Genomic DNA, 55071 nt, shown 5'->3' with positions numbered 1-55071 from the left:
CTGGCCAAGCAGCCGGCCGAGCGCTTCGGCAATTGCCGTGAGCTGTTGGCCGCAATCGACACCCTCACCGAGCCGGACATGGACCAGACGCGCATCGCACCGGCACTGCTCATGGAACCCCCACCACAGCCCCGACGCCGGCGACAGCGTCGGCGCATTGGCCGCTGGGCGACTGTGGGTGCGCTGCTTGCTTTGGCAATAGCCGCGTTGGGCGTGGGTGGCTATCAATGGTTTCAGTACAGCCAGATCAGCGAGTTTCTCACCCGTGCCGAGTCGCGTCTGGGCGAAGGGCAACTGACCGCACCGGCGTACGACAATGCGGACTACTACTTCCGCCAGGCCCTGCGCCTGGACGCGGACAATGCAGATGCCCTCGATGGCCTGCGCCGCGTCCTCGATGCCCGCATCGCCCAGGCCCTGGAACTGGCGGCGCAGCGACTGGCCGATGACCAACTCCTGGAACCGGCCGAGGACAGCGCCGTGCACTACTACCAGCAAGTGCTTGGCTGGCTGCCGGAGCACCAGGTGGCGCTCGATGGGTTGGCCCGAGTCAGCGAACGCTATGTCGAACTCGTCGAAGCGGCATATGGCAGACGCGAGTACGCGTTGGCACTGGAATACCTCGAGCAGGGACTGGAAGCCTCACCGGGGTACGCACCGCTGCTGGCACTGCACGATGCCCATGCCCAGCGCGTCGCCAAGGCAAGAGCGCCGCGGCCTGTGCCGCGCACCGCTGCCAGCGCCTCGCGCACCCAACCGGCTAGCACGCAGACCTCGCAAGCACCGGCCAATCCGGTCAAGCGCCTGTGGAATCGGATATTCAATTGATGATCACGCCTGATCGCCTGGCCGATGCCGGCGATCGCTCCCGCTCAAGGTAACGCAGACATGCTCAGGATCCACTTCGCAGACAATCGTCAGAGCCCCGTCTGGCTTGCCGACGAACGCTTCACCCTCGGCTCGGACCGCAGCAACAGGCTGGTGATAAGCGATGCCGGCGTGGCGCCCTTTCACGCCGAGCTGATACTGGAAAACCGCTTCTACTACCTGACCGACCTCGGCACGCCAGGCGGCACCTACGTCAATGACGAAAAGATCGGCGAGCGCTATCAGATCCGCTCCGGGGACCGTGTGCGACTCGGAGCGCTGGAACTGGAGATCGTCGACCCAGCCAAAGTCGGCACCAAAGTGGCGGCAGCCCCACGCTGGCTGCTGCAGGTGGTCAAGGGCGAAAACCAGGGCCACAAGTACCACATCACCGGCTCGATGACCTTTGGCCGCTCGGTCAAATGCGAGCTCTGCTTCGCCGATGCGGAGCTATCCCGACGGCACGCGGAGTTCTATCTGAAGGGCGATGTGCTGGAAGTGAAGGACCTGGCATCGGCCAACGGCTTGATGGTCAATCGCGAGAAAGTCACGACCGCTGTCTTGCAACCGGGCGATCAGGTACAGCTGGGCAATACCACGCTGTTGGTGATCGGCCCCAGGGTGAGTGCGCCGGAAATCGTCGACGAAGACGCCACCGTGTTCATCCGCGCCGCTGATCTGCCCGCCGCCGTAGCTGCTCAGCCCAAGCCTGCCCGCCCTCGCCCTGCCACACCGAACCCTCTGCACGTCGCCACGACCCCGGCAACCTCGGCGTCGGCACTGGAGACTCCGCGCAAATCGGGCTGGCGCCTGGCCTTGCTACTCGGTGCGTTGGGGCTCGCCGTCACCGCTGGGTTAATTGCGCAGCGGATGATCTAGCAGCTCGCTGCTCCTGAGTCGGTGGAAAATGCTTTGCCGTTTTCCACCAGACCAACCGACGCCCCCACTTCAACGTGTGGATCAAGGGCGTCCGAACGCTACCCTCGCCCTCTACGCAGCGCCCGCAACCCTTCGAAGACCAGCACAGCGATCGCAGCCCAGATAGCGGCATAGGTCAGCCATTGATCCGCCGCGATGCTTTCGCCAAGCAGCAGCGCCACGACGACCAGCAGCACCGGTTCGACATAGCTGAGCAAGCCGAACAGTGCGAGATCCAAGTGCTTGCTGGCGACGATCATCAGCGCCAGAGCCAGCGCACTTAGCGCCCCCAGACCAATGATCAGAAGCAGCAGCGCCGGGCTCGCAGCGAGCTGCTGCAGGGTGCCCCGGTCGGAAAAGGCGAACAGCGCAGCGACCGGCAGACTGATGACCAGATCGACCCACAGGCCGCCGAGGCTGGCGGTGCCAATCCAGCGGCGCAGGACGAAATAGCAGGGATAGCCTAGGGCTACGGCCAGCACCGGCCATGACAGCGACGAAGCCAGCAGCAGTTGATTGCCGACGCCCACCGCTGCCAGCAGGCACGCTAGCCGTTGCAACCGGCTGATCGCCTCACCGAAGACCAGCCGTCCGGTAAGTACCAGGGTCAGCGGCAGCAGGAAGTAGCCGAGCGAGACGTCCAGGCCGTGGCCGTTGATCGGCGCCCACATGAACAGCCAGAGCTGCAGCCCGACCAGCGCTGAGGACAGCGGCAAAGCGAGCCACAGTCGCGGCTCTACTGGTAGGCGCACCAGAATCTGCCGGACTTCGCCCCAACGCCCGATGGCGAGCAGCAGTAATGCCAGGCATGGCGCGGTGAGCAGGATGCGCCAGCCGTAGATCTGCTGGCCGGTCAACGGCTTGAGCAGCGAGGTGTAGTAGTACAGCGTGGCGAAGAGTGTCGAGGCTGCGAGCGAGCCAGCCACGCCCGCCAGCCTGTTCCGAATATCCATGGGCTTCCTGCAAATTGACGATCCGTGCGCCAGGCGCCGCTATCAGGGCTCGACCTGGCTCCACTGCTTGTTCAGACGCTTGTCGGAGACGGCCATCTTCGTGCCCAACTGCTGCGCCCAGAGCGAGACGCGATATTCCTCGAGCATCCAGCGATACAGCGCCAGCTCGGCATCGCGCTTGCCTTCCTGCAGGTGTTTCTTCAGGCGCGCCTGATACTGCTCCCAATACCCAGCCAGCTCACCGGACCAGACCCGATCACGCTGCAGCTGCGCACCGATCTTCTCGAAACGCTGCTCGATGGCTTTCAGGTAACGCGGATATTCCTTAAGCCAATCGGCGGGCGTCTCGCGGACGAAGCCGGGATAGACCAGATTACCCAGCTGCGCCTTGATGTCGTTCAGCGCCACCGCCTGGGCCAGGTCGATCTTGCCCTTGAAGCGCTTCTGCAGGCCGTGCCAGTGCTTGAGGATTTCCAGCGTCAGGCGCGCCAGGCGCTCGGCGTGCGCCGCCCAGTCACCGCGTTTGCGCTCGGCAAGCGAGGCCAGCGCGGCGCCGTCGCGCGGCAGCTGGGCTTCACCATCGAGGATGCAGCTGTCCAGGCTGGCCAGCAGGATGTCTTCGACCAGCGCATCGACCTTGCCCATGTCGCGGTAGAGCAGGCCCAGTTCGGTAAGGCCCGGCAGTTTGTTGCGCAGGTACTTGGCCGGTTCCGCCAGTTGCTGCAACAACAAGCGCTGCAGTGCGCGGCGATGCTGATAATCAGCTTCGGCCTGGGTTGGAAAGCGCCCTTCCTTGACCACCCCTGCCTCTTCTACCAGCGCCGGGTAGACGGTCATCGACAGCCCGGCCATCTTCGCCTGGGCCTTTTCTGCGACCTGGGCAAAACCCTTGGCTTCAACCGGCTTCTGTTCGGCCTTCTGCTGCGGCGGCGCCAGGGCGGCCTGGCTCGCCTCGGCGAAGCGTGCTGTCAGCTCGGCCAGGTCACGACCTTCACCAAGGAACTTGCCGCGGGCATCGACCACTTCGATGTTCATCTTCAGATGGTTTTCCAGCCCGGCGGCCGCCTCGGCCCACGCATCGTCCGATACGCGCGCACCGGTCATGCGCAGCAGCTCGCGACCCAGCGCCTCGGGCAACGAGCCTTCACCGAAGCTGATCTTGGCCAGCGCCGCGCCAACGAAATCCGGCACCGGCACGAAGTTCTTGCGCAGTGCCTTGGGCAGGTTACGCACCAGCGCCACCGCCTTGGTTTGCAGCAGCCCCGGCACCAGCCAGTCGAGCCGCTCGCTGCGCAACTGTGGCAGCAACGGCGCCGGCACCCGCAGGGTGACGCCATCGCGCGGGTGGTTGGGCTCGAAATGATATTCCAGCGACAACTGCAGCTCGCCGATGCGCAGGTAATCCGGATACTGCGCTGCGGTGACTTCGCTGGCCTCGCGCGCCAGCACGTCTTCCTCGCGCATGATCAGCAGCTGCGAGTCCTTCGCGCTTTCGCGCTTGTACCAGTTCTCGAAGCTGGCGGTCTGGTAGATGTCCGCCGGCAGGCGCGCATCGTAGTAGTCGAACAGCGTTTCCTCATCGGCGAGGATGTCGCGGCGCCGCGCCTTGGCTTCCAGTTCGTCGAGACGTTCGAGCAGTTCGCGATTGGCACTGAGGGCGCGCGCACGGCTGTGCATCTCGCCGCGCACCAGCCCTTCGCGGATGAACAGCTCGCGGGCCGCCGGCGGATCGATCGGCCCGTAGTGCACCGGCCGGCGGCCGACGACGATCATGCCGTAGAGCGTCACCTGCTCGTAAGCCACCACCTGCCCGCGCTTCTTCTCCCAGTGCGGCTCGAAGTGGTTCTTCTTGATCAGATGGCCGGCCAGCGGCTCGATCCAGTCCGGCTCGATCTTGGCGACCATGCGCGCGAACAGCTTGGTGGTTTCCACCAGTTCCGCAGCCATCAGCCAGTTGGGCTTCTTGCGCCCGATCACGCTGGAGGGATGCACCCAGAAGCGCCGCTGGCGCGCACCGAGGAAGTCGCCCTCCTCGGTCTTGTTGCCGACCTGGCTGAGCAGGCCAGCGAGGATCGCCTTGTGCACCGCCGCGTAGCTCTTGGCCTTCTGCGCCGCCTCGCTGGCTTCGGCCTGCTGGCGGAGGATGACGTTGACCTTGGTGTCGGTGGTCGGTGCGGGTTGCGGGTTGGCGCCGGTCGGACGCGAGGAAGAGGTTTCGCCGTCTTCCAGCCTGCGTGCCTTATCGGCGTGCGGTAGTTGACCGGAGCCATCCACCGACCTGCCCACACCGAGTTTGAGTTCACGGGCAATGAGCGTCAGTTGCCGATGCGCATCACGCCACTCGCGCAGGCGCAGGTAGTTCAGGAAGTTCTTCCGGCACCAGCTGCGCAATGGGTTGGAGCCCAACTCCTGGCGTTTTTCCTCGAACCCGCGCCAGAGATTGATCAGCGCGGCGAAGTCCGAATCCGGGTCCTTCCACTGCGCATGGGCCTGGTCGGCGGCCTGCTGGCGATCGGCCGGACGCTCGCGCACATCCTGCACCGAGAGTGCGCTGGCAACGATCAGCACCTCGGCCAGGCTGCCCTGCTGGGCGGCTTCGAGGAGCATGCGACCAAGCCGCGGGTCGATCGGCAGGCGCGCCAGCTGGCGGCCCAGCGGAGTCAGCTGGTTCTCGCGGTTGACCGCCGAGAGCTCCTGCAACAGGTTGAAGCCGTCGCTGATGGCCTTGCCATCCGGCGGCTCGATAAAGGGGAAATCCTGAATATCACCCAGACGCAGATGCAGCATCTGCAGGATAACCGCGGCAAGGTTCGTGCGCAGAATCTCCGGATCGGTGAATTCCGGCCGGCCGAGGAAATCCTCCTCGCTGTACAGGCGGATGCAGATACCCGGTTCGACCCGTCCGCAGCGACCCTTGCGCTGGTTGGCGCTGGCCTGTGACACCGCCTCGATCGGCAAGCGCTGAACCTTGGCGCGGTAGCTGTAGCGGCTGATGCGCGCAGTACCGGAATCGATCACGTAGCGAATGCCGGGCACGGTCAGCGACGTCTCGGCGACGTTGGTGGCCAGCACGATCTTGCGCCCCGGTCGCGACTGGAAAATCTTCTGCTGCTCGGCCGGCGTCAGCCGCGCATACAGCGGCAGCACCTCGGTGAACTTCAGATTGGCCTTGCGCAGCACCTCGGCCGCGTCGCGAATCTCGCGTTCGCCGGGCAGGAACACCAGCACGTCGCCGGGGCGCTTGCCGACGCTCTGCTCGTGGGTCGTAATTTCGTCCAGCGCGGCGAGGATGCCCTGGTCGACGGTAAGGTCGTCCTCGACCCGATTGCCGTCCTCGTCGATCTCGGCCGCCAGTGGCCGATACCAGGTTTCCACCGGATAGGTACGCCCGGACACCTCGACGATCGGCGCACCATCGAAATGCTCGGAAAAGCGCTGCAGGTCGATGGTCGCCGAGGTGATGATGACCTTCAGATCCGGCCGGCGCGGCAGCAGGGTCTTGAGGAAGCCGAGCAGGAAATCGATGTTCAGCGACCGTTCGTGGGCCTCGTCGACGATGATGGTGTCGTAACGCTCGAGGAAGCGGTCGTGCTGCGTCTCGGCCAGCAGGATGCCATCGGTCATCAGCTTGATCAGCGAGCTGTCCTTGCTCTGATCCTCGAAGCGCACCTGATAACCCACCAGCTCGCCCAGTGGTGTGCCGATTTCCTCGGCCACGCGGGTGGCAACGCTGCGTGCGGCCAGACGGCGCGGTTGGGTATGGCCGATCAGGCCATGCACGCCACGGCCGATTTCCAGGCAGATCTTCGGCAGCTGAGTGGTCTTGCCCGAGCCGGTTTCACCCGCGATCACCAGCACCTGATGCTTTTCCAGCGCGGCCTTGATCTCGTCGCGCTTGGCCGCGATCGGCAGGCTGTCATCGTAGCGAATGCTCGGCACACTCCGGCGGCGAGCTTCGACCTTAGCTACGGAGGCCTGAAAACGTTCCAGCCATTGGGCCAGCTTGCCTTCGTCCGGCTTCTTTCTCAGCTCATGCAGCTGTCGGCGCAGACGATGGCGATCAGCGAACAGGGCCTGGTCGAGATTCTTCAGCAGGGTATCGATAGCGGGCGTTGCGTCGGTCATGGACAGCCGTGCGGCAATTTCAAGGAGGGCGCGATTGTCGCAGATTTGCCCGGCAGGCCGAAGGGAAAGGGATGTTTGGAGGGACCGCGCCGGCTAGCCGGCGCGGTATTCAGGCGATCAACGGATCCAGTGACCCCAGCGCGACTTCTCCTGCACTTGCTGAATGCGCATGGTGCCGATGCTCTGCTCGGCCGCGGCGGCGATCTCGTCATCGATCATCTTGGTCGAAAGCGAGAGCCAGCTGGTGGCGAAGGCCAGCGCATCGCCATGCAGCTCCAGGGCTTCGGTGGAGATGTTGCCCAGGTTGTCGCACGGTGTGTGATAGCACTGGTCGAACGACTCCCCGGCGATGCCGCCATAACGCTGCGCCTGCTCCTCGGTCTTGATGTCCTCGGCACCGGTGAACAGTCCGCCGAAGGCAATGCCGTCTTCGAAGAACTGTGCGTAGTCGGAGCGGAAATCGATCTCGGTGCCTTCCGACGGCGCATTGCGCAGCTGGAAGTAGGTGCGCAGCAGACGCTCGATGGCGGCCGAGCCGGGTGGTCCCTGCAGGCCGAAGTCGGAGCCGTCGCCGTCGTAGATGAAGTTGGCGTAGTTCGGCGAACCGATCATGTCGACGTTCAGGTAGGCCTTGATGCGCCGCTTCTGCTCATCCGGCAATTGCGTGACGTAGTAGGTCGAGCCGACCAGCCCGGACTCCTCGGCACCCCACCAGGCGAAACGCACCTTGTTTTCCGGCCGCGCCTTGCTCATCAGCAGTGCCATTTCCAGCAGCGCGGCGCTGCCCGAACCGTTGTCGTTGATGCCGGCGCCCTCGAACACCGAGTCCAGATGCGCGCCGACCATGATCACATTGCTCGGGTCACCGCGACGTGTTTCGGCCAGCAGGTTGTAGGTTTCGGTCTGCTCGCGTACCACATCGACATTCATGCTCAGCTGCAGACCTGCGGTCTGCGACCAAGCCACACCGTTGTCGTAGGTGGAGAACATCACCGGAATGCCGCCGCTGTAGTCCTCGCCCAGGGTCGCTACCAGTAGCCCCTTGCGGTCCTCGGTGTCGCCCTGGTTGAAGATGATTGCCCCCGCCGCACCGGCCGCAGCGGCATTGGTCGCCTTCTGCCCGAACGGGCAGGTGCCGCGCTGCATCAGTGCGATGGCCCCCGCTGGGAAGCCGGCAAAGTCCTCGGGCTCGCAGCCGCTGGTGGAGGTGTTGCCGGCACCGAGCGCCAGGTCAACCGGCACCACCGGTGCGGTGACGTTGCCGGGGTCGGTCTGGTCGGCATAGGAGAAATCCTCTTCCCATACGTACTGCACCGGTTGCGGCGCCACCGCACTCAGCGTGCCGGGGCTGACCGGGTAAAAGGCGAGGAAGGGAAAGGCCTGTATCTCGACCCGATAGCCAGCCCGCTGCAGACGGCTGCGCACATAGTCGATCGAGGCTTGATAGCCAGGCTGACCGGATGCGCGATTACCGTCATTCATCGTGGCGATATCCTGCAGCGCCTCCAGATGCTTCATGACGTTGCTCGCCTGCATGCAACGCGGCAGACCGACCGGCGTGCCAACCAGCAGCGGCGAACGACAAAGCGCGGCGTTCGGCTTGTCAGGCGTCCAGAAGTCATTGAATTGCGCGGTGTCTACCTGCGGCGCCGCAAAAGCGACACTGCCGGTAAGTAATGCGAGAGAAGCAACTACCCGAACAGCATTGTTTTTCTTGTGCATGGGTAACTCATCCTTGCAACGGATTGATGGGCAGGCCGCCTGTGGCTTGCGCCATCGTCCCCTACGGCTTTAAGCGGACGCGGCCATAGGGAGCTAGACCGAGCGGCCGCCGTCTCGGTTCTGAGACAGCCGCCCGCCGGTAGCACCGTTTATCGGGATGAGGGAACTTCGCTGGAGATCACCGGCGTTCGGAAAGGAATTCCGCGCCTTGGCGGCAGGCATTGCACCTGCCGCCCAGCTGCATCAGATGCGGAACTGACCCACCAGCTTCTGCAAGCGCTCGGCTAGCCCATTGAGCTCGCGCGATGTCTGCGCACCCTGCGCGGCATCGCTGGCCACCCCATCCACCGCATCGGCGATGTGATGCACGCTGCGGTTGATCTCCTCGGCCACCGCGGTCTGCTCCTCGGCGGCGGCAGCGATCTGCGCGTTCATCGAGTTGATCGTGCCGATCAATGCAGAGATCGCATCCAGCGACTCACCCGCCTGGTTGGCCTGATCACGGGTGCTCTCGCCTTTCTCGCCGGCGCGCAACATGGTGGAGACAGTGTTCGAGGTCGCGCTCTGCAAGCGGTCGATCATGCCCTGGATCTCCCCGGTGCTCTGCTGCGTGCGACTGGCCAGGGCACGGACCTCATCGGCAACCACGGCGAAACCACGGCCGGCCTCACCGGCACGCGCCGCCTCGATGGCCGCGTTGAGTGCGAGCAGATTGGTCTGCTCGGCAATCGCGCGGATCACGTCGAGCACGCCGACGATGCCCTTCACGTCCTGCTGCAAGCCTTCCAGCGACTCGCCACTGCCACGCAGCTCGCCAACCAGTTCATGGATCTGACGGATGCTCTGATCAACCACCTGCTTGGCGGCAACGCCCTGCTGATCGGTCTCCCGCGCCGCCTCGGCGGCACGCTGGGCGCTCATTGCCACTTCATGGGCCGCGGCGGACATCTCGTTGATGGCCGTGGCGACCTGATCGGTCTCGCTGCGCTGATCAGCCATCGCCTGCTCGGAACGCTGTGCCTGACTGGCTACCGCGCCGACCAGACCGCTGAGCTGGGTGGTGGTGCCGGCGACCTGCTGTACCAGCGAATGGATCTTCTCGACGAAACGATTGAACGACATCGCCAGCTCACCCAGCTCGTCCTGGCTGGTGATCGGCAGGCGCTGGGTCAGGTCGCCGTCGCCCTGAGCCATATCGTCCAGGTTGCGCTTGATCAGCAGCAGCGGGCTCAAAAGTGCGTTGCTCATGAAAATGGCCAACAGTGCCATCAGCACCAGCAGCGCGAATGCCGACACGAGCATGATGGTCACCAGGCCATCGATGCGCTTCTGAAATTCTGCCCGCGCGGCCTGCACGTCGCGCTCCACACCGTCGAGGTTCAACGAGGTACCGAAGACCATCTTCCACTTCGGCAGGAACTCCGCATAACCCACCTTCGGCACCAGCTCGCTGCTGTTGCCCAGCACGAAGCTGTAATCGACATAGCGGCTACCGTCCTGCCCCGCCCGCACCAGCTCACGGATGGCGTAGACGCCGTTGGGATCGCGGTAGTCATAGAAGCTTTGGCCGATCTTGTCCTTGGTATTGCCTTGCAGAATGCGTACGGCCTGGGTGTCGTAGCCCCAGAAATAGCCGTCCTTGCCGTAAGAAAGTCGTTCGAGAATGGCCACGGCCTGATCACGGGCCTGCATGTCGCCCTCGGCGGAGCGCTCGTAGATCGGGCCGATGGCATTGCGCGCCAGTTCGACGTAATGCTTGAGTTCGGCGCGGCGGTCCTGGATGAGGCTGTCACGGGTGTGCGCTTCCTGCTGTTCGGCAAGGCTCTGCAACTCATACACCGCAATCCCGCTGAGCAGGATCGCAAGCAGCAGAATCGGGCCCAGCGCGAGCAGCAGCAACTTCATTCGTAGACGAAGATTGGAAAGCATATGGTTCGATCCCGTAGGTACGTTGAGCGGAATAAATGCGACAGAAAACAGGCGCCACTTAAACGCCATGACCGCAGTACTCTTTCGTTGTCGACCTCGGTGATCTTTTCTTTACCTCGAAAGCAGCAAAACCCTGCCAAGCAGGGTTTCGCTAAGCCGCTGGCTAGAGCGGTTATCAGATTCGGAACTGGCCAACCAGACGCTGCAGCTGCTCGGCCAGGCCATTCAGCTCCCGGGCCGTCTGCGCACCCTGCGCGGCATCGCTGGCCACCCCATCCACCGCATCGGCGATGTGATGCACGCTGCGGTTGATCTCCTCAGCCACTGCGGTCTGTTCCTCGGCGGCGGCGGCGATTTGCGCGTTCATCGAGTTGATCGTGCCAATCAATGCAGAGATGGCATCCAGCGATTCCCCAGCCTGGTTGGCGTGATTCCGCGTGCTTTCGCCCTTCTCTCCGGCGCGCAGCATGGTGCCGACGGTGTGTGAAGTCGCATTCTGCAGCCGATCGATCATGCCCTGGATCTCCCCGGTGCTCTGCTGCGTGCGACTGGCCAGGGCACGGACCTCATCGGCAACCACGGCGAAACCACGGCCGGCCTCACCGGCACGCGCCGCCTCGATGGCCGCGTTGAGTGCGAGCAGATTGGTCTGCTCGGCAATCGCGCGGATCACGTCGAGCACGCCGACGATGCCCTTCACGTCCTGCTGCAAGCCTTCCAGCGACTCGCCACTGCCACGCAGCTCGCCAACCAGTTCATGGATCTGACGGATGCTCTGATCAACCACCTGCTTGGCGGCAACGCCCTGCTGATCGGTCTCCCGCGCCGCCTCGGCGGCACGCTGGGCGCTCATTGCCACTTCATGGGCCGCGGCGGACATCTCGTTGATGGCCGTGGCGACCTGATCGGTCTCGCTGCGCTGATCGGCCATCGCCTGCTCGGAGCGCTGCGCCTGACTGGCTACCGCGCCGACCAGACCGCTGAGCTGAGTCGTCGTGCCGGCGACCTGACGCACGAGAGCGTGAATCTTCTCGACGAAGCGGTTGAAGGAAGTCGACAGTTCGCCTAGCTCATCGCGGCTGGTGATCGGCAGCCGATGAGTCAGGTCACCGTCACCCTGGGCCATGTCGTCAAGGTTCTGCTTGATCTGCAGCAGGGCGCGCAGGATTGCGTTGCTCATCAGGACCGCGAGGCCAGCCATCAGAATCAGCAGCAGCAATGCCGAGCCAAGCATGATCAGCGTGAGGCCGTCGATGCGCGCCTGGAAGACAGCGCGAGCTTCGACAACGTCGCGCTCGACGTCATCCAGATTCAGCGAAGTGCCGAATACCAGGTTCCACTTCGGCAGGTATTCCGCGTAGCCGACCTTGGGCACCAGCGCATTGCTGCCGGGAACGGCAAAGCTGTAGTCGACATAGTGGCTCGAATCCTGTCCCGCCTTGACCAGCTCGCGAATGGCAAAGACGCCATTGGGGTCGCGGTAATCAGCAAAGCTCTCGCCAATGCGCTCACGCGTGGCACCCTGAAACACCCGCCGCGACTGGCCGTCATAGCCCCAGAAATAGCCTTCACTGCCATAGCTCAGGCGCTCGAAGATGGCCACCGCCTGGCTTCGTGCCTGCATGTCACCTTCGGCGGAGCGTTCATAGATCGGCCCGATGGCGTTCTTTGCCAGTTCGACGTAGTGCTTGAGTTCGGCACGGCGATCACGGATCAGGCTCGCCCGGGTCTGTGCCTCCTGCTGGTCAGCCAGATCCTTTAGCTGTACTACCGAAACTCCACTGAGCACTACCGCAAGCAGCAGAATCGGGCCAAGCGCAAGCAAAAGCAGCTTCGCCCGCAGGCGTAAGGACGACAACATCTGGTAAATCCCCAAAAAAAACACGGTTAAGTAGTGCCATTGTGCCACCGACTACAGAACCAGGAGAACGCGACCAAATGCCAATTAAGGGAATTGCCGACGCTGCCGATGAACGCCGTTCGCATAAATAAAAAACCCCGCGAGGCGGGGTTATTTTTTGCGCTGCGGTGCTTACTTCTTATGCCCCAGCTTGCGCAGTTCCTCGTCGCGCAGCTCGCGACGCAGGATCTTGCCGACATTGGTGGTCGGCAGGCTGTCGCGGAATTCCACGGCTTTCGGCCGCTTGTAACCGGTCAGGTTGTCATGCATGTGCTGCATGACCTGCTCCTTGGTCAGGCTCTCGCCCGGCTTGACCACCACGAACAGCTTGATCGCCTCGCCCGACTTCTCGTCCGGCACGCCGATGGCAGCGCACTGCAGCACGCCCGGTAGGCTGGCGAGCACGTCCTCCAGCTCGTTGGGATACACGTTGAAGCCGGACACCAGAATCATGTCCTTCTTGCGGTCAACGATGCGGATGTAGCCATCTTCCTGGATGACGCCGATGTCGCCCGTCTTGAACCAGCCCTGCGCATCGATTACTTCGTCGGTGGCCTCCGGCCGCTGCCAGTAGCCCTTCATCACCTGGGGACCCTTGATGCACAGCTCGCCGATCTCGCCCTGCGCCAGGTCCTGGCCGTCATCGTTGATGACCTTGAACTGTGTAGAGGGAACCGGGATGCCGATGGAGCCGAGCTGAATGTGCTCGATGGGATTGACCGAGGCCACTGGGCTGGTTTCGGTCAGGCCGTAACCTTCGCAGATCGGGCAACCAGTGACCTGCTTCCAGCGTTCGGCCGTGGCCAGCTGCAGCGCCATGCCACCAGACAGGGTGACCTTGAGCGCGGAGAAATCAAGCTTGCGGAAGTCTTCGCTGTTGCACAGTGCAACGAACAGGGTATTGAGACCGACGAAGCCGCTGAAGCGGTACTTGCCGAGATCCTTGATCATCGCCGGCAGATCGCGCGGGTTTGAGATCAGGATGTTGTGGTTGCCGCTGAGCATCATCGCCATGCAGTGAAAGGTGAAGGCGTAGATGTGATAGAGCGGCAATGGCGCGATCAGTACTTCGCTGCCGTCATTGAGGTTCGAGCCCATCAGCGCCTTGCACTGCAGCATGTTGGCGACGATGTTGCGGTGGGTCAGCATGGCGCCCTTGGCCACGCCGGTGGTGCCGCCGGTGTATTGCAGCACGGCCACGTCATCGCTCTTCGGCGACGCCTCGCGCACAGGCTTGCCACGGCCCAGCGCCAGCGCATCGTTGAGCTTGACGGCTTTCGGCAGGCTGTAGGCCGGCACCATCTTCTTCACATGCTTGACCACCGCGTTGACCAGCATGCGCTTGAGCGGCGGCAGCATGTCGGCGACTTCGGTGATGACCACGTGCTTGATGCCGGTCTTGGGCAACACTTCCTCGGCCAGATGCGCCATGTTGGCCAGGCATACCAGCGCCTTGGCGCCAGCGTCGTTGAACTGGTGTTCCATCTCCCGCGCGGTGTACAGCGGGTTGGTGTTGACCACGATGAGGCCGGCACGCATGGCGCCGAACACGACGATGGGGTACTGAATCAGGTTGGGCAGCTGCACGGCGATGCGGTCGCCGGGCTGAAGATCGGTGTTCTGCTGCAGGTAGGCGGCGAAGTCACCAGAGAGCTTGTACAGCTCACCGTAGGTCAGGGTCTTGCCGAGATTGCTGAACGCCGGCTTGTCCGCGAAGCGCTCGCATGACTGTTTAAGCACAGCCTGGATGTTCTGGTATTCGTCAGGGTTGATCTCGCTGGAGACCCCAACAGGATATTTATCCTTCCAGAAGTTATCGGTCATGAACCCCACTCCTAAGCAACAGCTTTATCACTGCGCGATGGCAGCTGTTTTGTTGTGATTTGTTAACTTTTGTACCGCGTATCGGGCAAAAAGCGTTCCCGAGGTTAGCAGCTTTGCATTGGAGCGAATAGAGCCCGAGACGGGTCTATTCGACATAAAGTGACCGAAACAAATATCCCGGTCACTTTCGTGGGTTTCCCTGAAACCACCTTCAGGCAGAGTCGTCAGGCGATATCGCGCAGTTCACGCCGCAATATCTTGCCTACTGGCGTCATCGGCAGTGCATCGCGGAATACGTAGTGCCGCGGCATCTTGTAGCCGGTGAAATTCTCCCGGCAGTAGGCATGAAGCTCGTCCTGATCAAGCGTCGGATCGCTCGGTACGACGAACAGTTTGACCGCCTCGCCGGACTTCTCGTCCGCCACGCCAATGGCAGCGCATGCCGCTACCTTCGGATGGGCCATCACCACGTCCTCGATCTCGTTGGGGTAGACGTTGAAGCCAGAAACGATGATCAGATCCTTCTTGCGATCGACGATGCTGACGAAACCGTCCTCGTCAATCACCGCGATGTCGCCAGTCTTCAGCCAGCCCTCCTCGTCCAGCACTTCGGCCGTGGCGTCGGGGCGCTGCCAGTAGCCCTTCATCACCTGCGGGCCCTTGACGCACAGCTCGCCGCGCTCGCCGAGCGGCAAGGCGTTGCCTTCGTCATCGATGACCTTGACCGTGGTGCCGGGCACCGGCAGCCCGACGGTGCCGAGGCGCGAGTGCTCGCCGTGCGGGTTCGCGCAGACCACCGGCGACGTCTCGGTCAGGCCGTAGCCCTCGACAACCGTGCAACCGGTCATGCTCTTCCAGCGCTCGGCGACTGCCGACACCAAAGCGGTACCACCCGAATTGGTGCCTTTGAGACGGGAGAAGTCGATTTTCTTGAACTGCGGGTGGGCCATCAGGGCGACGAACAGCGTGTTGAGTCCGAGGAAGGCGGAGAACTGCCAGCGCTGCAGCTCCTTGACGAAGCCGTTGATATCCCGCGGATTGGTGATCAGTACGTTGTGGTTGCCGGTGACCACCATGCACATGCAGTTCACCGTGAACGCATAGATATGGTAGAGCGGCAGCGGCGCGATCATCACTTCCTGGCCTTCACGGATAATCGGGTGGCCGTGCTCGTCCAGCTGCTGCATGTTGGCTCGCACCTGCTGCATGTTCGCCACTAGGTTGCCATGGGTCAGCATGGCGCCCTTGGCCACGCCGGTCGTGCCGCCGGTGTACTGCAGCACGGCGACGTGATCGAGCTCCAGCGGCGCCGGTTTGTGGTTGTGGCGGGCCCCGTCACGCAGCACGTCCTTGAAGGAAATGGCTTGCGGCAGGCTGTAATCCGGCACCATCTTCTTCAGGTGCTTGACCGCCGCGTTGACCAGCACGCCCTTGAGCGGCGGCAGCATGTCGCCGATGCGCACTTCGATCAGGTGTTCGATGGCCGTATCGGGCAGCACCTCCTGCACGTTATGGCCGAAGGTATTGAGGTACACCAGCGCCCGCGCACCGGAATCCTGGAACTGGTGGCGCATCTCCCGCGAGGTGTAAAGCGGGTTGGTATTGACCACGATAAGACCGGCGCGCAGAGCACCGAATACCGCGATGGGATACTGCAAAAGGTTGGGCATCTGAATGGCGATGCGGTCGCCAGGCTGCAGATCGGTATGGTGCTGCAACCAGGCGGTAAAAGCGGCGGAGTGGCGCTCCAGATCGGAGTAGCTGAGGGTGACACCCATATTGCTGAATGCAGGGCGGTCCGCATGGGTCTTGCAGGCGCGCTCGAACACTTCGACGACCGAGCGATAAACCCCCATATCGATGTCGTTGGGCACGCCGGCAGGGCGTTTGTCATTCCAGAATTCAGGCTGCATTGTTATTGGCCTCTTTACCTGAGAGTGTCTGGCCCACGCATGGTGGGCTCTGGCGAACTTAGCAGGTCGACGTCGCGACGCAACAGCTCAAGCCGCACAAATCACTGATGTGAATCTTCCGTCACGCTGCCGAACGCGTCCGGGCCCGGGACAACCGGGGCACATGCCTCTAGAATGCTGCCCCAGCGCGCGGACACCGGCTGTAGCGGATCGCGCGACACGCTTCGATCCATCGGGCGCAGCATCTGGCGCGCCGACCAGCCTGAGGACACTCCATGAGCACTATCAGCAATACGCCCTACGCCGAACTGGAAGTTGGCCAGCAAGCGAGCTTCGAAAAACACGTTGAGGAAAGGGACATCCAGCTGTTCGCTGCCATGTCCGGCGACCGCAACCCGGTCCACCTGGACGCGGATTTCGCCGCCGGTACGCTGTTCAAGGAGCGCATCGCCCATGGCATGTTCAGCGGCGCGCTGATCAGCGCTGCCGTCGCCTGCACCATGCCTGGCCCTGGCACCATCTATCTCGGCCAGACCATGAAATTCACCCGCCCGGTGAAGATCGGCGACACCCTGACCGTGCGCCTGGAAATCCTCGAAAAGCTGCCGAAGAACCGCGTGCGCATCGCCACCCGCGTGTTCAACCAGAACGAGGAACAGGTGGTCGACGGCGAAGCCGAAGTGCTCGCGCCGCGCAAGCAGGAAACCGTCGAGCTGAAGGAACTGCCGCCGATCACCATCGGCTGAGCATTACCAGGTTCACTACCCCGTCGCGTGACGGGGGCAATCTGAGGGCGCCTGGTTGGCGCCCTCAGCATTTCCAGCAATGCCCGACCGGGGGACAAGCAGAACGCCATTACGGCCTGGGCCTACGCCCCGGGCAGAGCCCTAGCGGAGGATGCGTGTCGGATACCTCGGGCTGACCATCGAGCGAGCAGTACAACAAGAACAACAATGGGACCTTTCCATGCTCATTCGCTCGATCGCTTACCGGCGCCTGGCGGCGCTCGTCCTCGGCGGCTTGTCGCTGGCCATGCAACCCGCTTCGGCTGCCCCGCTCGACCATGGCTCCGACGAAGCCCTGCTCTACTACCAGCGCGCCGACGGCGACTACAACGGCTGGGGCCCACACCTGTGGAATACCCCCGACTGCAATGGCAGTGCGACTGAAACCAGCTGGGCGCAACCGCTCACAGCAGCCGGGACCGATCCGGAGTACGGCGCGTTCTACCGCATCCCACTGAGCGTCGACGCCAGCTGCCTGAACCTGATCATGCACAAGGGCGACGAGAAGGATCTCGGCGGTGGCGACCTGACCTGGCGCTTCGACGAGCTGGGCCGTCGCGTCTTCACGGTCAGCGGCAACCCACAGCTGTCCAGCACGCCGCTGAGCGGCAGCGCAGTGGCGATCAAGGGCGCGCGGGCGCATTGGCTCGATCCGTTCACACTCGCACTGGTGAACGGCGCGCCGGGCGCCAGCCGGCTGGAACTGCGCTATGCCAGCGACGCCAGCATCCGCATCGACGGCGAGGCACGTACCGTCAGCGGCGGGCAAAGCCTGGTGTTGCAGCCGTCTGCCCTGCGCAATGGCCTCAAGCGCCAACACCCGCATTTGGCGAACGCCCCTGCTTATCGGATCACCGCAGGTGCAAGAGACATTCGCCGCGCCGTGATGAGCCAACTGGTGGTGGTCGCCTATGACGCCGATGACCGGGTCATCGATGCCACCGAGGTGCAGACTGCCGGCATCCTCGACATGCTGTTTGCATACAACGGCGAGCTGGGTGCGACGCTCGCTGCCAAAGGCGTCTCCTTCAAGCTCTGGGCGCCGACCGCGCAGCGGGTTCGCCTGCACGTGTTCGATGCCGCCAAACGGCTGCTACCCGGTTATCCCAAACTTATGCAGGAGCGGCTCGGCGTCTGGAGCCTGGAAGGCCCGCGCTCACTGGATCGGCAGTATTACCAGTACGAAGTCACCGCTTACCGGCCAAGCACCGGCACGATCGAGACAACACTGGTCAGCGATCCCTACGCCCTGAGCCTGTCACGCAACAGCCAGTACGCCCAGGTGGTCGATCTGAACGCCGATGATCTCAAGCCCGCCGGCTGGGATGCCGTGCGTCCGCCACGCCCGCAGCGTCCCGAGGCGAACGTGATCTACGAAACCCATCTGCGCGACTTCAGCGCCAGCGACACCAGCCTGCCAGCGGCGCTGCGCGGCACCTACGCAGCGTTTACCCATCAGCACAGCGACAGCATGCGGCACCTGCGCGATCTGCAGAAAGCCGGGCTCACCCATGTGCAGCTGCTGCCGGTGTTCGACATCGCCACCATCGACGAAGACCCTGCCCGGCGGATCAATCTGGACGACCCTTTCGCCAAGCTCTGCGACCTGTCGGATGCCGCCCGGGAGCGCTGGGCGCAGTACTGTGGCGCAGCGAGCATCCGTCAGGTGCTAGCGGGCTTCGACCCGGCCAGCGGTCAGGCGCAATCGCTGTACAACGACTTGCGCGGGCTGGACGACTTCAACTGGGGCTACGACCCCTTCCACTTCACTGCGCCCGAGGGCAGCTACGCCAGCGACGCCGAAGGCGTGCAGCGGATCATCGAGTTCCGCCAGATGGTGCAGGCCTTGGCCGGCAACGACCTGGCCACGGTGATGGACGTGGTCTACAACCACACCAACGCCTCCGGCCTGGCCGAAAAATCCGTCCTGGACAAGGTCGTGCCCGGTTACTACCACCGCCGCAACCCCACCACCGGCGCGGTGGAAACCTCGACCTGCTGCGAGAACACCGCCAGCGAGCACCGCATGATGGCCAAGCTGATGACCGACTCGCTGAAGGTCTGGGCACGCGACTACAAGATCGCCGGCTTTCGCTTCGATCTGATGGGTCACCATATGCGCGAGCAGATCATCGATGCGTATCGCGCCGTTCGCCGTATCGACCGCGACACCTATTTCTACGGCGAAGGCTGGGAATTCGGCGAGGTCGCCGGCAACGCACGCGGCATCAATGCCAACCAGGCGAACATGGCCGGTACCGGTGTCGGCACTTTCAACGACCGGCAACGTGATGCGGTCCGTGGCGGCAGCCCCTTCGACAGCGGCGACAGCATTCGTCGCAACCAGGGCTTCGCCAACGGCCTCTATCTGCGGCCCAACGAGCTGAGCGCCGCCGGGGCGCAGGAGAAGGCGCAACTGCTGCACGCCGCCGATCTGATCCGCGTTGGCATCGCCGGTGGCCTGCGCGATTTCCAGTTCGTCACCGCCGACGGCAGCATGCGCAAGGGCAGCGAGATCGACTACAACGGCCAGCCCGCCGGCTATACGCTGGACCCGCAGGAAACCGTCAATTACGTCTCAAAGCACGACAACCAGACGCTATGGGACAACAACCAGTACAAGTTCGCCAGCAGCCTGTCGGTGGCCGACCGGGTCCGGCTGCACCTGGTGGCGCTGTCGGTGCCGCTGTTCAGCCAAGGCGTGCCCTTCATCCATCTCGGCTCCGACATTCTGCGCTCCAAGTCCATGCAGCGTGACAGCTACGACTCGGGAGACTGGTTCAATGCGGTGGATTTCAGCTACCAGGACAACAACTGGAACAAAGGCTTGCCGCGTGCGGACAAGGACGGCGACAACTGGCCGCTGATTCGCAGAATCATCGTCGACCCACAGGCCAAACCCGGCCCTACCGAGATCGTCACGGCGAAGCGGCGTTTTCTTGAGCTGCTGAAAATCCGTAGCGACAGCCAGCTGTTCCAGCTCGACAGCGCCCACGAAGTGCAGCGACGCCTGCAGTTTCACAACACCGGGCCCGAACAGCAGCCTGGGGTGATCGCCTTCAGCCTGGCGGATGCACCGCACGACGGTCGCGATCTGGACCGCCGGTACAGCTCATTGAAGGTGGTGATCAATGCATCGGCCCAACGGGCTCGGCTGCCGGGCGCCGACGGCTACCAGCTGCATCCGGCGTTGAAGAGTTCGATCGATCCGATCAGTCGCCAGGCCAAGGTCGTCGATGGGGAGTTCCAGGTGCCGGCGTTCACGACGAGCGTGTTCGTCCAACCCCAGACCCGTCGATAAATCGCGCGCAAAAAAAAAGGCGACCATGGGTCGCCTAAATGCCTTGCGTGCTCTTTGAATCTGTCGGGATCAGCTCTTCTTGTGAGCGTCCCGCCAGATGAAATATCCGAAACCTGCGAGGAAGGCGACCATCAGGCCGACCGTGACCACCCCTGCGAGCACCACATTATCGACAAACATGAGACCTACCTCCGACACTTGATTCGCTGTTCGATGGGTTCAAGTTAAACCCGCTGCCGCAGAGAAAAATTGACCCGGATCAATGGCCGCAAAATGGCGGGCACAGGCGCGCGCAACGACTGATCCAAGTCAAGAAAACAGGGGTATAGGAGTCGAAAAACAGCAGGGAAAGCGCAAATGCGCGGGGAAGTACAGGCAGCTAATAGCGAATCGATATGTGCGATATGAAGAGGGACCGCAACTAACGCTTCTTCGAAGTGCGTTTGCCTTTCTTCTTTGCCTTGCCCAGCGGCAGCACCTGCTCGAAGACCTTGCGCATCTCTTCGAGGCGTTTGTCATTGAGGTCATGCACACGCTTGGCGCGCTCGGCGCTGAAGTCGATCAGTTTCTCGTCGGTACTCATCGCGTCGGTCTCGGCTGGATCAGGCGGAAAGTCAGGTTGAGACGCGGTTCCAGCACTTTGCTGGTCCGCGCGATCTGGTGCTGCCAATGATGCTGCGTTACGCCCCCCATGACCAGCAGCGAGCCATGGCCCAGTACAAGTGAATGCTGGATCCGCCCGCTGCCCTTGCGTCGCAGGTCGAAGCGCCGCTCGGCGCCCAGGCTCAGCGAAGCGACGGTGGGGCAATCGCCCAGCTCGGGCTCATCGTCACTGTGCCAACCCATGGCGTCGCGTCCATCGCGATACAGGTTCAGCAACACGCCGTTGAAGCGCTGGCCGGTGTCCTTCTGCAGACGCTCACGGATTTCCTGCAACAGCGGCGTCCAGGCCAGCGGATCATGGCGCTGGCCGGAATAGCGATACCCGGCGTCCGCGTCGCCGTACCAGGCGACCATGCGTGGTACTGCAACCTGGCGGCCATAGATGCGAATTTCGGGTTGCGACCAGGGCGTGGCGCTGATGAGTTCCTCCAGCCAGGCATCGGCGGTTTCGCTGTCGGCCCACCCCGGTTGGTAGTCCAGTGCGGCATCCGGCAACTCGATCGATGAAGCGTGGCTCGGGTCGGTCGTGAACACCTCAGACCTCGACATCAACCCAGAGCCCCTGTCGCGGCAGCTCCTCAAGCTCGGCCTGGTCCTGCTCATCGGTCTCGCCGGTCGCCAGCTCCTCCGGGGTGTAACCCCGGCGCTGACGCCGCCGCTGCTCGTCGCGCAACATCTGCTCACTCTCTTGAGGGTGCCGGCGGTCGAGGCTGACTGCGCTTTCGCTGGAGCTCGGCTGCACGGGCGTAACCGGTGCGATCTCCGGGCGCGGCTTGACCACGTCCTGCTGGGCGTTGACCGGAAATACGCCTGATGGGATGGGTGGCAGCATGCTCGTTACCCCTCTATACCGATGAATCGGCGTGGCACCAGCCAACTTTAACAGGACCGCTACACTTCATGCGTCACGCAGTCGCCATCGGCCGTCGCTCTGATGGCGACGTTCCGTTACCATAGCCGGCTTTTTCACAGCGGGAGGCAGCATGGCGCAGCAGTATCTACCGGGGCAACGCTGGATCAGCGACAGCGAGGCAGAACTCGGCCTCGGAACCATCCTGACCCAGGATGGACGGATGCTCACCGTGCTCTACCCGGCGACCGGCGAAACGCGCCAGTACGCGACACGCAGCGCCCCACTGACGCGGGTGCGCTTCGTTCCCGGTGACGAGATCACCCATTTCGAAGGCTGGAAGATGACCGTGCGCGAGGTCGACGACGTCGACGGCCTGCTGGTCTACCACGGCCTGACGGCGCAGAACGAAGCTCGCACCCTGCCGGAAACCCAACTGTCGAACTTCATCCAGTTCCGCCTGGCCAGCGACCGCCTGTTCGCCGGGCAGATCGACCCGCTGGCCTGGTTCAGCCTGCGCTACCACACCCTGCAACACCAGAGCGCCCAGTTGCAGTCTTCGCTGTGGGGCCTCGGCGGCGTGCGTGCGCAACCCATCGCGCACCAGCTGCATATCGCCAAGGAAGTCGCCGACCGCATCGCTCCGCGCGTACTGCTGGCCGACGAAGTGGGCCTGGGCAAGACCATCGAAGCCGGCCTGATCATCCATCGTCAGCTGCTCTCCGGCCGCGCCAGCCGGGTGTTGATCCTGGTTCCGGAAAACCTCCAGCACCAGTGGCTGGTGGAAATGCGCCGCCGCTTCAACCTGGAAGTCGCCCTGTTCGATGCCGAGCGTTTCATCGAGAGCGATGCCAGCAACCCGTTCGAAGACACCCAGCTGGCACTGGTATCGCTGGAATGGCTTAAGGAAGACGAACGCGCCCAGGATGCTGCCTTTGCCGCCGGCTGGGACGTGCTGGTGGTGGACGAAGCGCACCATCTGGTCTGGCACCCGGAAGGTGCCAGCGCCGAATACAAGCTGGTCGAACAGCTGGCCGAAGTGATTCCCGGCGTGCTGCTGCTCACCGCGACCCCGGAGCAGCTCGGTCTGGACAGCCACTTCGCCCGTCTGCGCCTGCTCGACCCGAATCGCTTCCATGATCTCGAAGCCTTCCGCGCCGAAAGCTCCAGCTATCAGCCGGTGGCCGAAGCCGTGCAGGAACTGCTCGACGAGGGCCGCCTTTCGCAGCAGGCGCACCAGACCATCCATGACTTCCTCGGCGCCGAAGGCGAAGCCCTGCTCGCCGCCGCCACCGATGGCGACATCGAGGCCAGCAGCCGCCTGATCCGCGAACTGCTCGACCGTCACGGCACTGGCCGCCTGCTGTTCCGCAACACCCGCGCCGCCGTGCAGGGTTTTCCGGAGCGCCAGCTGCATCCGTATCCGCTGCCCTGCCCGGCCGAATACCTCGAACTGCCGCTGGGCGAGCACGCCGAGCTGTATCCGGAAGTGGCCTTCCAGAGCCAGCAGGATGATGGCGAAGCGAGCAACCGCTGGTGGCAGTTCGATCCGCGTGTCGAGTGGCTGATCGACACGCTGAAAATGCTGAAGAAGTTCAAGGTACTGGTCATCTGCGCCCATGCCGAGACCGCCCTCGACTTGGAAGACGCACTGCGCGTGCGCTCCGGCATCCCGGCCACAGTGTTCCACGAAGGCATGAGCATCCTTGAGCGCGACCGCGCCGCGGCCTACTTCGCCGACGAGGACTTCGGCGCGCAGGTACTGATCTGCTCGGAGATCGGCAGTGAGGGCCGCAACTTCCAGTTCAGTCACCATCTGGTACTGTTCGATCTGCCGGCGCATCCGGACCTGCTCGAGCAGCGCATCGGCCGTCTCGACCGCATCGGCCAGCAGCACACCATCCAGCTGCACGTGCCCTATCTGGAAACCAGTCCGCAGGAGCGCCTGTTCACCTGGTATCACCAGGCGCTGAATGCCTTCCTCAATACCTGCCCGACCGGTAACGCACTGCAGCACCGCTTCGGTCCGCAGCTGCTGGCGCAGCTGGAAGAAGGCGACGATGACGCCTATCAGCTGCTGATCGACGAGGCCCGCGCCGAGCGCGAACGCCTGGAAGCCGAACTGCACAGCGGCCGCGACCGCCTGCTGGAGCTCAATTCCGGCGGCGGCGAACAGGGCAAGGCACTGGTCGAAGCCATCGAGGAGCAGGACGACCAGTTCGCCCTGCCGATCTATATGGAGCAGTTGTTCGACGCGTTCGGCATCGACAGCGAAGACCACTCGGAAAACGCCCTGGTACTGCGCCCCAGCGAAAAGATGCTGGATGCCAGCTTCCCGCTGGGCGACGACGAGGCCGTGACCATCACCTACGACCGCGAACAGGCCCTGGCCCGCGAAGACATGCAGTTCCTCACCTGGGAACATCCCATGGTGCAGGGCGGCATGGACCTGGTGCTGTCGGGCTCCATGGGCAACACCGCGGTCGCGCTGATCAAGAACAAGGCGCTCAAGCCGGGTACCGTGCTGCTCGAACTGCTGTTCGTCAGCGAAGTGGTGGCGCCGCGCGCGCTGCAGCTGAGTCGCTTCCTGCCGCCGCTGGCGCTGCGCTGTCTGCTCGACGGCAATGGCAACGACCTGGCCTCGAAGGTGGCCTTCGATACGCTCAACGATCAGCTGGAAAGCGTGCCGCGCGCCAGCGCCAACAAGTTCGTCCAGGCCCAACGCGACGTGCTGGCCATGCAGATCGCCGCTGCCGAAGCCAAGATCGCCCCACGCCACACCGAACGTGTTGCCGAAGCCAAGCGCAAGCTCAAGGCCGGACTGGACGAGGAATTGGCGCGTCTGGTGGCGCTGCAGGCGGTCAACCCGAGCGTGCGCGACAGCGAAATCGAGGCACTGCGTCAGCAGCGCGAAGAAGGCCTGGCGGCACTGGACAAGGCTGCACTGCGCCTGGAGGCGATTCGAGTGCTGGTGGCTGGTTGAATTGGCAGCTTGCCAGTGTGCTGCGGATGGGCTGAAGCCCATCCTGCTGCGTTTGGTTGAGCGCTAGCGGTCAGACCGCAGCGCTCGCGACCGGAGCGAATCCAACCGCCCCTCAGCCGCAGCACTTATGATGGAGCAAAGGGTGCCTACCCCTGCTCTTTCCGCGCGATACCCCAGTAGGCGCCAATTCGCCCAACCAGGGCCTTCGGCGGCTCGGCATACAGCCTGCGACCGAGGCGCAATGCACGCTGCTGCAACTGCGCGCGCCGCTGCTCGATGCAGCGCTGCAACACGTCGCGGGTTTCCGGCGGACCGAACAGCTCCGGCTCGTCCTGCATCAGCTGCGTCATCACCGCCAGGTCGTGATCGTCCCCCAGTGCATCGGCCACCTGCTTGAGCTGCTCGGCACGGCTTTCCAGCGCATCCGGCCAGCACGGCGACAGCAGCTGGCAGTGATACCAGTGGTCTTTCACCCGCTTGCGCCACTCATGCAGCAGCTCGTCAGAGCCATCCTTCTCCGCACGCGCCAGATCCCGCACGCCGTCGGTGTAGGTCCGACGGATGCCGTCGGCCAGCAGGCCGAAGCCCTTGCCCGGGAGCTTCCAATGCTGCACATCCTGGATCAGTGCGCGCAGCTCGCCCAGCACTTGCGCCACGTCCGCCTCGAAACCGCTATGCACGTCGCCCTCCGGCGCGGCGCGCTGCTGCAAGTGCAGGCGGATCTGCCGAAACGCATCGCCAACGAACAGCGACTGGTCGGTGCGCGCCAGGGCATCCCAGCTTTCCAGCATGGCCGCTGCATCACGCGATTCCGCCAGGGAGCGTCCCATGTCGCGCAGCCGGCGATTGTCGAGCTTGAATCGCGCACCGAGAGGCTCGCGCACCAAGCGCAACAGCGCACGCAGCTCCTTGAAGCGCTTGCGCGCCTGGTGCACCCCTTCCGCACGCTCGGCCGGCTCGACGCAAAGCGCCTGGATCGCCTTTTCGATGCGCTGCAGGGCGACCTTGCGCACCTCCTTGGCGGCGTTGCGTGCAGGGCGTATGCGATAGGCCATCAGGTTCTCCTCGATAAGGACGCTCCGTTTGAGCACCAGTACTGGGACCCGTACGCCAAGCCCGGCGTTGACACGCGAGTGTGAAGTTTATGTGTCAGCGCGTGACGTCGTTCCCGACTCAACCGTAGCGCTTGCGCGCCTCGATGGCCAATCCGCTGCCGATGCTGCCGAAGCGATTGCCTTCGACATGCCGTGCACGGGGGAGCAGCCCGGCAACGCTGTCGCGCAGTGCAGGAATAGCGCTCGAGCCACCGGTGAAGAACACCGTATCGACCTCATCATGGCGCACGCCGGCATCCGCCAGCAGCTGATTGATGCTGCCACCGATACGGTCAAGCAGTGCGGCGATGGCGCTTTCGAAACCCTGACGCGTCAACTCGGCCTGCAAGTGCGGTTCAATGCGCTGGAAGTCGATGGCGAAACGCTCCGCCTCGGTCAGCTCGATCTTGCCCTGCTCCACCTGCATGGCCAGCCAGTGCCCGGCACGCTGTTCGATCAGGCGGTACAACCGATCAATGCCGGTAGGATCGACGATGTCGTAGCGCATGCTCTGCAGCGCTCGTAGCGAGGCCGGCGCGTAAACGGCGTTGATGGTGTGCCAGGTGGCCAGGTTGAGGTGCGTACTGGTCGGCATCGGCGCATCGCTCTTCATCCGGCTGCCATAGCCGAACAGCGGCATCACCCCGCTCAGGCTGAGCTGCTTGTCGAAGTCGGTACCGCCGATATGCACGCCGCCGGTAGCGAGAATGTCCGCCTGACGATCATCGACAGCCCGGCGCTCGGGCGATAGCCGCACCAGCGAGAAGTCGGAGGTACCACCGCCGATATCGACGATCAGCACGCGCTCTTCGCGTTCGATACGCGACTCGTAGTCGAACGCCGCGGCGATCGGCTCGTACTGGAAGGACACGTCCTTGAAGCCGATCTTGCGGGCGGCAGCGGCGAGGGTGTCCGCCGCCTCGCGGTCGGCTTGCGGGTCGTCATCGACGAAAAACACCGGTCGCCCCAGCACGACCTGCTCGAATGGCCGACCCGCAGCCGTTTCGGCGCGCTGCTTGAGGGTGCCGAGAAACAGGCCGAGGATTTCCTTGAACGGCATCGCGCTGCCCAGCACCGTGGTTTCGCTTTTCAGCAACTTGGAGCCGAGCAGGCTCTTGAGCGAGCGCATCAGGCGTCCCTCGTAGCCTTCGAGGTATTCGCTCAACGCCTGGCGACCATAGACCGGCCGGCGCTCCTCGAGGTTGAAGAACACCACCGATGGCAATGTCGGCTGCTCGCCCTCGAGCACGATCAGCGGGTCCATGTCCGGGCGCCACCAACCAACCGTGGAGTTGGAAGTACCGAAGTCGATGCCGCAGGCGCGGGCAGGTAGGACGTTGGGCATGGTCTTTTTCCGCGGGTACTGAAAAACGGCCGCGCAGTGTAAAGGAGGCCGCCCTCGGTTGCAGGCCTATCGTCAGCCGCGTTACTTGAGGCCAAAAAAATGCCCGGCCATCGCTGGTCCGGGCACAAACCCCATAACGCTACGCCGTATCAGGCAGGCACTGCCTCCGCGCCAGGCGCATCCGCCGTCATCCCGGCAGTCATGCGCTTGGCATCGGCACAGAACGTCCGCGACGCCTGGAAGAGGAACACCATGGTCAGCAGCAACGAGGCGGGTATCAGGTACATCGCCCCGTGCAGCCCCTCGGCGCGGAAGGCCTCGGCCATCTCGCTGGCGCCCGCCGCCAGCATTGCTGCTTCGGCGAAATGGTCCGAGAGCAGGCCGACCACTACCGTCCCCATACCGCCACCGAGCAGATACAGCCCGGCGAAGAACAGCGCCATGGCCGTGGCCCGCAGACGCGGCTCGACCACGTCCTGAATTGCCGTGTAGACGCAGGTATAGAAGTTGTAGGAGAACAGCCAGCCGATGCTGAACACCGCGACGAACATGCCGACCTCGATACGCCCGGCCAGCAGCGCATAGCCGGTCGCGATGGTCGCGATCAACATGCTCACCGCCGCGAAGATCAGGCGACCGCGGGCGAAGCGCTGGTGAATGCGATCGGCAACCCAGCCACCCAGCGTCAGCCCGAACAGACCGGTCAAGCCGACGATCACGCCGGTGGCCACCGAGGCTTGGACCAGCGAGACCCCGTGATAGCGCATCAGCAGCGGCACCATGAAGGCATTACAGGCATAGGTCGCGAAGTTGAACGCCAGCCCGGCCAGCACCAGCCACCAGAAAGTGCGGATAGACAGCACCTTGCGCATCGGCTGCTTCACCGGTTCCTGGGATACCTTGACGGTCTCGGCGGCGCCACGCTTGGGCTCCTTGATGAAGAAGATGAACAGCGCCAGCACCAGGCCTGGCACGGCAGCGATAAAGAACGGCGCACGCCAGCTGCCGAACGCCTCGACCATCGAGCCGATGGTGAAAAAAGCCAGCAGCAGCCCCAGCGGCAGGCCGAGCATGAAGATGCCCATCGCCCGCGCGCGTTTGTGCGCCGGAAACAGGTCGCCGATCAGCGAGTTGGCGGCCGGCGCGTAACTGGCTTCGCCGATGCCGATGCCCATGCGCACCAGGAGGAAGCTCCAGAAGTTCCAGGCCAGCCCGTTGACCGCCGTCAGGCCGCTCCAGGCAGTCAGCCCCCAGCCCATGATCTTGCGCCGCGAACCGAGATCGGCCATGCGCCCCAGGGGCAGACCGGCAATGGCATAGACGATGGTGAAAGCGGTGCCGATCAGGCCGAGCTGGAAGTCGTTGAGGCTCCACTCCAGGCGGATCGGCTCGGCGATGATCGCCGGAATGGTGCGATCGAAGAAGTTGAACAGGTTCGCCAGAAACAGCAGAAACAGCACGCGCCAGGCGTTGGATGCTTGGGTGGAAGGCTGCATGACGTCGGTCTCGATTGTTCTTATATTTCCGGCCGCAGACCAGCCGGGACTCGACGATGACTCTAGAGTCTGTGCCTGCTCCTGTCTCCGAACATCACCTTCGCTTATGCCGCGCGATGGCTCACCGCTCGCGCCAATCGGCCAGCCAGCCCAGGCTGGCATCGGTGCCCTGCTCGCCCGGTTTGTACTCGGCGCTCAGCCAGCCCTGGTAGCCGGCGGCCTGCAAGGCTTGCAGCGCTGCGCTGAAGTCCAGCTCACCGCTACCGGGCGCGCCGCGGCCCGGGCAATCGGCGAATTGCACATGACCGATGCGCTCACCCAACTGGGCGATGCAGTTGGGCAGGTCCAGCTGTTGGCGGGCCATATGGTAGAAATCCAGCTGCGCCATGCAGTTGGGGTGATCGACCCGCTCCAGCAGCGCCTCGAGATCCGCCGCGCTGTTGATCAGAAAGCCCCGCATGTCGAGTGGATTGATCGCTTCGCAGAGCACGCGGATGCCGAGCATGTCGAAGGCGTCGGCGGTTTTCCACAGATTGTGCTCCAGGGTCTCCAGCGCCAGCTCTCGGTCGACGCCCTCGGCGAGGCGACCCGGCAGCACGTTGACGCTGGCCGGGCGAACCATCAACGCATAGGTCAGTGCCTCCTGTAGCGCCGCGTCGAAGGCCTCCTGCCGATCCGGCACCGCCGCCAGACCTGGCCCGCCCTGCAGCAAATCGCCAGCGGGCAGATTGATCAGCACCAGCGGCATGCCGGCGCGCTCGAGCTGTTCTTTCAGGCGCATGGCCGGCACTTCATAGGGAAACTGGATCTCCACCCCATCGAAACCGGCGACGCGGGCGGCCAGGATGCGTTCGGTTAGCGGCAGTTCGGTGAACAGCAGCGACAGATTGGCGGCGATCTTCATTGCTCGTCCTCCCAGTACATCTGCACCAGCGTGGCGGGATCGCGCTCCAGATTGCCCTGGCTGCCGTGCAGACGCATCAGCTGTGCCGCCAGTCCGCTCAATGGCGTCGCCGAACCCTGCTCGCGGGACAGTTTCACTGCGGTGTCGAGGTCCTTGAGCAAGGTGCGCACATGCCATTTCACCGGTTCGAATTCACTCGCGGCCATCTGTGGAGCGAGGATCTGCAGCGGCCTGGAATCGGCGAAGCCTCCAGCCAGTGCCGGTGCCAGCAGGCTGGCGTCGACCCCGGCTCGTTCGGCCAAGGCCACCACCTCGGCGATCACCAGCGCATTGCAGGCGACAATCATCTGATTGCAGACTTTCGTCACCTGGCCGGCCCCGACCTCGCCCATATGGGTCAGGCGCTGACCGAGATTCATCAGCACCGGCCGCACCCGCTCGACATCCTCGACGCGCCCGCCCGCCATGATCACCAGGCTGCCGGCTTCCGCCCCCGGAGTACCACCGGACACCGGCGCGTCCACCCAGCGCATGCCACTGCGAAACTCCAGCTCAGCGGCCATGTCACGGGTAGCGGCCGGTTCGAGACTGGAGTGATCGACCAGCAGCTTGCCGGCCTTGCCACCTTCGGCAATGCCGCCCTTGCCGAACAGCACCTCGCGCACAGCCGCGGTGTCAGCCAGGCAAAGCAGGACGATGTCCGCCTCCGCGCAGAGTTCGGCAGGCGTGGCTACTGCCCTAGCGCCCAGCGCGACCAGCGGCTCGCACTTCTCGGGCGATCGATTCCACACGACCAGACGATACCCCGCGGCGAGCAGGCGCCGGCACATTGGCAGGCCCATCAGGCCGATACCGGCAAAGGCGAGAGTTGGCAGGTCGGACATGGGGCGACTCCTTGGCGAACGAGGCGCTGATTCTAGCGCCGCAGCGACCTCGGCAGCCATGCGCCGTGCCTGCTGGCAAGCCGAAGCTGACGTCCGCCTGCAACTTGATGCCACAATGTCACAACGCCATATCCAGCAAATTGCCCGACCAACCGGAACGATCCGCCTTTGAGCGCCTCTGAAGGAGGCCTCGAGGCATCACCTCGCGCAGACCATCCGCTCAACGCACGCCCGTCTCGACAATGCGCGTGCATCAGAAGACATCGCAGGAAAACGCAATGGATTTACTTCAGATCATCGTCCTGGCCATTGTGCAGGGGCTTACCGAGTTCTTGCCGGTATCGAGCTCGGCTCATCTGATCCTCTTCCCGCATCTGGCGGGCTGGGAAGACCAGGGATTGGCATTCGATGTCGCCGTACATCTCGGCACGCTGTTCGCCGTGGTCTGGTACTTCCGCCAGGAAGTGTTCGGCATGACCCGCGACTGGTTCGCTTCGCTGGCGAAGCGTGAACGCGTGGGCGACAGCCGACTGGCGTGGGCCGTGATCCTCGGAACGATTCCGGCTGGCATCGCCGGGCTGCTGTTCAAGGGCTTCATCGAAGAGCAGATGCGCTCGCCACTGGTAATCGCCTGGGCGACCATCGGCTTCGGCCTGTTGCTGTGGTGGTCGGATGTGGTCAGCCGGAAAACACCGCAGCCACGTGATGAACACAGCCTCAGCTGGAAAGACATCTTGTTGATCGGCTGCGCTCAGGCCCTGGCGCTGATCCCCGGGACCTCGCGCTCGGGCGTGACCATGACCGCCGGCTTGCTACTGGGGCTGTCGCGCTCAGGCGCCGCGCGCTTCTCCTTCCTGCTGTCGATCCCGATCATCGTGCTGGCCAGCGCCTTGAGCATGCTCGATCTGGCGGAAGGCGGCGTAGCCGTGGACTGGACGGCGATGGGCCTTGGCGTGGTGTTGTCGGCGGTGAGCGCCTACCTGTGCATCCACTTCTTCCTGAAGCTGTTGGAGCGCGTCGGCATGCTGCCGTTCGTGATCTACCGTTTGATCCTTGGCGTGGTGCTGCTGGTTCTATTCAGCGGCGCCTGAGCACGACTGATACGGTGAACACCTTGCCGCGCTTCGCGATCCCTCGCTTCCGCGGCGCCGGCCGGAGCTCCATGCGCTATCAACCCTGGGGCAGATCGATCAGCAATGGGCCAAGCAGGACAGCTGCGATACGTGCTTCGGTGAACATTTTCTCGGTCAGAGGCACGCTACGTACTTCGGCGCTGCCAACAGGTTGCGCCTGAATTCTCGCTACCTCTCTGAATGAGTGACCATCTGCCCAGACCATGGTGGACCGACCCTTCTTATCGCACTTCACATTCGCTTCCTTTGCCTGCGGGGTGGCACATTGCATTTATTCGGCCACTACAGATCACTTAGGTTTGGGGTCTGAAAAAAGTTCGTCGTGTTACACGATATTTCTGCACTGAACTGCTGTGGGGAGGTTTTATGTTTGGCACAGAGGAGAAACCCGGTGGGATGAGCCGGGACAAACCGGGAGGAACCCTGACAGCCAGACGCGGTGCGGGATAGCGCCGAGCCGCGCGGGCCGACGAGCTGTCAATTTGTGCCAAATAGATGCGAAGCGCTTTCGGCAATTGATGCCATTCAAAATCAGCAGTTGGTGCGAGGTTTGGCACTCACTCAGCGCATAGTGAGGCAGCCGCTCAAATCATCCAGCCACCGGCCCAGACCACGCGGCCGACGATCTCCAGGTCAGCCAGGCGGTCCCTTGGAACGAGCATGTCGCGGTACGCCTGGTTCTCGCTGATGATCTGGACCGAGCCATCGAACTGGCGCTGCAGGCGCTTAGCGTATAGGTGGTCGTCCAGGCGGATCACGTAGACGGCCTCACCCTCCAGGGCATTCCGGCTGTGGTCGATCATGACCGTGTCGCCGTCGCTCAGCAGCCCCTCCATCGAATCTCCATCGACACGAATAGCCGACAGGCGTGCGGGATCAAGCCCCTTCTTACGCAGGCTGTATCTGGTGAACGCCAGCTGCGTTAGCACGCGACAGTTCTCATTCCACGAGCCGTGCCCTGCACTGCAGCGCGCATCGTAGAGCGGGATATAGACGTAGTCGCTCTCCTCGATGTCAGTAACACGATCGGCCTGACCAAACGCAAGCCAAACCGGCGCCACATCGTGAGCGGCAGCAATCAGCTCCAGACGATCCAAGGTCGGATATGTCTCACCACTCAGATAACTGCGTATCGCGCCTTCGGATAGACCGCACGTACGCGCAAATGCGCGCGCCCCCATCGTTCCCATCACGGTCTTGAGCCGATCCCTGAAGCATCCGATTGACGCAGAGGCAATCGGATGACGAAGGGAGCCGGCATCCGTTTTATCCGACTCCTCATAACCCATTGATTTTACTCGACTTATTCATAAATACGCGCAAGACACCTATAAAAATGCATCGGATGCTCTTTTATCCGATTGCTATACGCTTATTTCCGCGTTAGGCTTTGTTCCGTTGGTAACGTTAGCAAGCCTAAAAAACCACCCTGCCAGGTGGTTTGAAATGGAAATTCAGCATGAACAGAAGCGATGTCCCGTCCGACCCATCCCTTCGCTGGGAATGGATCAAGTACCAGCTCCGCATCCGCGGCACTTCGCTGGCCAAGTTGGCCCGCGAACAAGGCGTCTCCGACGCAGCTGTGAAAAAGGCAAAGCGCATGCCCTACCCACGCATGGAACGCGCTATCGCCAATGCTCTTGATCTTCATCCTGTAGACCTTTGGCCTGATCGCTGGAAACCGAATGGTTCCCCCCTACGTGATCGTCCTAATCGTGCCGAGCGCTCCGCTCCACGTGGCGAAAAGAATACCGCAGGCCATAAGGCAAAACACGTTAGAAACCGTACGAGGGCCGAAGGATGAGCACTGCCTCAAGCATCGCCAGGTTTCGATTCGAGGTGAGCCATGCGTAATTGGTTTACTGCACAAGAGCTTGCTGGTCTGCCCGGCATGCCCGGAACGGATCGCAACGTTAAGGCCATGGCAGTTCGTAACGGCTGGGAAGGCCAACGCCGCCTCGGCAGCAAGGCGATCGAATACGCCTTTGCGGTCCTGCCACCCGAGACCCAGTCAGCTCTGCTGGCCGCAAACGTCAATGCGAATGCCCCTACAGAAGTCGCTGAGCCCGTGTCGAATCCGGTGGCGAATCCGACCGAGCGTGACAGGAAATCCGCGTCACGCTTGAGCGATTCGCAACGCGACGTCATGACCGCGCGGTTGGCTTTCGTGCGTGAAATCGAGCGCATGAGCCAGGTCGTCACCCAGCAACGGGCAATCGAAACACTCGTCGGCTTGGCCAAAACTGGCGAGCTAAGCCCATACCTGGACGAGCGCGTCACCCGTGCCAATGACCGCAAGACTGAAGACCGCAGCCTGTCCGAGCGCACCCTCAAGCGCTGGCTGTCGGACTACCGCAAGCATGGCGAAACCGCGCTCGCTCCTGCGCGCCGGCAGAAAGATATGGCCGTGCCGGACTGGGCCGCAGACTTCCTGCGCTGCTATCAGCGCCCGACCAAGCCCAGCGTTGAAGCTGCCTACGCAGAGTTCGCCGGCAAGTGCCAGGGCGAGCGCCCGAGCATCCACCAGGTGCGTCGCTTCCTGAACAAACTGAGCCCCGAGGCTCGTGAGACCGGCCGGCGGACCCCGCAGGAACTCAAGGCGCTGCAGCCATTCAAGCGCCGCAGCACCAAGAGCCTAATGCCCTGCGACGTCTACACGGCGGACGGTCACAAGTTCGACGCCGAGGTCCTCAACCCGCGCACCGGCAAGCCGTACCGCCCGGAGACCACCACGGTCATCGACGTGGCAACCCGGCGCATCCTCGGCATCAGCATTGGCGAAGCGGAATCCACCATCGGCGTGATGGACGCACTGCGCGACGCAGTCCAGCGCGGCGGCATGTTCGCCATCTTCTACGTCGACAACGGCTCGGGCTTCGCCAACGACACGGTGCGTGAAGTCGTTGATCGCCTCGGCGGCACCATGACCCACGCCCTGCCCTACAACAGCCAGGCTCGCGGGCTCATCGAGCGCGCCCATCAGACCGTCTGGGTCAACGCCGCCAAGAAGCTGCCCAGCTACATCGGCGCCGACATGGACAAGCACGCCGGCACCAAGGTGCACCGCCTCAGCCGCAAGCAACTGCGCGAAACCGGTAGCACGCGCCTCATTCCGACCTTTGCCGAGTTCATGGCCGGGGTCGAGTACGAGATCGAGACCTACAACCAGAAACCGCATCGCGGGCTGCCAAAGGTGCGCGATCCGCACACCGGCAGGCTGCGCCACCAGAGCCCCAACGAAGCCTGGGACGCTGCACTCGGCGAGGGATGGCAACCGTTGCTGGCGCCCGTAGACCTGGTCAATGACCTGTTCCGACCGCAAGTCATCCGCAAGACCGTGCGCGGCGAGATCGCCTGGGCCGGCCAGCGCTACTTCATGAGCGACCTGCGCGAGTTGCACGGCGAAGAAGTCCGCATCGCCTACGACGTGCGGGACGCCTCGCGCATCTGGGTTCGGACGCTGGAGGGGGAGCTGCTCGGCGAAGCCCTGGTCGACGGCAATGCCAGCGACTACATGCCCAAGCCACTTATCGAGCAGGCCTACGAGAAGCGCGAGCAGGGCCAGATGGCCCGCGCCCTGGACAAGCTCGAAACCCTTACCGGCAAGCGAGTCGAGCTGCTGGCGCCGAGCAGCGCGCCGAGCGCCCAGCTCAGCCACGAAGAAATGGCAGCGGCCCGCCAACACGCTGCCCTGCAGATCGAGGAGCTGAACACCTTCCAGCTCCCCGGCGACAGCGTTGCGCGCTACCGCCTGTGGAAGCAACTGGACGCTCGTCTGCGTGAAGGCGAGCAACTGACAGAGCACGAGGCGCGCTGGCACGGGCACTACCCGAGCCGTAGCGAATTCACCTCGATGCGTGACTTGTTCGACGCGGACCCGAGCCAACAGGTCCACGCGTAACACAACCGGCCTCGGGGGAGGCCAACAAGGAGAGCAGTAATGAGTGTAACCAAGATCGTACCGCTGACTAACGTCGGTCTACTGACCAGCGCCATTGAGCGAGCGCAGGCGCGCCCGCTCGGCCTGCCCGGCCTGATTGCCATGTACGGCCCTAGCGGCCTGGGTAAATCGGTCGGCGCAGCCTGGGCTGCTAACCGCTACCGCGCGTACTACGTCGAGTGCCGTGATACCTGGACCAAGAAGGCGTTTCTGACAGCCGTACTGCGCGAGATGGCCATCACCCCGGCGCGCAACATGTCGGAAATGGTTGATCAGGTCGCCGAGCAGTTGTCGCGCAGCGGCCGACCGCTGATCGTCGACGACGTTCAGTACCTGCTGGACAAGTCCGTGGCCAACATCATCACCGACATCTACAACGCCAGCCAGGGCACCCTAGTGCTGATCGGCGAGGAACGCGTGCCGGCGAGCCTGGCCCGCCTGGAACGCCTGCACAACCGTGTCTTGGAATGGGTGCCCGCTCAGCCGGCCACCCTTGAAGACATGCAGACGCTAGCGCGCTCCAGCTACCCGGAACTGCACTTGAGTGACGATCTTCTCGAAGATCTGCGCGATGCCGTACGAGGCTGCCTGCGCCGCGTCGCGGTCAACCTCTACCGCATCCAGGGTGAAGCCGAAGCCATCGGCCTGCAGGCGGTCAGCCTGGCGCAGTGGAAGCAACTCGGTCGTGCCTGGTTCACCGGCGAAGCTCCTGCTCGGAAGCGTGCGTAATGGCGGGCGGACGTAGGCCAATCAATCTGGAAATGAACGGCCTCAAAGACAATCGGCAGCGGATATGGGAAGTCCTGCGAGCCGAAAAACGTAACTTCACAGTGCAACACGTAGCGTGGGCGGTCGACCTAGACCTGGAGACCGTCCGCTATTACCTCAACGCGTTGAAACGAGCCGGCTACATCGAAGCCGTCAGTACCAAACCACTGCGCGGTGCCGAACAGTTTCTGCGTCTGGTCAAGGACTGTGGCGTCGAGGCTCCGGCTATCACTCGCAAGGGCACAACCCGCGTCAGCGGTCTCGGGACTGAGGCCATGTGGCGAACGCTACGCATCCTGGGCGAAATCAGCGCCGAGGAACTGGCGGAGCAAGCCTCGGCCTCGGTGCCCACCACACCGAAAACCGCATATGCCTACCTGCTTTGGCTGCAGCGTGCGGGCTATGTAGCGGCAATTGCGCAGAGCAAGAGCGGGCCGAAGGGCCGCTGCTCCCGCTACCGCTTGCTGCCAGGAAAGTACACCGGCCCCAAACCACCAATGGTGCAACGCAACGGCCAGCTCTTCGACGCCAACCTGGGCGAGATCGTTTACGTACACAGGCCTAAATCCAGCCCAATGGAGGGCGCCCGCGTATGAGCCAGCCAACCGAACGCCTGCTCGCCTGGGGAACCGAGCCTCCGCTATGGGTGCGTCTACTTGATGCCGAGGTCGCGCGCAGCAACATGACCGCCGCCGCCAAGCGCATCGGCATGAACCGCGCCACCGTCAGCACCGTGCTGCGCAACTGCTATCCGTCTCTCAGCACGGCCGGCGTGGAGCGCCGCGTGATGGATGCATTGGGCCGGCTCGAATGCCCAGCACTGGAAGCGACCATCACCGTCGTGCAGTGCCAAGCATTCCGCGAAAAGCCGGCACCCACCCACAACCCATTGGCCATGCAGCACTGGAAAGCCTGCCAGCACTGCCCGCACAACCCGAGCTGCCAAGCGCAGGAGAGCCACCATGCAAACCGCCGTTGAACACAGCCTCAAGGTCCTCACTCCGGCGCTGGCTGGCCGCCTGCAGAGCTTCAACGAAGCCGCCCGCGCCCTGCGCCGCATGGAGGTGCGCCTGCATCACTTCGACCCGTCCGGCCACCGCCTAACCATCGACCCGGACGATGCGCGGCGTCTGCTCAACCAACGCGTGCTGCAGGGCTTCACCCGCTCGGCCAGTGCCGGCAGCACCAAGTACACCGCCCTCTTCATGGGCGTAACCCTCGAATGGCGCGAAGCCATCAGCTACAGCCGCCCCGAAGAATGGGCAACCCAACACTAAGGAGTACCCGCAACATGACCGCTCAAATGATCCCCGCCGGTTACCGGCAAGATGCCCAGGGCCGCCTGGTGCACGAAAGCATCATCAAACCCATCGACCTGGAGCGCGACCGCCTGGTGCGCCAGCTGGTCGACCGCGCCAGCGAACTCAACAGCGAACTGCGCGACTTCCGCCAGGTGGCCTTCGGCGACATCAAGGCCTTCATCGAGATGAGCTTTGAGGAATACGGCGCCCGCGTGGGCGGCAAGAAGGGCAACGTCACCCTTCTCAGCTTCGACGGCCGCTACAAGATCCAGCTCGCGGTGCAGGAAAGCATCGTCCTGGACGAGCGCCTGCAGGCCGCCCGCGCACTGATCGACGAATGCCTGCGCGACTGGACCGAAGGCGCCCGCCCCGAGGTCGTCACCCTGGTCAACGACGCCTTCCGCACCGACACCAAGGGCGAGATCCGCACCGCCCGTGTGCTCGCCCTGCGCCGCCTGGAGATAGGCGACGAGCGCTGGCAGCGCGCGATGAAGGCCATCGGCGAAGCCTGCCAGGTGGTCGGCTCCAAGGAATACCTGCGCGTCTACGAGCGCGAGGAAGACGGCGACCAGTACCGCCCTATCAGCCTCGACATTGCGGGGGTGTGAGATGCACGCCCGCACCCTCTGCGCGCTGCCCGCGCGCTCGCCGGAGCTGGAAGCCGAAAGCCGCCGGATCGCCGCCGCGACCGAGGCCTTTCTGGCCCGCGGCGGTGAGATCGAGCAGGTCGGCGCCAAGATGCTCGACGGCCCCGAGCCCTTCGTCATCAACCCGCGCCGCACGCCGGTCTATGCCCACCTGTTCGAGCAGGCCGACGCAACGCCAGCACCTGCAGCGCCGAAGCCAGCCACGGCCAAACAGCCGGTCGGGCGTATCGCCCAGCCGGCACCGGCCACGCCAAGCCCGGTGGCGCTGATCCGCGCCTGGGCGCTGCTGGGCCGCACCCCTAAGGAAATGGCCGAAAGCCTGAACATCCACGAGAAAGACCTGCGCCAGCTCTGCCGTCAGCACGGCATCGCCTGCCGTCAACGCTAGGAGGCCCCATGGCCGAGTACATCATCACCATCAAAGACGAAGGCGACGGCATCTCCATCGCCATGGCCGGGCCCGCAGCCAGCGATAGCAAAGCCGGTCTGCTCGCCCAGGGCCTGATCGGCATCCTGCCGAAGGTGGTCTCGAAGATCGCCCAGAGCAAAGCAGAACGCTGCAACTGCGACGAATGCAAGGCAGCTCGCAACCCAGGTACCACCAAACCAACCCTGCACTAACCACGGAGCACCACTCATGACCGTCACCAAGAAAGAGCTGATCGACACCATCACCCAGGAACTCGGCGCCACCGGCACGCCGATCAGCAAGACCCAGGTCGCCGCCGTCCTGGAGCAGTTCGGCGCCGTCTCCACGCGCGCCTTCAAGCGCGGCTTCGACGTACCGCTGCCGGGCCTGGGAAGGCTCAAGCCCACCGAGCGGGCCGCCCGCAATGGCCGCAACCCGTCCACCGGACAGCCGATGCAGGTGCCCGCCAAGCGGCTGGTCAAGTTCGTCGAAGCCAAGGCGCTGAGCGAAACCCTCAATCCTTAAGCGAAACCACCCCGGCCTGGCCGGGGCTGGTCTGCCGGGCGTGGTGGCCCGGTACTGATGAGCAGCCGAGGAAGCAATGGACCACAAGAAGGCCCTGGAAAAGATCAAGAAGTGCCTGCGGCTCGCCGCGAGCAGCAACCCCCACGAAGCCGCCGCCGCCATGCGCCAGGCGCGTGCGCTGATGGAGAAGTACCAGGTCGGCGAAGCCGATGTGCTGATGGCGGACGTCATGGAGGTCGCTGCGCGCAGCGGCTCCAAGGTCACGCCGCCGCAGTGGGAAGCGAGCCTGGCCGGCACCGTTGCGCGGGCCTACAGCTGCCGCGTCATCTTCATCGCGGGCCCCGGCAACTGGTCGTTCATCGGCGAGATGGCCGAGATCGCCGGCTACGCCATGACCCTGCTGCTGCGCCAGGTTCGCCAGGCCCGTCGCGACTACATCGCCGACACCCTCAAGCGCTGCAAGCCGGCCACCAAGACCAAGCGCGCTGACATGTTCTGCGACGCCTGGGTCTGGTCGGTGCGCACCAAGGTCCAGGAATTCGCCGGCAGCGCGGCGCCTTCAACCGCCGTCGAGGCCTACATCCAGAAGCACCACCCCGAGCTGCAGAACGGCACAGCCAAAGACCGCAACGCCAGCAAGGGCCGCCTCAGCGATCGCGCCCTTAACGACGCAGCCAACGGTGTTCGCGCAGCAAGTGGCGTCCAGCTGAATCACGGCGTGGCAGGTTCGCAAACGCTGGCGTTGAACTAAGCGAAACCACCCCGCCGTAGCCGGGGCTGGTCTGCCAGGCGTGGTTGCCTGGTACTGATGAGCAGCCGAGGAACTATGCACCTGTTACGCAACCGCGCCGAGTGGGCCGCCTGGGTCGAGCGCCTGGCGGGTATCAGCCTGCGCCAGGCCTACAACACGCCGACCGAGCCAACCTTATACCCATGCTACGGGTATGCCGTGCTGGCCATCGCTGACGCCGGCTACGAAACGGAGGAGCCGTGCTACCTCTACGCTGCCGACGTGGCTGCCATGGCCGTAACCCTGCTGGAGCACGCCGCATGAGCCAGGAAAGCCCAGTCGCACGTAAGCGCCGTCTAGCACGTGAACGCCAGACCAATCGCCGCCAGCGCATCGCCCAGCACCGCCAGGTGATGCAGGCCGAAATCCTCAAGCTGGAAATCTACGGCGGCACCCGTGCCGATCTCGACCTGGTGCGCAGCCGCGGCGGCTTCGAGGAGGACGCCGAGGCGCTGACGCTCGGCATTCGTTACCTGGCCAGGCTGGCGCAAACCGACCCGGACACATTTGCCGCTGCGATGAACCCGAGGAACGCATGATGAACCTGCAGCAAGCCGAACTGCGCGCCATGCCGCGCGCGCGCATCGCCGACTACGCACCAGAAAAGCTGTGCACCAGGTGCGCGGAGTACTGGCCCTCTGACCGGGAGTTCTTCTACCCGGCAGGCCCGGATCGCCTGAGCAGTTGGTGCAAGGCCTGCACCAACGAAGTGCGCAATACCAAACGGCGCGCCAAGCAATGAGCCTGGCCAAGATCCACATCGCCAAAGCCCAGCTCGGCCTGGACGATGAAACCTATCGCGCGCTGCTGGCGCGTGTCGCTGGCGTGCGTTCGGCCAAGGACCTCAACCGGCGGCAGGTCAGCCTGGTCATCGCCGAGTTTCAACGCCTGGGCTGGCAACCAGCACCCGCGCGCAAGGCCGGTCGGCAACCCAAGCCAACACCCGATCGCAAAGCGCTGACCGGCAAGATAGAGGCCTTTCTCGCCGAGGCGGGGCGCCCATGGGCCTACGCCGATGCGATGGCCTTGCGAATGTTCAAGGTTGAACGGGTAGAATGGCTAGATAGTGGCCAGTTGCAACGCCTGGTCGCCGCTTTCGCATACGATGCCGAACGCCACGGGAGACCGACCTAACCATGCAACTCGACCAGGTGAAAGCCCTACTGCCTCGGCAGATTCAGGAGCTAGCCGAGGCCATCGGCCTGCCGGCGACACAACGCCTGGTCGAAGAACTGGGCGGCACTACCTGGACAGTCGCCAAGGGCGTGCGCCGCCTCGGTGTGATCCGCCACGCGGCCCTGGTCGAAGTCATCGGCGAGCGCGCCGCCAACATCATGGTCGAGCGCTGGGCCAACGTGCCGCTCTACATCCCCCGCTGCGCCGCAGCACTTCGCCGGATGCGCGATCTGGAGATCAACCGCCAGTTCGAGCAAGGCGTGCGTGAAGGCGTCAGCGCCAACACCCTGGTCGCCGAGCTGGCCCGAAGCAACGGGCTGTCGGATCGGCGGGTGTGGGAGATCCTCAAACAGCCCGGCCCTGATGCAACTGGCGACCTGTTTCACTGATCGACGAAGTCTTTCGAAGCCCCCGGCCGCGGGGCTTTTCGCATATGGAGGTGTACATGAAGAAGTCCATAATTCTAGCCATCGCGCTCCTCGTCCCCGCGCTAGCCTCGGCCGAAATCGAGAGCGTCTACACCGACAGCGAGGCCGCCTCTATGGCCAAGGGGCTGTTCCAGGCTGCCAAGGACCTGCGTAATGAAGTCACCGAACTCTGCGTCGCACGGGCTGTACCGAAGCTCCATCAAGCAGCCAAGCAAGCCGATGCAGCAATTGAGCAGTGGCCAGACGATCACCTGAAGTATCGCGCGCTGTTCCCGTACGGCGATTGCCGGCAGGCAATGATCGATGTGCAGGCCTATGCGACGACCTGCGCCGTGGGAGGCTACAAAGGCGAGGCAGCAACGTATGATCAGAGGCGCTGGCAGGAGGATATTGCTGCGTGCGAAGCAGCCATTGCCAACCCCGATCTTTCGCTTAAAGATTTCTGACCCACAGCCCCGCTCCATGCGGGGCTTCTTGTATCTACTGAACCCCCTCAGAATCCACTGATATCCCGCCGCCGCCGAACATGGCGGCATGGATATCGAAGCCCCCAAGCGCCCCCTGCGCCACGTCCGCGACTACGCCCAGGCCATCGTCGATGCCTACCCGGACGTGGGCCGCCAGCGTGAGATTTTCGAACGCTGCCCGATTGAACTCCGCCCCATCGCGCGGACCATGGCAAAGGACGGCATCGAGCGCATCGAAGCACGGCGCCGCGCCGTCCAGGCCAATCGCGAGCTGCATCGCAAGGCAGCTGCCGCAGACCCCGCCCCTCTTAAGCCAATTCGGCGCATATCCGACGTTAAGCAATCGCGCCCGGAGGTCGGTCGTGCGCGCCTGGCCGAGCTGCGGGCAGCCATCGGTCAAAAGGAGTCCGCATGACCCGCAAGCAGCCTCGCGGTATTCGCAACTACAACCCCGGCAACATCGAGCGCAACGGCACCCGCTGGCAGGGCATGGCGGTGGCACAGGCCGATAGCCGCTTCATCGTCTTCAGCCACCCGGTGTGGGGCATTCGCGCCATTGCTCGCACGCTCCTCACCTACCAGGACGCACGGCGCGCCCGCGATGGCAGCCGCATCGACAGCGTGCGCGAGATCATCGAGCGCTGGGCCCCAGCTCATGAAAACAACACGGACGCCTATGCCAAACAAGTCGCCAAGGCGCTCGGCATCGGCCCCGACGACGAGACGGTCGACGTCTACGATTTCGCCACCATGCGCGCCCTGGTGCAGGCCATTGTCCGGCATGAGAACGGCACCGGCCCGCTGCCCGGCGGCAATTGGTATGGCGACGCGCTGATCGCCGAAGGTCTGGCGCTGGCCGGCATTCTGGAGGGCGTGCGCCATGGCTGACTGCAAGCATTGGAGTCGCAGCCGCACCCTGTGGGTCAATGCGATCGCCGCGGGGCTGGTAGCGCTGGAGGCCGGTACCGGCATGCTGCAGCCGCACCTGCCGGTCAGCCTGTACACCGCCGTGGCCGTCGGACTGCCTGTCGTCAACGCAGTGCTGCGGGTCATGACGCACCAGGCGGTGCGCGCATGATCGGCAGCCTGCTCCGCTTCCTGGACCACCTCTTCACCACCCCGCGCCTCTGGGTGCCCAGCTGCCGATTCCTGGTTCCGTTTCCGCCGGAGCGGCCTGGCAGGTCGGGCGTCGCCGCTGCGCGCCGTGCCGCGCGTAAAGCCCGCCGCCAACGGAGGGCACGCCGCCATGCTTGATCGTCTCTATACCCTACCGACCGCCGTACTGGTCGCCCTGCTGGCCTGCCTCGTCTGTGGCGCGGCCGGTACGGGCGTCGGCTATGGCATGGGCTATCGCTATGCCGCCGCCACCGGCAGCGCCGAGCTGCAGCGCGAGCGCACCGCCCATGCCGAGGCTGCTGCGATGGCCGCGCATGAGTCCCGCATCGCCCTGCAGCAACAAGTTACCCGCGCCAATGCGGCCGAGGCGCAGCTGCTCGCCGATCAGGCTGGCCACGCCAAGCAAGTCACCGAACTGGAGGGCCGCATCGGCCATGTCACCGCTCACTATCGTCCCTCGCCTGCTCAAGCGCTTCAGCGTGCCCCTCACTGCGTGTTCACTGTTGGCTGGCTGCGCGACTACAACGCAGCCCTCGGTGTGCCCGGGGCCCTGGCAGGCCCCGTTGCCGGCCCTGCTGGGCCAGCCCCCTGGGCCGCCCCCGGCACTGACGCCGAACTATTGGAAAGCGGCGTCACCCCGGCCGACATCCTTGCCCACGCCCAGGACTACGGCCGCTGGGCCCGTGGCCTCGCCAGCCAGGTGACCGGCTTGCTCAGTGCCAGGGAGGCCGCCACGCCATGACCATGCAAATGGAACTCAGCCAGCTGATCGGCTGGGCCGCCGGCCTGCTGACCTTCTTCGCCACCGTCGTCACAGCCCTGGTCAAGCTGCTCCTCACTCAATTCGAAAAGCGCCTGGCCGATCGCTTCGCCGCCCAGGACGAAGCCCGAAAAAGCACCAGTCGCCACTGGGAAGAGAGCTTCGCCAAGCTGCTCGATCGCCAGGACAAGGAAGCTGAAGCGGTCAAGCAGCTGGAGCGCGCCTTCATGCGCTTCCAGGCCGACCTGCCGCTGGAGTACGTGCGCCGCGAAGACTTCGTGCGCAGCCAGTCAGTGATTGAAGCCAAGCTCGATGGCCTGGCCCTCAAGTTCGAAAACGTCCTGCTCAAAGGAGCGCGCCATGATTGATGCCGACAAAGCCCGCCGGGAAAGCCTGCGCTGGTACATCCTGCTGACCCTGAACAAATCCCGCCCGGTCGACCCGCATGAAGCGGTGGTGCTCTCCACCATCCAGGGCATCTACCCGGACTCGACGCCGCTGGAGCTGCGTCGCGAGTTGGACTACCTCGCCGACCGCAGCTTGGTCACCCTCAACAAGCAGCCATCGGGCCCGTGGATCTGCGGCCTGACTCATTACGGCGTGGACATCGCCGAATACACCGTCGACTGCCGCCCAGGCATCGCGCGCCCCGAAAAGTACTGGAGCTGACATGCCGCCGCGCAGCAAGGTCGCCACGCTCCCGGCCGAGGTCAAGGCCTGGCTAGACCAGGCCTTGGCCGAGAACAACTTCAGCGACTACGAGGCCCTGTCGGCGGAGCTGACCGAGCGCGGTTTCGCCATCAGCAAGTCGGCGCTGCACCGCTACGGGCAGAACTTCGAGGAGCGCCTGTCGGCACTGAAGATGGCCAGCGAGCAGGCCCGCGCCGTGGTCGCCGCCGCGCCGGACGAGGAAGGCGCCGTCAACGAAGCCCTGATGCGCCTCGTCCAGGAACACCTGTTCAAGCTGCTGATGACCGATCGCGACCAGATCGACCTACCCAAGGTCGCCAAGGCAGTGGCCGAGCTGGGCAAGGCCAGCATCGCGCAGAAGAAGTGGCAGGCCGAGGTCCGCGCCAAGGCCGAAGCGGCCGCCAGCGAGGTCGAGAAGATCGCCAAGAAGGGCGGCCTGGACGCCGAGACCGTGGCCGAGATCCGCCGGGAGATCCTGGGGGTGGCGCGTTGAAATCAGTAGCCTCCCCTTATTCGGGTGGACCGTATAACCTGCCTAGGCGTCTATGGCGTTGCACGAATAGCAGTTTCACAGCAGGGGCAACGGAGTATTGCTTCCTTGCCGTGAAGGGTTATAAAAGACCCTTTCTGCTCAAGGCAATTGCTGCATATGTAGTGCTCTGGCTCCTCGCGCCAATAGTCAGCTTTAAGCCTGTACGTTACGAAGCCGGTTACAAACTGATGGCGTTCGTACCGGTCGCGCTTTTTTGCGTCCTCTCCGTTGCGGGTAAGTTGTTTTTCCAGCTCGTCTATCCGTTTCAGCAATTGCATCTGTTCTTGCTGAGTGGATATCAAATGCTGCTGCAGCTCGATCAGGATTCCAGAAAGCGCCATCGCCTTTTCGTTGACGGCAGCACCTTCTTTCATGTCGAGCAAGCCCCTGGTGAGATCAATCGCCACCTTTGCGCTTCCCAGAACAGCCGTAACACCGTCCAACATATCCAGCCCCTATTGCGCGTTATTTGGCACCGCGAGCCTACCACTGCAGGGCTCGCCATATGAATATGCCACCAGTCCTGGAGAACACCGCTGCCCTCGACATTCCGGCCGTTCTGCTCGACTACCAGAAGAACTGGATCGGCCTGCGCTCACCGCTCAAGGTCGGCGAGAAATCGCGCCGTATTGGCCTCACCTGGGCCGAGGCGGCAGATAACGTCCTGGTCGCCGCCTCGGCGCGCAGCGCAGGTGGCCAGACCGTCTACTACCTCGGCTACAACCAGGACATGACGGTCGAATACATCCAGGCATGCGCCATGTGGGCGCGAGCCTTCAACTACGCTGCCGGCGAGATCGAGGAAGGCATCTGGCCGGACGAAGATCCCGACAAGCACATCAAGACCTACACCATCAGCTTCCCGTCCGGCTTTCGCATCACTGCGCTCACCAGCCGCCCGTCCAACCTGCGCGGCCGCCAGGGCGTGGTGGTGATCGACGAAGCGGCGTTCCACCAGGATCTGGCCGAGCTGCTCAAGGCGGCCCTGGCCCTGCTCATCTGGGGCGGCGAAGTGCACGTCATCAGCACCCATGACGGCACCGACAACCCGTTCAACGAGCTGATCGAGGAGATCCGCGCCGGCAAGCGAAAAGGCCTGCTGTTCCGTACCACCTTCCGCGAAGCCGTTGAGCAGGGTCTGTATGAACGCGTGTGCCTGCGCAAAGGCATTCCCTGGACGGCCGAGGAACAGGCTGCCTGGGTCAAGGACGTGTACGACTTCTACGGCGATGCCGCCGAAGAAGAACTTGACTGCGTGCCCAGCCAGGGCGGTGGCGCCTACCTCTCGCTGGCGCTCCTGGAGCAGCGCACCAGCCGTGAAGTGCCCGTGCTGCGCCTGGCCTACCCGCAGGGCTACGAGACCATCTCCGAGCAGCTGCGCCTGGCCGACTCGCTGTCCTGGTGCGAGCGTGAGCTGCTGCCGCTACTGGAGCAGATGCCGCGCGAGGCGCGCAGCTTCTACGGCATGGACTTCGGCCGCAGCGGTGACCTTTCCGTCATCGTGCCGCTCCTGCAGGAACAGGACCTGCGCCGCCGCCAGGCCTTTCAGGTCGAGCTGCGCAATGTGCCGTTCAAGCAGCAGGAGCAGATCCTCTTCTTCATCGTCGACCGGCTACCCAACTTCCTCGGCGGCAAGAACGACGCCCGCGGCAACGGCCAGGCGATCGCCGAAGCGGCGGCCGTGCGCTACGGCCACACCCGCATCGACCAGGTGATGCTCACCGAGGGCTGGTACCGCGACAACATGCCCCCGTTCAAGGCCGCGCTCGAAGACGGCACCCTCTACGACCTGCCAGCCGACAAGGACACCGTCGACGACTACCGCGCGCTCAAGGTCATCAAGGGCGTGCCCCGCGTACCGGACAGCCGCACCACCGAGAAAGGCGGCGGCAAGCGCCACGGCGACGCCGCCGTCGCGGGCGTGCTGGCCCATGCCGCCAGCCGCACCCCGGCCGCACCCATCGAATACACACCCGCACCGCCCAAGGCCGACCGCTGGGCAAGCGGCGACGACGATCAACCCGGCAACTGGCAAGGCGCCTGGTAGGAGCATTCATGGCAATCGTAGACATCCACGGCAGGCCCTTCGAGAAGGAGGTGCTGCGCGAACAGCAGACCTCCCGCCTCGCCACGCTGCATGCTGAGTACGCCGAACACCCCTCAAGCGGGCTGACCCCGCCTCGCCTGGCGAGCATCCTGCAGGCTGCCGAGCGCGGTGACATCAAGGCCCAGTGCGAGCTGTTCCAGGACATGGAAGAGAAAGACGCCCACCTGCTGGCGGAGATGGGCAAGCGCCGCCGCGCACTGACCACCGTCGATTGGGCCGTGTTGCCACCGCGCGACCCCAGCGACGCTGAGCAGGCCGAAGCCGACTGGCTCAACGAAGTCCTGCAGGATCTGCCCGACTTCGAGGATCTGCTGTTCGACCTGCTCGATGCCATCGGCAAGGGCTTTTCCTGCATCGAGCTGGACTGGCAGCGTCTGGGTCGCGAGTGGCTGCCCGCCGCGTTCAACTACCGCGAAGCGTCCTGGTTCCAGCTGGACATGGCCACCCGCAACGAGCTGCGCCTGCGCGACGGCAGCGCCGAGGGCGAGGCACTCAACCCATTTGGCTGGATCGTCCACCAGCACAAGGCCAAGTCCGGCTATGTCGCGCGTGGCGGCCTCTACCGCGTGCTGGCCTGGCCGTACCTGTTCAAGAACTACGCCGTTCGGGACCTCGCCGAGTTCCTGGAGATCTACGGCCTGCCCGTACGCCTTGGCAAATACCCGGCCGGCGCTTCCAGCGATGAGAAGTCCACCCTGCTGCGCGCCGTGGTCAACATCGGCCACAACGCTGCCGGCATCATCCCCGAGGGGATGGCCATCGACTTCAAGGAAGCGGCCAAGGGCACCCACGACCCGTTCGACTGGATGGTCCAGTGGGCAGAAAAGAGCATGTCCAAGGCCGTGCTGGGCGGCACGCTCACCAGCCAGGCCGACGGCAAGAGCAGCACCAATGCCCTGGGCAACGTGCACAACGAAGTGCGTCACGACCTGCTCAAGAGCGATGCCAAACAAGTCGCGACCACGCTGCGGCAGTACCTGCTCTATCCGCTCCTGGTACTCAACCGCGGCGGCGACCGCGACCCGCGCCGCCTGCCGCGATTTCAGTTCGACCTGGTCGAAGCCGAGGACATGGCCACCTACGCCGAGGCCCTGCCCAAGCTGGTCCAGGCTGGTATGCAGATCCCCGTCGCCTGGGCGCATGAAAAGCTGCGCATCCCGCAGCCCGGCAAAGATGACGCCGTGCTCGGCGCATCTGCAGGCGAGCCCAAGCCGACCGCCGCCGCCCGAGTCGCCGCGCTCAAGGCCACCTCCGAGGTCGACCCGCTCGATGACCTGGCCGAGCAACTCGCCGGCCAGTGGCAGCCCGTCGCCCGTATGGCCGAGCCGGTGCAACAACTGCTCGCCCAGTGCAAGAGCCTGGAGGAATTCCGCGAGCGCCTGCCCGAGGTGATCCCCGACCTCGATGCCGGCCAGCTCGTCGAGCTGATCGCCCAGGGCATGTTCGCCGGCCACCTGGCCGGCCGTACTGGAGCCATCTGATGGCCGATCTGCAGGCGCTGCCGCCCGAAGAGGCGATCGTCTACTTCCGCCAGAAGGGCTACGCCGTCGGCTTCGACTACCGCGACGTCTGGCAGGCCCAGCACCAGGCCGCGTTTACCGTGGCCAAGGCCATGCAGCTGGACCTGCTCCAGGACATCCGCGCCGAGGTCGATCGCGCCCTGGCCGAAGGCACGACCCTGCAGGACTTCCAAAAGCGCCTCATCCCAACCCTGCAGCAAAAGGGCTGGTGGGGCCGGCAGACCCGGCAGGACCCGCTCACTGGTGAAGTGCGCGATGTCCAACTGGGCAGTCCTCGTCGGCTTAAGGTCATCTACGACACCAACCTGCGCACCGCCCACAGCGAAGGCCAGTGGGAACGCATCCAGGCGCGCAAGGCCAGCTTCCCCTACCTGCAGTACGACGGCGGCAACTCGGAAAACCCTCGCCTGCAGCACAAGGCCTGGGACGGCTTAGTCCTGCCTGTGGACGATCCCTTCTGGCAGAGCCACATGCCGGTCAAGGAATGGGGCTGCAAGTGCCGCGTCATCCCCATGACGGCGGGCCAGCTGCAGCGCCGCGGGCTGGAGGTGGACGAGTCGCCCAAGGTGCCTACCACACCCTACGTCAACGCCCGCACCGGCGAGGTTCAGCAGATCCCTGCCGGCGTGCATCCGGCTTTCCATTACCCGCCGGGCGGCCGGCGCGGCAGCCTCGTCCAGCACTTGGTCGACAAGCTCGAAGCCGCTCCGGCAGCCGTTGCCCGCTCGGCCATCGCCGACCTGGTGCAGGGTGAGGCCTTCGCCGAGTGGTATCGCAAGCCGGCCGGCCGTTTCCCTTTGGGCTACATGAGCCAGGAAGCCATCAAACAGTTCGGCGCGCAGGCTGCGGTCGTATTGCTGGCCGAAGCGGTCCTGCTCGACCAGTTGGCCAACCAGCCCAACGTGGTGATCGAGGACTACGCCCTGGTGCAGCAGATTCTCGATACCGGCGCGCCCACCCGACAGGCTGACGGCAGCCTGCTGTACCGCCTGGAGCAGGCCGATGGCTCGGCACTGCTGCTGACGGTCGAGCGGTCTGGCGTGGCCGTGGTGGTGCGCAGTTTGGTGCGGGTATTTCGGTGAAAAGCGACGACAGCCTGCGAGCGCGCTGACGAGGTGATTGATGTCGCGGGGCAACCGTGGGGGGGATTAAGCGCTTGCGATGCTTAGCGGATCGTCTAACGGCCTTCTAACGCATAAGACTTCCGAGAGGGTACTATCGGCTGCACACATTTCCTTAAGCAATGGAGTGCCAGCTGTGTCGCGCCGTCCTGCCAACAAAATAATTCATTACGTCCGGGCCACTTATAGCAAAGGGGCCGCCCCGAACAAAAACTTCGAACAACTCGTCCGGCAATCGATGAATAAGCTAGGCCGCATGGACGAAACAGATATCACGATGTCCACGCTTGGAGTCGTAAGTATCAGACATCGCGAAACCAAAACGGGTGAATCATTAAGATTGGCTATCGGGGCAGGCGTGCCCGGTGAGCAAATGACGACTATCGGCATCAAGGTCGCAGCAGCTTTTGATAACGATGAAGCGGCCAGCGCACCTGCTAAGCGGGCCTTCAAGCACGGTGATGCCTTCGTGCTGATTGAGGAGAATGATCTCCTTGTCGTTACTGACGGTCCATTTCGGGTAAACACGATTGGAGTCTATCTTCGGGAGCTATTCTCGAAGGCTGGCTTAAAAAGCGAAACCGCAGCCTTTGAGCTGAAAAAAGTTACTAACAAAGATACGAAAGCGATCCTTGCAGCAGAAGGCATCAAGGAGCTGCGTCTCGGCACAACCATGTACCAAGCGACCGATGCCTTGGACGTACTCCAAGCACCGTCGTCAGTAAAGGCTCGCCTGAAGTCATTTGTAGGAACATTGAAAAATGCATTCGCCGAAGAGGTTAGCGAGAAGGACCTGCTCCAGCTTGCCGAACATTGGGGTGAGCTTCAGGTGAAAACCGTGATCAGTGCGAAAGGAGGATCACGTGCTGATGAGGTGGTGCTTGAGGCGATGCTGAATGTCGGTGGGGACGTGCTTGAGGAAACCGAGGAAGGTGTAGACGTCACTGTTATCACGCAGAAAGACACCCCGGTCCAGATGAATCAAGTGACTCCGACCAAGAGTATTCGCCTCCTCCGCAGAGAAGGCGCGAATGACTTGATCAACACCGAGGTCTATGCAGAGCTGGTGACCTATCGGAACGAATTGCAGAAAAAGGGGCAATGGAAGCAGTGAACGCACCTTCGAGGAAAACGAGCTGGCAAAAGGTCACGTACATCGTTACGTGCATCGTTGCTTCCGTTTTCTTTGCGTGGCAGTTCCAACCTAAGTATCACGACAACAGCAACGCGTTGTCCGTCTTGGTTACGGTCTTCTCAATCCTCGCCGGCTTCTTGGTGGCGGTGATGGCCATCGTAGGCAGCGAGCGTGCGCTCAAAGGCAGGAACTGGCGGCAGGACACGTTCTATCTTCTACATGTCAAGCAGGATCTGCAGAAGCACTCCGCGCTGTTCTACCTCTACTTGTTGGTGCTAGCCCTGTCGTTTCTCGCCGCGCTAGATCTCGGCTGGCCCAAGCTTGTCCAGACCGGTGTAGAAGGGGTCCTGCTGTTTTTGGCGTGCCTGGCGATGCTTCTTTCGTTTTCTCTTCCTGGTCAACTAACCCGCAGGCATGTCAGCGACTTGGAAAGCGCCATCAAGTCCCGGCGTGACCGAGAGGCAGGTAAGCCTTCAGGAGACGTGGATCCCCCAGCAGACTGACTAGAGCATGCTGGCCTACTGAACCCCCTCACTCTGCACTAGCCAAACCATGCCGCCGACACTGGCGGCATGAAGACCAAAGCCTCCCCCACCGCCGCGATCGCCGCCTGCATCTTCGAGATCCAGGCGGAGGGTCCGGCCATCCAGCTCTTCCCCGTCGGCGCCTTCAAGGCCCGCGACGGTCGCCCGCGTGATGTGGCGGCTGGCGCCTGGTTCATTGACGCCCAGGTCGCACAGCGGCTGATTGCCCAAGCGGCAGCCCGCGCCACCGACGTCGTTATCGACTACGAACACCAGACGCTCAACAGCGCCGAGAACGGCCTGCCGGCTCCGGCCGCCGCGTGGTTCTCCGGCAGCGGTCTGGAGTGGCGCGAAGGCCAGGGCCTGTTCGCCACTGGTGTGTACTGGACCGACAAGGCCAGCGCCATGCTGGCGGCGCGCGAATACCGCTACCTGTCCCCCGTCTTCACCTACGACAAGCAGACCGGCGAAGTCTTGGAGCTGCTGCACGTCGGCCTCACCAACTACCCCGCGCTCGACGGCATGGCTTCCCTGCCGGCGCTGGCGGCTGCTCGTTTCGAACTGGCCATCCCGGCCGCCCCTTCCGCACAGGAGAACCAACGTGTGAACCGAGAACAACTGATCGAGGCGCTGGGCCTGTCTTCGGACGCCAGCGACGAAGACATCCAGACCGCGCTCACTGCGCTGAAGGCCAACGCCACCAAGGTGGATGACCTGCAACAGTCGCTCGCCGCCCTTAAGGCTGAACGCAAGCCGGACCCGGCCAAGTTCGCCCCGATCGAGGTGGTCGAGGCGCTCAAGCAGGACATCGCCGCGCTCAAGGCCAACCAGGTGGAAGGCGAAGTCGGCCAGCTGGTGAAAGCCGGCTTGGAAGACGGCCGTCTGCTGCCCGCGCAGGAAAGCTGGGCGCGCGAGCTGGGGCAGACCAACCTCGCCGCGCTCAAGGGCTACCTGGAGAAAACCCCGGCGATCGCCGCGCTCAAGGGCCGCCAGACCGAAGGCCGCCAGCCGCAGGACAACCCCCACGGCCTCTCCGACGTGGAGCTGCAAGCCGCCGCGCTGACCGGCCTCTCGCCCGAAGCCTTCGCCAAAGCCAAAGGAGCCTGATAAATGGCCGTCATTACCCCCGCCCTGCTGGTCGCGCTGCGCACCGGCTTCCAGGCCAGCTTCCAGGGTGCCCTGCAAGCCGCGCCGAGCGAGTTCAAGAAGCTCGCCACCATCGTCAACTCCACCTCAGCCAGCAATACCTACGGCTGGCTGGGTCAGTTCCCGCAGTTGCGTGAGTGGATCGGCGATCGCGTGGTCAAGGACATGGCCGCGCAGGGCTACCAGATCAGCAACAAGCTGTTCGAGTCCACCGTCGGCGTGAAGCGTACCGACATCGAGGACGACAACGTCGGCATCTACAGCCCGCTGTTTGCCGAAATGGGCCGTGCCGCCGGCTCCCACCCGGACGAGCTGGTCTTCGCGCTGCTCAAGGCTGGCCACACCAGCCTGTGCTTCGACGGCCAGAACTTCTTCGACACCGATCACCCCGTCTATCCGAACGTCGACGGCACCGGCGCCGCGGCCACCGTTGCCAACAGCTTCGCCCCGGCTGCCGATCCGGGCCCGGCCTGGTACCTGCTGGACACCAGCCGCGCACTCAAGCCGCTGATCTACCAGGAACGCACCAAGCCCGAGTTCACCAGCATGACCAAGCTCGACGACGAGCAGGTCTTCAGCGCTGACGAGTTCCGCTACGGCGTGCGGGCGCGTAACAACGCCGGCTTCGGCTTCTGGCAGATGGCCGTGCGCTCCACCAAGCCGCTTGACGCCGCCAGCTTCCAGGAAGCGTACGACGCCATGCGCGACTTCAAGGCCGACGGCGGCCGTCCGCTCAACCTCAAGCCGACCGTGCTGGTGGTGCCCACCAACTTGCGTGCCGCAGCCAAGGAAGTGGTCGGTACCGAGCGCATGGCAGGCGGCGCCACCAACCCCAACTACGGCCTGGTCGAGATCCTCGACAGCGCCTGGGTGAACTGATCGCCACGGCCACGGACGGCCACTTTGCAGGAGATTTGACACATGGCCGCGAAGAAACCCGCCGCCCCGAAGCCATCGCAATCGGCGCCCGTCACCGAGCCGCCCGCGTCTTCGACCGTGCAGGCGACCCCGGAAACCACGCCGGGCTCAACGACCGAATCGACGGCGCCAGCACCGGGTACCGACCAGCAGCCCGCTGCTACCACCTCGACCACCACCACCGAAGGCCAGGCATCGGCATCGGCTCCGGCTCCGGCTCCGGCTCCGGCTCCGGGCGAGCCTGCCGCACCCGCCGGCAACGACAAGCAGCCAGAGGAAGCAACCGAGATCGAGGGCGTCTACGTGCGCGCCACGATGGGCCGCCGCTGCCGTGCCGGCTTCTGCTTCGACCAGGACGGCCAGGGCTTTGCCAAGGGCGTGCTGAGCGAAGAGCAGCTCGCCGCGCTGGAAGCCGACCCGCTGCTCAAGGTCGAGCACTGCACCTTTACGCCTGCTGAGTAACTGCCATGTCCTACGCCAGCGCCCTCCAGCTGCTCGCCCGCTACAACGCGGACGAGATCGCCCAGCGTGCCGATGCCAGCCTGCCGCCCCTGGTGGACGGTGAGCTGCTGCGCATCGCCGCCTCGGCGGGTGATCTCTCCAGCTACACCGCTGAAGAGCAGGCAGCCGTTGCAGCGGCGCTGGCCAAGGTCGAGCGCGCCCTGGGCGACGCCGAGCAGACCATCAACACCTACCTGGGCGGCCGCTACCAGTTGCCGCTCAGCCAGACACCCGACGTCCTGGAACGCATCGCCTGCCAGATCGCCCGCTTCGTGCTGTTCGACGACGCCGCGCCCGACCAGGTCAAGGCCCTCTACCAAGACTCCATCCGCTTCCTTGAGCACGTCGCCGCCGGCAAGGTCCAGCTGGGCCTGGCCAGCGATGGCAGCACCGCTCAGCCCTCGGCCGGCGCCGAGATGGTCAGCGGCGCCCTGGTGTTCGCCCGCGACAACAGCAAGGGGTTCATCTGATGGCCGTCAGCATCCGCATCAGCCACAACCTGCCGCAGGTCCAGCGCCTGTTCCAACAGATCCGCCGGATCGGCGGTGACCCGCAGCCGCTGCTCCAGGACATCGCCTTCCTCGGCGAGAACAGCACCCGCGAACGCTTCCGCAGCCAGACCGGCCCGGACGGCGAGCGCTGGAAGCCGAGCCTGCGCGTGCAGATCAGCGGCGGCAAAACGCTGACCCGCGACGGCCACCTGGGCGACTCCATCAGCAGCTACGCCAACCAGCGTTCGGCGGTGTGGGGCGTCAACCGCATCTACGCCGCCATCCACCAGTTTGGCGGCACCATCCGCGCCAAGGCCGCTGGCGGGCTGCGCTTTCGTATCGGCGATCGTTGGTCGACCAAGCGCCAGGTCAGCATCCCGGCGCGACCTTTCCTCGGGATCTCCGATGGCGATCGCCAGGACATTCTCGACCTGGTCGAGAACCACCTTGCCAACCTGGTGCGCCAGAGC

56 protein-coding genes, 2 other RNA genes and 4 pseudogenes (2 of these 62 running past the window's edge) are annotated in these 55071 nt (G+C 63.9%); 42 read left to right on the top strand and 20 right to left on the bottom strand.

Going from position 1 to position 55071, the window contains the following annotated elements; genetic code table 11:
• Together BHD08_RS06085 and BHD08_RS06080 are read left to right on the top strand one after the other, a co-directional pair.
• On the top strand, positions 1-828 hold the 3' portion of the coding sequence (locus BHD08_RS06085) for a serine/threonine-protein kinase (RefSeq protein WP_125021153.1). It extends 726 nt beyond the left edge of the window; 828 of the gene's 1554 nt are visible here — the last part of the coding sequence; its start codon lies off the left edge, out of view; the stop codon is at positions 826-828.
• Positions 829-888: 60 nt separating this feature from the next.
• The gene (locus tag BHD08_RS06080; RefSeq protein WP_125021152.1) at positions 889-1746 is read left to right on the top strand and encodes an FHA domain-containing protein; all 858 of its coding nucleotides are present in this window, start codon (positions 889-891) and stop codon (positions 1744-1746) included.
• Positions 1747-1844: 98 nt separating this feature from the next.
• Here the strand turns inward: BHD08_RS06080 and rarD are convergent, their stop codons facing one another.
• The 9 genes and pseudogenes from rarD to fadD2 all read right to left on the bottom strand — a co-directional run bounded on the left by rarD (position 1845) and on the right by fadD2 (position 16151).
• Positions 1845-2738: an EamA family transporter RarD gene (rarD, locus tag BHD08_RS06075; protein ID WP_125021151.1), complete on the bottom strand. Its 894-nt coding sequence runs from the start codon at positions 2736-2738 to the stop codon at positions 1845-1847.
• Between the two features lie 42 nt (positions 2739-2780).
• Positions 2781-6863, bottom strand: a complete 4083-nt coding sequence (gene hrpA, locus BHD08_RS06070; protein ID WP_125021150.1) for an ATP-dependent RNA helicase HrpA — start codon at positions 6861-6863, stop codon at positions 2781-2783.
• 117 nt (positions 6864-6980) lie between these two features.
• A complete protein-coding gene (locus tag BHD08_RS06065) occupies positions 6981-8585 on the bottom strand; it encodes a M28 family metallopeptidase (protein ID WP_125021149.1) in 1605 nt (534 codons plus the stop codon).
• Positions 8586-8828: 243 nt separating this feature from the next.
• Positions 8829-9422, bottom strand: a pseudogene (locus tag BHD08_RS23430) (methyl-accepting chemotaxis protein); the annotation flags it as partial.
• A 312-nt stretch (positions 9423-9734) separates the two neighbouring features.
• Positions 9735-10490: pseudogene (locus tag BHD08_RS23425) on the bottom strand (cache domain-containing protein); the annotation flags it as partial.
• Between the two features lie 199 nt (positions 10491-10689).
• Positions 10690-11283, bottom strand: a pseudogene (locus BHD08_RS23420) (methyl-accepting chemotaxis protein); the annotation flags it as partial.
• A 264-nt stretch (positions 11284-11547) separates the two neighbouring features.
• A pseudogene (locus BHD08_RS23415) lies at positions 11548-12375 on the bottom strand (cache domain-containing protein); the annotation flags it as partial.
• Positions 12376-12546: 171 nt separating this feature from the next.
• The gene (gene fadD1 / locus BHD08_RS06050) at positions 12547-14238 is read right to left on the bottom strand and encodes a long-chain-fatty-acid--CoA ligase FadD1 (protein ID WP_125021147.1); all 1692 of its coding nucleotides are present in this window, start codon (positions 14236-14238) and stop codon (positions 12547-12549) included.
• A gap of 224 nt (positions 14239-14462) precedes the next feature.
• On the bottom strand, positions 14463-16151 hold the full coding sequence (gene fadD2, locus BHD08_RS06045) for a long-chain-fatty-acid--CoA ligase FadD2 (protein WP_015276203.1): 1689 nt from the start codon (positions 16149-16151) through the stop codon (positions 14463-14465).
• 275 nt (positions 16152-16426) lie between these two features.
• Here fadD2 and BHD08_RS06040 point away from each other — a divergent pair, with 275 nt between their 5' ends.
• Together BHD08_RS06040 and pulA are read left to right on the top strand one after the other, a co-directional pair.
• The gene (locus BHD08_RS06040; RefSeq protein ID WP_015276202.1) at positions 16427-16897 is read left to right on the top strand and encodes a MaoC family dehydratase; all 471 of its coding nucleotides are present in this window, start codon (positions 16427-16429) and stop codon (positions 16895-16897) included.
• Positions 16898-17117: 220 nt separating this feature from the next.
• The gene (pulA, locus tag BHD08_RS06035) at positions 17118-20237 is read left to right on the top strand and encodes a pullulanase-type alpha-1,6-glucosidase (RefSeq protein ID WP_015276201.1); all 3120 of its coding nucleotides are present in this window, start codon (positions 17118-17120) and stop codon (positions 20235-20237) included.
• Positions 20238-20306: 69 nt separating this feature from the next.
• Here the strand turns inward: pulA and ccoM are convergent, their stop codons facing one another.
• From ccoM to BHD08_RS06025, 4 genes are all read right to left on the bottom strand, one after another.
• Positions 20307-20417, bottom strand: a complete 111-nt coding sequence (gene ccoM, locus BHD08_RS23325) for a cytochrome c oxidase subunit CcoM (protein WP_003281374.1) — start codon at positions 20415-20417, stop codon at positions 20307-20309.
• Between the two features lie 241 nt (positions 20418-20658).
• Positions 20659-20820, bottom strand: coding sequence for a hypothetical protein (locus BHD08_RS23045; RefSeq protein ID WP_015276200.1), 162 nt, complete (start codon positions 20818-20820; stop codon positions 20659-20661).
• Positions 20817-21449 (bottom strand): alpha-ketoglutarate-dependent dioxygenase AlkB, encoded by a 633-nt coding sequence (locus BHD08_RS06030; protein ID WP_051035497.1) that lies wholly within the window; start codon positions 21447-21449, stop codon positions 20817-20819. Before BHD08_RS06030 ends, BHD08_RS23045 begins: the two co-directional genes overlap by 4 nt.
• A complete protein-coding gene (locus BHD08_RS06025) occupies positions 21436-21732 on the bottom strand; it encodes a hypothetical protein (protein WP_015276198.1) in 297 nt (98 codons plus the stop codon). The genes BHD08_RS06030 and BHD08_RS06025 overlap by 14 nt, the downstream gene beginning before the upstream one ends.
• A gap of 151 nt (positions 21733-21883) precedes the next feature.
• Here BHD08_RS06025 and rapA point away from each other — a divergent pair, with 151 nt between their 5' ends.
• Entirely contained in the window at positions 21884-24733 is a 2850-nt protein-coding gene (gene rapA, locus BHD08_RS06020) for an RNA polymerase-associated protein RapA (RefSeq protein WP_015276197.1), read from the top strand.
• Between the two features lie 146 nt (positions 24734-24879).
• On the opposite strand, the gene BHD08_RS06015 is transcribed toward rapA, so the two are convergent.
• From BHD08_RS06015 to BHD08_RS05995, 5 genes are all read right to left on the bottom strand, one after another.
• A complete protein-coding gene (locus tag BHD08_RS06015) occupies positions 24880-25788 on the bottom strand; it encodes a CHAD domain-containing protein (protein WP_015276196.1) in 909 nt (302 codons plus the stop codon).
• Positions 25789-25906: 118 nt separating this feature from the next.
• A complete protein-coding gene (locus BHD08_RS06010) occupies positions 25907-27172 on the bottom strand; it encodes an Hsp70 family protein (RefSeq protein ID WP_015276195.1) in 1266 nt (421 codons plus the stop codon).
• 149 nt (positions 27173-27321) lie between these two features.
• Complete coding sequence (locus tag BHD08_RS06005) at positions 27322-28668, bottom strand: MFS transporter (RefSeq protein WP_015276194.1); 1347 nt, start codon at positions 28666-28668, stop codon at positions 27322-27324.
• Positions 28669-28789: 121 nt separating this feature from the next.
• Positions 28790-29572, bottom strand: a complete 783-nt coding sequence (locus BHD08_RS06000; protein ID WP_015276193.1) for a hydroxypyruvate isomerase family protein — start codon at positions 29570-29572, stop codon at positions 28790-28792.
• The gene (locus BHD08_RS05995) at positions 29569-30456 is read right to left on the bottom strand and encodes an NAD(P)-dependent oxidoreductase (protein WP_015276192.1); all 888 of its coding nucleotides are present in this window, start codon (positions 30454-30456) and stop codon (positions 29569-29571) included. The genes BHD08_RS06000 and BHD08_RS05995 overlap by 4 nt, the downstream gene beginning before the upstream one ends.
• Positions 30457-30734: 278 nt before the next feature.
• Between BHD08_RS05995 and BHD08_RS05990 the strand changes: the two genes are divergently transcribed.
• The gene (locus BHD08_RS05990) at positions 30735-31547 is read left to right on the top strand and encodes an undecaprenyl-diphosphate phosphatase (RefSeq protein ID WP_015276191.1); all 813 of its coding nucleotides are present in this window, start codon (positions 30735-30737) and stop codon (positions 31545-31547) included.
• A 626-nt stretch (positions 31548-32173) separates the two neighbouring features.
• Here the strand turns inward: BHD08_RS05990 and BHD08_RS05980 are convergent.
• A complete protein-coding gene (locus tag BHD08_RS05980; protein ID WP_125021146.1) occupies positions 32174-32878 on the bottom strand; it encodes a S24 family peptidase in 705 nt (234 codons plus the stop codon).
• A gap of 170 nt (positions 32879-33048) precedes the next feature.
• On the opposite strand from BHD08_RS05980, the gene BHD08_RS05975 reads away from it, so the two are divergent.
• The 26 genes from BHD08_RS05975 to BHD08_RS05850 all read left to right on the top strand — a co-directional run bounded on the left by BHD08_RS05975 (position 33049) and on the right by BHD08_RS05850 (position 45099).
• A complete protein-coding gene (locus BHD08_RS05975; protein WP_125021145.1) occupies positions 33049-33393 on the top strand; it encodes a helix-turn-helix domain-containing protein in 345 nt (114 codons plus the stop codon).
• 42 nt (positions 33394-33435) lie between these two features.
• Positions 33436-35490 carry a DNA-binding protein gene (locus BHD08_RS05970; RefSeq protein WP_125021144.1) on the top strand — a complete coding sequence of 685 codons (2055 nt, stop codon included), beginning with the start codon at positions 33436-33438 and terminating at the stop codon, positions 35488-35490.
• A 39-nt stretch (positions 35491-35529) separates the two neighbouring features.
• The gene (locus tag BHD08_RS05965) at positions 35530-36258 is read left to right on the top strand and encodes an AAA family ATPase (protein WP_125021143.1); all 729 of its coding nucleotides are present in this window, start codon (positions 35530-35532) and stop codon (positions 36256-36258) included.
• Between the two features lie 101 nt (positions 36259-36359).
• Positions 36360-36893 carry a hypothetical protein gene (locus tag BHD08_RS05960; RefSeq protein WP_125021142.1) on the top strand — a complete coding sequence of 178 codons (534 nt, stop codon included), beginning with the start codon at positions 36360-36362 and terminating at the stop codon, positions 36891-36893.
• A complete protein-coding gene (locus tag BHD08_RS05955; RefSeq protein ID WP_125021141.1) occupies positions 36890-37276 on the top strand; it encodes a hypothetical protein in 387 nt (128 codons plus the stop codon). Before BHD08_RS05960 ends, BHD08_RS05955 begins: the two co-directional genes overlap by 4 nt.
• Entirely contained in the window at positions 37260-37574 is a 315-nt protein-coding gene (locus tag BHD08_RS05950) for a hypothetical protein (RefSeq protein ID WP_125021140.1), read from the top strand. Before BHD08_RS05955 ends, BHD08_RS05950 begins: the two co-directional genes overlap by 17 nt.
• Before the next feature lie 14 nt (positions 37575-37588).
• The gene (locus BHD08_RS05945) at positions 37589-38206 is read left to right on the top strand and encodes a DUF3164 family protein (RefSeq protein WP_125021139.1); all 618 of its coding nucleotides are present in this window, start codon (positions 37589-37591) and stop codon (positions 38204-38206) included.
• A 1-nt stretch (position 38207) separates the two neighbouring features.
• Positions 38208-38633, top strand: a complete 426-nt coding sequence (locus BHD08_RS05940) for a hypothetical protein (protein ID WP_125021138.1) — start codon at positions 38208-38210, stop codon at positions 38631-38633.
• Between the two features lie 8 nt (positions 38634-38641).
• A complete protein-coding gene (locus BHD08_RS05935; RefSeq protein ID WP_125021137.1) occupies positions 38642-38866 on the top strand; it encodes a hypothetical protein in 225 nt (74 codons plus the stop codon).
• 16 nt (positions 38867-38882) lie between these two features.
• On the top strand, positions 38883-39179 hold the full coding sequence (locus BHD08_RS05930) for an HU family DNA-binding protein (RefSeq protein ID WP_125021136.1): 297 nt from the start codon (positions 38883-38885) through the stop codon (positions 39177-39179).
• An RNA gene (locus BHD08_RS05925) (hammerhead ribozyme type II) lies at positions 39178-39250 on the top strand. Before BHD08_RS05930 ends, BHD08_RS05925 begins: the two co-directional genes overlap by 2 nt.
• Positions 39251-39255: 5 nt before the next feature.
• A complete protein-coding gene (locus tag BHD08_RS05920) occupies positions 39256-39930 on the top strand; it encodes a DUF2786 domain-containing protein (protein ID WP_125021135.1) in 675 nt (224 codons plus the stop codon).
• An RNA gene (locus BHD08_RS05915) (hammerhead ribozyme type II) lies at positions 39929-40001 on the top strand. Before BHD08_RS05920 ends, BHD08_RS05915 begins: the two co-directional genes overlap by 2 nt.
• A 4-nt stretch (positions 40002-40005) precedes the next feature.
• Positions 40006-40233 (top strand): hypothetical protein, encoded by a 228-nt coding sequence (locus BHD08_RS05910; protein WP_125021134.1) that lies wholly within the window; start codon positions 40006-40008, stop codon positions 40231-40233.
• Complete coding sequence (locus BHD08_RS05905) at positions 40230-40508, top strand: hypothetical protein (protein ID WP_125021133.1); 279 nt, start codon at positions 40230-40232, stop codon at positions 40506-40508. Before BHD08_RS05910 ends, BHD08_RS05905 begins: the two co-directional genes overlap by 4 nt.
• Complete coding sequence (locus BHD08_RS05900) at positions 40508-40711, top strand: hypothetical protein (RefSeq protein ID WP_125021132.1); 204 nt, start codon at positions 40508-40510, stop codon at positions 40709-40711. Before BHD08_RS05905 ends, BHD08_RS05900 begins: the two co-directional genes overlap by 1 nt.
• The gene (locus BHD08_RS05895) at positions 40708-41103 is read left to right on the top strand and encodes a gp16 family protein (RefSeq protein ID WP_125021131.1); all 396 of its coding nucleotides are present in this window, start codon (positions 40708-40710) and stop codon (positions 41101-41103) included. The genes BHD08_RS05900 and BHD08_RS05895 overlap by 4 nt, the downstream gene beginning before the upstream one ends.
• Positions 41104-41105: 2 nt before the next feature.
• Positions 41106-41534: a Mor transcription activator family protein gene (locus BHD08_RS05890; protein WP_125021130.1), complete on the top strand. Its 429-nt coding sequence runs from the start codon at positions 41106-41108 to the stop codon at positions 41532-41534.
• A gap of 56 nt (positions 41535-41590) precedes the next feature.
• The gene (locus BHD08_RS05885; RefSeq protein ID WP_125021129.1) at positions 41591-42019 is read left to right on the top strand and encodes a hypothetical protein; all 429 of its coding nucleotides are present in this window, start codon (positions 41591-41593) and stop codon (positions 42017-42019) included.
• Positions 42020-42107: 88 nt separating this feature from the next.
• On the top strand, positions 42108-42455 hold the full coding sequence (locus BHD08_RS05880) for a hypothetical protein (protein WP_125021128.1): 348 nt from the start codon (positions 42108-42110) through the stop codon (positions 42453-42455).
• A complete protein-coding gene (locus BHD08_RS05875) occupies positions 42452-42928 on the top strand; it encodes a structural protein (RefSeq protein ID WP_125021127.1) in 477 nt (158 codons plus the stop codon). Before BHD08_RS05880 ends, BHD08_RS05875 begins: the two co-directional genes overlap by 4 nt.
• Positions 42921-43118 carry a hypothetical protein gene (locus BHD08_RS05870; protein ID WP_125021126.1) on the top strand — a complete coding sequence of 66 codons (198 nt, stop codon included), beginning with the start codon at positions 42921-42923 and terminating at the stop codon, positions 43116-43118. Before BHD08_RS05875 ends, BHD08_RS05870 begins: the two co-directional genes overlap by 8 nt.
• Positions 43119-43286: 168 nt before the next feature.
• Complete coding sequence (locus tag BHD08_RS05865) at positions 43287-43898, top strand: lysis protein (protein WP_125021125.1); 612 nt, start codon at positions 43287-43289, stop codon at positions 43896-43898.
• Positions 43895-44284 carry a hypothetical protein gene (locus BHD08_RS05860; RefSeq protein WP_125021124.1) on the top strand — a complete coding sequence of 130 codons (390 nt, stop codon included), beginning with the start codon at positions 43895-43897 and terminating at the stop codon, positions 44282-44284. Before BHD08_RS05865 ends, BHD08_RS05860 begins: the two co-directional genes overlap by 4 nt.
• Positions 44277-44585, top strand: coding sequence for a hypothetical protein (locus tag BHD08_RS05855; protein ID WP_125021123.1), 309 nt, complete (start codon positions 44277-44279; stop codon positions 44583-44585). Before BHD08_RS05860 ends, BHD08_RS05855 begins: the two co-directional genes overlap by 8 nt.
• Before the next feature lies 1 nt (position 44586).
• Entirely contained in the window at positions 44587-45099 is a 513-nt protein-coding gene (locus tag BHD08_RS05850; protein ID WP_125021122.1) for a DUF3486 family protein, read from the top strand.
• A 50-nt stretch (positions 45100-45149) separates the two neighbouring features.
• On the opposite strand, the gene BHD08_RS05845 is transcribed toward BHD08_RS05850, so the two are convergent.
• Complete coding sequence (locus BHD08_RS05845) at positions 45150-45584, bottom strand: hypothetical protein (protein ID WP_125021121.1); 435 nt, start codon at positions 45582-45584, stop codon at positions 45150-45152.
• 59 nt (positions 45585-45643) lie between these two features.
• On the opposite strand from BHD08_RS05845, the gene BHD08_RS05840 reads away from it, so the two are divergent.
• The 10 genes from BHD08_RS05840 to BHD08_RS05795 all read left to right on the top strand — a co-directional run.
• Entirely contained in the window at positions 45644-47185 is a 1542-nt protein-coding gene (locus tag BHD08_RS05840; RefSeq protein ID WP_125021120.1) for a hypothetical protein, read from the top strand.
• 8 nt (positions 47186-47193) lie between these two features.
• Complete coding sequence (locus BHD08_RS05835; protein WP_125021119.1) at positions 47194-48726, top strand: DUF935 domain-containing protein; 1533 nt, start codon at positions 47194-47196, stop codon at positions 48724-48726.
• Positions 48726-49847: a phage minor head protein gene (locus tag BHD08_RS05830; RefSeq protein WP_125021118.1), complete on the top strand. Its 1122-nt coding sequence runs from the start codon at positions 48726-48728 to the stop codon at positions 49845-49847. Before BHD08_RS05835 ends, BHD08_RS05830 begins: the two co-directional genes overlap by 1 nt.
• 175 nt (positions 49848-50022) lie before the next feature.
• A complete protein-coding gene (locus tag BHD08_RS05825; RefSeq protein WP_125021117.1) occupies positions 50023-51000 on the top strand; it encodes a hypothetical protein in 978 nt (325 codons plus the stop codon).
• Complete coding sequence (locus BHD08_RS05820) at positions 50988-51524, top strand: hypothetical protein (RefSeq protein ID WP_125021116.1); 537 nt, start codon at positions 50988-50990, stop codon at positions 51522-51524. Before BHD08_RS05825 ends, BHD08_RS05820 begins: the two co-directional genes overlap by 13 nt.
• Positions 51525-51593: 69 nt before the next feature.
• Complete coding sequence (locus tag BHD08_RS05815; protein ID WP_125021115.1) at positions 51594-52652, top strand: phage protease; 1059 nt, start codon at positions 51594-51596, stop codon at positions 52650-52652.
• A gap of 3 nt (positions 52653-52655) precedes the next feature.
• On the top strand, positions 52656-53570 hold the full coding sequence (locus BHD08_RS05810) for a Mu-like prophage major head subunit gpT family protein (protein ID WP_125021114.1): 915 nt from the start codon (positions 52656-52658) through the stop codon (positions 53568-53570).
• A 42-nt stretch (positions 53571-53612) separates the two neighbouring features.
• The gene (locus BHD08_RS05805; protein WP_125021113.1) at positions 53613-54071 is read left to right on the top strand and encodes an HI1506-related protein; all 459 of its coding nucleotides are present in this window, start codon (positions 53613-53615) and stop codon (positions 54069-54071) included.
• 5 nt (positions 54072-54076) lie between these two features.
• A complete protein-coding gene (locus BHD08_RS05800; RefSeq protein WP_125021112.1) occupies positions 54077-54580 on the top strand; it encodes a gp436 family protein in 504 nt (167 codons plus the stop codon).
• Positions 54580-55071 carry the 5' portion of a phage virion morphogenesis protein gene (locus tag BHD08_RS05795; protein ID WP_125021111.1) on the top strand. The gene runs 18 nt beyond the window's last position, so 492 of the gene's 510 nt are visible here — the first part of the coding sequence; it begins with the start codon at positions 54580-54582; its stop codon lies beyond the right edge, outside the window. Before BHD08_RS05800 ends, BHD08_RS05795 begins: the two co-directional genes overlap by 1 nt.

This window comes from Pseudomonas sp. SCT (assembly GCF_003864275.1).
GTDB classification, from domain to species: domain Bacteria; phylum Pseudomonadota; class Gammaproteobacteria; order Pseudomonadales; family Pseudomonadaceae; genus Stutzerimonas; species Stutzerimonas stutzeri_AE.
The sequence above is the reverse complement of the archived record's forward strand: the minus strand, read 5'-3'. Positions and strand labels throughout refer to the sequence as shown.

What these genes read in the sequence shown, in the direction of transcription:
- BHD08_RS06080 (WP_125021152.1), top strand. Translation starts at nt 889, where the DNA reads ATGCTCAGGATCCACTTCGCAGACAATCGTCAGAGCCCCGTCTGGCTT.
- rarD (WP_125021151.1), bottom strand. Translation starts at nt 2,738, where the DNA reads ATGGATATTCGGAACAGGCTGGCGGGCGTGGCTGGCTCGCTCGCAGCC.
- hrpA (WP_125021150.1), bottom strand. Translation starts at nt 6,863, where the DNA reads ATGACCGACGCAACGCCCGCTATCGATACCCTGCTGAAGAATCTCGAC.
- BHD08_RS06065 (WP_125021149.1), bottom strand. Translation starts at nt 8,585, where the DNA reads ATGCACAAGAAAAACAATGCTGTTCGGGTAGTTGCTTCTCTCGCATTA.
- fadD1 (WP_125021147.1), bottom strand. Translation starts at nt 14,238, where the DNA reads ATGACCGATAACTTCTGGAAGGATAAATATCCTGTTGGGGTCTCCAGC.
- fadD2 (WP_015276203.1), bottom strand. Translation starts at nt 16,151, where the DNA reads ATGCAGCCTGAATTCTGGAATGACAAACGCCCTGCCGGCGTGCCCAAC.
- BHD08_RS06040 (WP_015276202.1), top strand. Translation starts at nt 16,427, where the DNA reads ATGAGCACTATCAGCAATACGCCCTACGCCGAACTGGAAGTTGGCCAG.
- pulA (WP_015276201.1), top strand. Translation starts at nt 17,118, where the DNA reads ATGCTCATTCGCTCGATCGCTTACCGGCGCCTGGCGGCGCTCGTCCTC.
- ccoM (WP_003281374.1), bottom strand. Translation starts at nt 20,417, where the DNA reads ATGTTTGTCGATAATGTGGTGCTCGCAGGGGTGGTCACGGTCGGCCTG.
- BHD08_RS23045 (WP_015276200.1), bottom strand. Translation starts at nt 20,820, where the DNA reads ATGAGTACCGACGAGAAACTGATCGACTTCAGCGCCGAGCGCGCCAAG.
- BHD08_RS06030 (WP_051035497.1), bottom strand. Translation starts at nt 21,449, where the DNA reads ATGTCGAGGTCTGAGGTGTTCACGACCGACCCGAGCCACGCTTCATCG.
- BHD08_RS06025 (WP_015276198.1), bottom strand. Translation starts at nt 21,732, where the DNA reads ATGCTGCCACCCATCCCATCAGGCGTATTTCCGGTCAACGCCCAGCAG.
- rapA (WP_015276197.1), top strand. Translation starts at nt 21,884, where the DNA reads ATGGCGCAGCAGTATCTACCGGGGCAACGCTGGATCAGCGACAGCGAG.
- BHD08_RS06015 (WP_015276196.1), bottom strand. Translation starts at nt 25,788, where the DNA reads ATGGCCTATCGCATACGCCCTGCACGCAACGCCGCCAAGGAGGTGCGC.
- BHD08_RS06010 (WP_015276195.1), bottom strand. Translation starts at nt 27,172, where the DNA reads ATGCCCAACGTCCTACCTGCCCGCGCCTGCGGCATCGACTTCGGTACT.
- BHD08_RS06005 (WP_015276194.1), bottom strand. Translation starts at nt 28,668, where the DNA reads ATGCAGCCTTCCACCCAAGCATCCAACGCCTGGCGCGTGCTGTTTCTG.
- BHD08_RS06000 (WP_015276193.1), bottom strand. Translation starts at nt 29,572, where the DNA reads ATGAAGATCGCCGCCAATCTGTCGCTGCTGTTCACCGAACTGCCGCTA.
- BHD08_RS05995 (WP_015276192.1), bottom strand. Translation starts at nt 30,456, where the DNA reads ATGTCCGACCTGCCAACTCTCGCCTTTGCCGGTATCGGCCTGATGGGC.
- BHD08_RS05990 (WP_015276191.1), top strand. Translation starts at nt 30,735, where the DNA reads ATGGATTTACTTCAGATCATCGTCCTGGCCATTGTGCAGGGGCTTACC.
- BHD08_RS05980 (WP_125021146.1), bottom strand. Translation starts at nt 32,878, where the DNA reads ATGGGTTATGAGGAGTCGGATAAAACGGATGCCGGCTCCCTTCGTCAT.
- BHD08_RS05975 (WP_125021145.1), top strand. Translation starts at nt 33,049, where the DNA reads ATGAACAGAAGCGATGTCCCGTCCGACCCATCCCTTCGCTGGGAATGG.
- BHD08_RS05970 (WP_125021144.1), top strand. Translation starts at nt 33,436, where the DNA reads ATGCGTAATTGGTTTACTGCACAAGAGCTTGCTGGTCTGCCCGGCATG.
- BHD08_RS05965 (WP_125021143.1), top strand. Translation starts at nt 35,530, where the DNA reads ATGAGTGTAACCAAGATCGTACCGCTGACTAACGTCGGTCTACTGACC.
- BHD08_RS05955 (WP_125021141.1), top strand. Translation starts at nt 36,890, where the DNA reads ATGAGCCAGCCAACCGAACGCCTGCTCGCCTGGGGAACCGAGCCTCCG.
- BHD08_RS05950 (WP_125021140.1), top strand. Translation starts at nt 37,260, where the DNA reads ATGCAAACCGCCGTTGAACACAGCCTCAAGGTCCTCACTCCGGCGCTG.
- BHD08_RS05945 (WP_125021139.1), top strand. Translation starts at nt 37,589, where the DNA reads ATGACCGCTCAAATGATCCCCGCCGGTTACCGGCAAGATGCCCAGGGC.
- BHD08_RS05940 (WP_125021138.1), top strand. Translation starts at nt 38,208, where the DNA reads ATGCACGCCCGCACCCTCTGCGCGCTGCCCGCGCGCTCGCCGGAGCTG.
- BHD08_RS05935 (WP_125021137.1), top strand. Translation starts at nt 38,642, where the DNA reads ATGGCCGAGTACATCATCACCATCAAAGACGAAGGCGACGGCATCTCC.
- BHD08_RS05930 (WP_125021136.1), top strand. Translation starts at nt 38,883, where the DNA reads ATGACCGTCACCAAGAAAGAGCTGATCGACACCATCACCCAGGAACTC.
- BHD08_RS05920 (WP_125021135.1), top strand. Translation starts at nt 39,256, where the DNA reads ATGGACCACAAGAAGGCCCTGGAAAAGATCAAGAAGTGCCTGCGGCTC.
- BHD08_RS05910 (WP_125021134.1), top strand. Translation starts at nt 40,006, where the DNA reads ATGCACCTGTTACGCAACCGCGCCGAGTGGGCCGCCTGGGTCGAGCGC.
- BHD08_RS05905 (WP_125021133.1), top strand. Translation starts at nt 40,230, where the DNA reads ATGAGCCAGGAAAGCCCAGTCGCACGTAAGCGCCGTCTAGCACGTGAA.
- BHD08_RS05900 (WP_125021132.1), top strand. Translation starts at nt 40,508, where the DNA reads ATGAACCTGCAGCAAGCCGAACTGCGCGCCATGCCGCGCGCGCGCATC.
- BHD08_RS05895 (WP_125021131.1), top strand. Translation starts at nt 40,708, where the DNA reads ATGAGCCTGGCCAAGATCCACATCGCCAAAGCCCAGCTCGGCCTGGAC.
- BHD08_RS05890 (WP_125021130.1), top strand. Translation starts at nt 41,106, where the DNA reads ATGCAACTCGACCAGGTGAAAGCCCTACTGCCTCGGCAGATTCAGGAG.
- BHD08_RS05885 (WP_125021129.1), top strand. Translation starts at nt 41,591, where the DNA reads ATGAAGAAGTCCATAATTCTAGCCATCGCGCTCCTCGTCCCCGCGCTA.
- BHD08_RS05880 (WP_125021128.1), top strand. Translation starts at nt 42,108, where the DNA reads ATGGATATCGAAGCCCCCAAGCGCCCCCTGCGCCACGTCCGCGACTAC.
- BHD08_RS05875 (WP_125021127.1), top strand. Translation starts at nt 42,452, where the DNA reads ATGACCCGCAAGCAGCCTCGCGGTATTCGCAACTACAACCCCGGCAAC.
- BHD08_RS05870 (WP_125021126.1), top strand. Translation starts at nt 42,921, where the DNA reads ATGGCTGACTGCAAGCATTGGAGTCGCAGCCGCACCCTGTGGGTCAAT.
- BHD08_RS05865 (WP_125021125.1), top strand. Translation starts at nt 43,287, where the DNA reads ATGCTTGATCGTCTCTATACCCTACCGACCGCCGTACTGGTCGCCCTG.
- BHD08_RS05860 (WP_125021124.1), top strand. Translation starts at nt 43,895, where the DNA reads ATGACCATGCAAATGGAACTCAGCCAGCTGATCGGCTGGGCCGCCGGC.
- BHD08_RS05855 (WP_125021123.1), top strand. Translation starts at nt 44,277, where the DNA reads ATGATTGATGCCGACAAAGCCCGCCGGGAAAGCCTGCGCTGGTACATC.
- BHD08_RS05850 (WP_125021122.1), top strand. Translation starts at nt 44,587, where the DNA reads ATGCCGCCGCGCAGCAAGGTCGCCACGCTCCCGGCCGAGGTCAAGGCC.
- BHD08_RS05845 (WP_125021121.1), bottom strand. Translation starts at nt 45,584, where the DNA reads ATGTTGGACGGTGTTACGGCTGTTCTGGGAAGCGCAAAGGTGGCGATT.
- BHD08_RS05840 (WP_125021120.1), top strand. Translation starts at nt 45,644, where the DNA reads ATGAATATGCCACCAGTCCTGGAGAACACCGCTGCCCTCGACATTCCG.
- BHD08_RS05835 (WP_125021119.1), top strand. Translation starts at nt 47,194, where the DNA reads ATGGCAATCGTAGACATCCACGGCAGGCCCTTCGAGAAGGAGGTGCTG.
- BHD08_RS05830 (WP_125021118.1), top strand. Translation starts at nt 48,726, where the DNA reads ATGGCCGATCTGCAGGCGCTGCCGCCCGAAGAGGCGATCGTCTACTTC.
- BHD08_RS05820 (WP_125021116.1), top strand. Translation starts at nt 50,988, where the DNA reads ATGGAAGCAGTGAACGCACCTTCGAGGAAAACGAGCTGGCAAAAGGTC.
- BHD08_RS05815 (WP_125021115.1), top strand. Translation starts at nt 51,594, where the DNA reads ATGAAGACCAAAGCCTCCCCCACCGCCGCGATCGCCGCCTGCATCTTC.
- BHD08_RS05810 (WP_125021114.1), top strand. Translation starts at nt 52,656, where the DNA reads ATGGCCGTCATTACCCCCGCCCTGCTGGTCGCGCTGCGCACCGGCTTC.
- BHD08_RS05805 (WP_125021113.1), top strand. Translation starts at nt 53,613, where the DNA reads ATGGCCGCGAAGAAACCCGCCGCCCCGAAGCCATCGCAATCGGCGCCC.
- BHD08_RS05800 (WP_125021112.1), top strand. Translation starts at nt 54,077, where the DNA reads ATGTCCTACGCCAGCGCCCTCCAGCTGCTCGCCCGCTACAACGCGGAC.